The 57671-nt window shown below is 54.0% G+C and carries 53 protein-coding genes, 1 tRNA gene and 5 pseudogenes (1 of these 59 running past the window's edge); 25 read left to right on the forward strand and 34 right to left on the reverse strand.

Annotated features, from left to right (window positions below; genetic code table 11):
* Nucleotides 1-2399, reverse strand: a 2399-nt coding sequence (locus EGH24_RS12845; protein ID WP_142980538.1) for a heavy metal translocating P-type ATPase, incomplete at its 3' end; no start/stop codon positions are given.
* Nucleotides 2400-2493: 94 nt separating this feature from the next.
* Nucleotides 2494-3084 (reverse strand): AsnC family transcriptional regulator, encoded by a 591-nt coding sequence (locus EGH24_RS12850; protein WP_142980539.1) that lies wholly within the window; start codon nt 3082-3084, stop codon nt 2494-2496.
* A 134-nt stretch (nt 3085-3218) separates the two neighbouring features.
* On the opposite strand from EGH24_RS12850, the gene EGH24_RS12855 reads away from it, so the two are divergent.
* Nucleotides 3219-3416: a heavy-metal-associated domain-containing protein gene (locus EGH24_RS12855; protein WP_142980540.1), complete on the forward strand. Its 198-nt coding sequence runs from the start codon at nt 3219-3221 to the stop codon at nt 3414-3416.
* A gap of 346 nt (nt 3417-3762) precedes the next feature.
* Nucleotides 3763-4212, forward strand: coding sequence for a universal stress protein (locus EGH24_RS12860; protein WP_142980541.1), 450 nt, complete (start codon nt 3763-3765; stop codon nt 4210-4212).
* A 248-nt stretch (nt 4213-4460) separates the two neighbouring features.
* On the opposite strand, the gene EGH24_RS12865 is transcribed toward EGH24_RS12860, so the two are convergent.
* Nucleotides 4461-4694 carry a hypothetical protein gene (locus tag EGH24_RS12865; RefSeq protein WP_142980542.1) on the reverse strand — a complete coding sequence of 78 codons (234 nt, stop codon included), beginning with the start codon at nt 4692-4694 and terminating at the stop codon, nt 4461-4463.
* Between EGH24_RS12865 and EGH24_RS12870 the strand changes: the two genes are divergently transcribed.
* Entirely contained in the window at nt 4689-6704 is a 2016-nt protein-coding gene (locus EGH24_RS12870) for a copper-translocating P-type ATPase (protein ID WP_142980543.1), read from the forward strand. The genes EGH24_RS12865 and EGH24_RS12870 overlap by 6 nt on opposite strands.
* 196 nt (nt 6705-6900) lie before the next feature.
* Here EGH24_RS12870 and EGH24_RS12875 read toward each other — a convergent pair whose 3' ends face one another.
* Nucleotides 6901-7257 carry an SHOCT domain-containing protein gene (locus EGH24_RS12875; RefSeq protein WP_142980544.1) on the reverse strand — a complete coding sequence of 119 codons (357 nt, stop codon included), beginning with the start codon at nt 7255-7257 and terminating at the stop codon, nt 6901-6903.
* 170 nt (nt 7258-7427) lie between these two features.
* The gene (locus EGH24_RS12880; protein ID WP_142980545.1) at nt 7428-8423 is read right to left on the reverse strand and encodes a sulfite exporter TauE/SafE family protein; all 996 of its coding nucleotides are present in this window, start codon (nt 8421-8423) and stop codon (nt 7428-7430) included.
* 353 nt (nt 8424-8776) lie between these two features.
* Between EGH24_RS12880 and EGH24_RS12885 the strand changes: the two genes are divergently transcribed.
* Nucleotides 8777-10366 carry a transposase gene (locus tag EGH24_RS12885; RefSeq protein WP_142980546.1) on the forward strand — a complete coding sequence of 530 codons (1590 nt, stop codon included), beginning with the start codon at nt 8777-8779 and terminating at the stop codon, nt 10364-10366.
* Nucleotides 10367-10623: 257 nt separating this feature from the next.
* Here the strand turns inward: EGH24_RS12885 and EGH24_RS12890 are convergent, their stop codons facing one another.
* Nucleotides 10624-11856: a cation:proton antiporter gene (locus EGH24_RS12890; RefSeq protein WP_142980547.1), complete on the reverse strand. Its 1233-nt coding sequence runs from the start codon at nt 11854-11856 to the stop codon at nt 10624-10626.
* A gap of 373 nt (nt 11857-12229) precedes the next feature.
* Here EGH24_RS12890 and EGH24_RS12895 point away from each other — a divergent pair, with 373 nt between their 5' ends.
* The 3 genes from EGH24_RS12895 (at nt 12230) to EGH24_RS15425 (ending at nt 14176) form a co-directional block, all read left to right on the forward strand.
* Nucleotides 12230-12460: a ribbon-helix-helix domain-containing protein gene (locus EGH24_RS12895; protein WP_142980548.1), complete on the forward strand. Its 231-nt coding sequence runs from the start codon at nt 12230-12232 to the stop codon at nt 12458-12460.
* 243 nt (nt 12461-12703) lie between these two features.
* On the forward strand, nt 12704-13705 hold the full coding sequence (locus EGH24_RS12900; protein WP_142980550.1) for a potassium channel family protein: 1002 nt from the start codon (nt 12704-12706) through the stop codon (nt 13703-13705).
* A gap of 63 nt (nt 13706-13768) precedes the next feature.
* Nucleotides 13769-14176 (forward strand): DUF421 domain-containing protein, encoded by a 408-nt coding sequence (locus EGH24_RS15425; protein WP_185903330.1) that lies wholly within the window; start codon nt 13769-13771, stop codon nt 14174-14176.
* Between the two features lie 583 nt (nt 14177-14759).
* On the opposite strand, the pseudogene EGH24_RS15655 reads toward EGH24_RS15425, so the two are convergent.
* Nucleotides 14760-15241 (reverse strand): annotated as a pseudogene (locus tag EGH24_RS15655) (zinc ribbon domain-containing protein); the annotation flags it as partial.
* Between the two features lie 161 nt (nt 15242-15402).
* On the opposite strand from EGH24_RS15655, the gene EGH24_RS12915 reads away from it, so the two are divergent.
* Nucleotides 15403-15645 carry a hypothetical protein gene (locus tag EGH24_RS12915; RefSeq protein ID WP_142980551.1) on the forward strand — a complete coding sequence of 81 codons (243 nt, stop codon included), beginning with the start codon at nt 15403-15405 and terminating at the stop codon, nt 15643-15645.
* 24 nt (nt 15646-15669) lie between these two features.
* Here EGH24_RS12915 and EGH24_RS12920 read toward each other — a convergent pair whose 3' ends face one another.
* The 3 genes from EGH24_RS12920 to EGH24_RS12930 are packed head-to-tail and all read right to left on the reverse strand — an operon-like array spanning nt 15670 to nt 18538.
* The gene (locus EGH24_RS12920; RefSeq protein WP_246058001.1) at nt 15670-16047 is read right to left on the reverse strand and encodes a hypothetical protein; all 378 of its coding nucleotides are present in this window, start codon (nt 16045-16047) and stop codon (nt 15670-15672) included.
* 2 nt (nt 16048-16049) lie between these two features.
* A complete protein-coding gene (gene cydB, locus EGH24_RS12925; protein ID WP_142980552.1) occupies nt 16050-17051 on the reverse strand; it encodes a cytochrome d ubiquinol oxidase subunit II in 1002 nt (333 codons plus the stop codon).
* A 50-nt stretch (nt 17052-17101) separates the two neighbouring features.
* A complete protein-coding gene (locus EGH24_RS12930) occupies nt 17102-18538 on the reverse strand; it encodes a cytochrome ubiquinol oxidase subunit I (protein WP_142980553.1) in 1437 nt (478 codons plus the stop codon).
* A 116-nt stretch (nt 18539-18654) separates the two neighbouring features.
* Between EGH24_RS12930 and EGH24_RS12935 the strand changes: the two genes are divergently transcribed.
* On the forward strand, nt 18655-18834 hold the full coding sequence (locus tag EGH24_RS12935; protein ID WP_142980554.1) for a hypothetical protein: 180 nt from the start codon (nt 18655-18657) through the stop codon (nt 18832-18834).
* A gap of 662 nt (nt 18835-19496) precedes the next feature.
* Here EGH24_RS12935 and EGH24_RS12940 read toward each other — a convergent pair.
* Nucleotides 19497-19688, reverse strand: a complete 192-nt coding sequence (locus tag EGH24_RS12940; protein ID WP_142980555.1) for a DUF7333 family protein — start codon at nt 19686-19688, stop codon at nt 19497-19499.
* A gap of 145 nt (nt 19689-19833) precedes the next feature.
* Here EGH24_RS12940 and EGH24_RS12945 point away from each other — a divergent pair, with 145 nt between their 5' ends.
* Nucleotides 19834-20145, forward strand: a complete 312-nt coding sequence (locus EGH24_RS12945) for a glutamyl-tRNA reductase (protein ID WP_142980556.1) — start codon at nt 19834-19836, stop codon at nt 20143-20145.
* A gap of 108 nt (nt 20146-20253) precedes the next feature.
* Nucleotides 20254-21483, forward strand: coding sequence for an IS701 family transposase (locus tag EGH24_RS12950; RefSeq protein WP_142980557.1), 1230 nt, complete (start codon nt 20254-20256; stop codon nt 21481-21483).
* Nucleotides 21484-21570: 87 nt separating this feature from the next.
* Here the strand turns inward: EGH24_RS12950 and EGH24_RS12955 are convergent.
* A pseudogene (locus EGH24_RS12955) lies at nt 21571-22845 on the reverse strand (IS4 family transposase).
* A 229-nt stretch (nt 22846-23074) separates the two neighbouring features.
* On the opposite strand from EGH24_RS12955, the gene EGH24_RS12960 reads away from it, so the two are divergent.
* Complete coding sequence (locus tag EGH24_RS12960; protein ID WP_142980559.1) at nt 23075-23353, forward strand: DUF7520 family protein; 279 nt, start codon at nt 23075-23077, stop codon at nt 23351-23353.
* Between the two features lie 935 nt (nt 23354-24288).
* Nucleotides 24289-25023: a CPBP family intramembrane glutamic endopeptidase gene (locus tag EGH24_RS12965; protein ID WP_142980561.1), complete on the forward strand. Its 735-nt coding sequence runs from the start codon at nt 24289-24291 to the stop codon at nt 25021-25023.
* 118 nt (nt 25024-25141) lie between these two features.
* On the opposite strand, the gene merA is transcribed toward EGH24_RS12965, so the two are convergent.
* Nucleotides 25142-26599: a mercury(II) reductase gene (gene merA, locus EGH24_RS12970; protein ID WP_142980601.1), complete on the reverse strand. Its 1458-nt coding sequence runs from the start codon at nt 26597-26599 to the stop codon at nt 25142-25144.
* A gap of 74 nt (nt 26600-26673) precedes the next feature.
* Between merA and EGH24_RS12975 the strand changes: the two genes are divergently transcribed.
* Nucleotides 26674-27036, forward strand: coding sequence for a winged helix-turn-helix transcriptional regulator (locus EGH24_RS12975; RefSeq protein WP_142980564.1), 363 nt, complete (start codon nt 26674-26676; stop codon nt 27034-27036).
* Between the two features lie 95 nt (nt 27037-27131).
* Here the strand turns inward: EGH24_RS12975 and EGH24_RS12980 are convergent, their stop codons facing one another.
* The 7 genes from EGH24_RS12980 to EGH24_RS13010 form a co-directional block, all read right to left on the reverse strand.
* Nucleotides 27132-28094 (reverse strand): transcription initiation factor IIB, encoded by a 963-nt coding sequence (locus tag EGH24_RS12980; RefSeq protein WP_142980566.1) that lies wholly within the window; start codon nt 28092-28094, stop codon nt 27132-27134.
* 285 nt (nt 28095-28379) lie between these two features.
* A complete protein-coding gene (locus tag EGH24_RS12985) occupies nt 28380-30185 on the reverse strand; it encodes a Na(+)/H(+) antiporter subunit D (protein ID WP_142980568.1) in 1806 nt (601 codons plus the stop codon).
* Nucleotides 30185-31918: a cation:proton antiporter gene (locus EGH24_RS12990; RefSeq protein WP_142980570.1), complete on the reverse strand. Its 1734-nt coding sequence runs from the start codon at nt 31916-31918 to the stop codon at nt 30185-30187. The genes EGH24_RS12985 and EGH24_RS12990 overlap by 1 nt, the downstream gene beginning before the upstream one ends.
* Entirely contained in the window at nt 31915-32202 is a 288-nt protein-coding gene (locus tag EGH24_RS12995) for a hypothetical protein (RefSeq protein ID WP_142980572.1), read from the reverse strand. Before EGH24_RS12995 ends, EGH24_RS12990 begins: the two co-directional genes overlap by 4 nt.
* Before the next feature lie 22 nt (nt 32203-32224).
* On the reverse strand, nt 32225-32998 hold the full coding sequence (locus tag EGH24_RS13000) for a DUF7260 family protein (RefSeq protein ID WP_142980574.1): 774 nt from the start codon (nt 32996-32998) through the stop codon (nt 32225-32227).
* A 102-nt stretch (nt 32999-33100) separates the two neighbouring features.
* A complete protein-coding gene (locus EGH24_RS13005; protein WP_246058002.1) occupies nt 33101-33499 on the reverse strand; it encodes a plastocyanin/azurin family copper-binding protein in 399 nt (132 codons plus the stop codon).
* 211 nt (nt 33500-33710) lie between these two features.
* On the reverse strand, nt 33711-34298 hold the full coding sequence (locus EGH24_RS13010) for a methyltransferase family protein (protein ID WP_142980578.1): 588 nt from the start codon (nt 34296-34298) through the stop codon (nt 33711-33713).
* A gap of 172 nt (nt 34299-34470) precedes the next feature.
* Here EGH24_RS13010 and EGH24_RS13015 point away from each other — a divergent pair, with 172 nt between their 5' ends.
* Together EGH24_RS13015 and cyoE are read left to right on the forward strand one after the other, a co-directional pair.
* Nucleotides 34471-34851 carry a hypothetical protein gene (locus tag EGH24_RS13015; protein ID WP_142980580.1) on the forward strand — a complete coding sequence of 127 codons (381 nt, stop codon included), beginning with the start codon at nt 34471-34473 and terminating at the stop codon, nt 34849-34851.
* Between the two features lie 62 nt (nt 34852-34913).
* Nucleotides 34914-36323: a heme o synthase gene (gene cyoE / locus EGH24_RS13020; RefSeq protein ID WP_246058005.1), complete on the forward strand. Its 1410-nt coding sequence runs from the start codon at nt 34914-34916 to the stop codon at nt 36321-36323.
* Between the two features lies 1 nt (nt 36324).
* On the opposite strand, the gene EGH24_RS13025 is transcribed toward cyoE, so the two are convergent.
* From EGH24_RS13025 to EGH24_RS13045, 5 genes are all read right to left on the reverse strand, one after another.
* Nucleotides 36325-37389, reverse strand: coding sequence for an iron transporter (locus EGH24_RS13025; protein WP_142980582.1), 1065 nt, complete (start codon nt 37387-37389; stop codon nt 36325-36327).
* A gap of 69 nt (nt 37390-37458) precedes the next feature.
* Nucleotides 37459-38880, reverse strand: a complete 1422-nt coding sequence (locus tag EGH24_RS13030) for a hypothetical protein (protein WP_142980603.1) — start codon at nt 38878-38880, stop codon at nt 37459-37461.
* A gap of 70 nt (nt 38881-38950) precedes the next feature.
* Nucleotides 38951-39217, reverse strand: a complete 267-nt coding sequence (locus EGH24_RS13035) for a DNA-binding protein (protein ID WP_142980583.1) — start codon at nt 39215-39217, stop codon at nt 38951-38953.
* A gap of 80 nt (nt 39218-39297) precedes the next feature.
* A complete protein-coding gene (locus EGH24_RS13040; RefSeq protein WP_142980584.1) occupies nt 39298-40038 on the reverse strand; it encodes a CPBP family intramembrane glutamic endopeptidase in 741 nt (246 codons plus the stop codon).
* 131 nt (nt 40039-40169) lie between these two features.
* Nucleotides 40170-41441, reverse strand: a complete 1272-nt coding sequence (locus EGH24_RS13045; RefSeq protein WP_142980585.1) for a DUF7405 family protein — start codon at nt 41439-41441, stop codon at nt 40170-40172.
* Nucleotides 41442-41611: 170 nt separating this feature from the next.
* Here EGH24_RS13045 and EGH24_RS13050 point away from each other — a divergent pair, with 170 nt between their 5' ends.
* The 5 genes and pseudogenes from EGH24_RS13050 to EGH24_RS15955 all read left to right on the forward strand — a co-directional run bounded on the left by EGH24_RS13050 (nt 41612) and on the right by EGH24_RS15955 (nt 46778).
* Nucleotides 41612-44053: a heavy metal translocating P-type ATPase gene (locus EGH24_RS13050; RefSeq protein ID WP_142980586.1), complete on the forward strand. Its 2442-nt coding sequence runs from the start codon at nt 41612-41614 to the stop codon at nt 44051-44053.
* An 8-nt stretch (nt 44054-44061) separates the two neighbouring features.
* Entirely contained in the window at nt 44062-44343 is a 282-nt protein-coding gene (locus EGH24_RS13055) for a hypothetical protein (protein ID WP_142980587.1), read from the forward strand.
* A gap of 22 nt (nt 44344-44365) precedes the next feature.
* Nucleotides 44366-45610 (forward strand): annotated as a pseudogene (locus EGH24_RS13060) (amidohydrolase family protein); the annotation flags it as partial.
* A 177-nt stretch (nt 45611-45787) separates the two neighbouring features.
* Entirely contained in the window at nt 45788-46165 is a 378-nt protein-coding gene (locus tag EGH24_RS13065; RefSeq protein WP_142980588.1) for a DUF7541 family protein, read from the forward strand.
* 361 nt (nt 46166-46526) lie between these two features.
* Nucleotides 46527-46778, forward strand: coding sequence for a DUF7520 family protein (locus EGH24_RS15955; RefSeq protein ID WP_449271761.1), 252 nt, complete (start codon nt 46527-46529; stop codon nt 46776-46778).
* A 101-nt stretch (nt 46779-46879) separates the two neighbouring features.
* On the opposite strand, the gene EGH24_RS13075 is transcribed toward EGH24_RS15955, so the two are convergent.
* Entirely contained in the window at nt 46880-47158 is a 279-nt protein-coding gene (locus EGH24_RS13075; protein ID WP_142980590.1) for a DUF7520 family protein, read from the reverse strand.
* Nucleotides 47159-47340: 182 nt separating this feature from the next.
* Here EGH24_RS13075 and EGH24_RS13080 point away from each other — a divergent pair.
* Nucleotides 47341-48249: pseudogene (locus EGH24_RS13080) on the forward strand (site-specific integrase); the annotation flags it as partial.
* Nucleotides 48250-48429: 180 nt separating this feature from the next.
* Here EGH24_RS13080 and EGH24_RS13085 read toward each other — a convergent pair.
* Together EGH24_RS13085 and EGH24_RS13090 are read right to left on the reverse strand one after the other, a co-directional pair.
* On the reverse strand, nt 48430-49317 hold the full coding sequence (locus EGH24_RS13085; protein ID WP_142980591.1) for a hypothetical protein: 888 nt from the start codon (nt 49315-49317) through the stop codon (nt 48430-48432).
* Nucleotides 49318-49385: 68 nt separating this feature from the next.
* Complete coding sequence (locus tag EGH24_RS13090; RefSeq protein WP_142980592.1) at nt 49386-49682, reverse strand: PadR family transcriptional regulator; 297 nt, start codon at nt 49680-49682, stop codon at nt 49386-49388.
* 362 nt (nt 49683-50044) lie between these two features.
* On the opposite strand from EGH24_RS13090, the pseudogene EGH24_RS15865 reads away from it, so the two are divergent.
* Nucleotides 50045-52416 (forward strand): annotated as a pseudogene (locus tag EGH24_RS15865) (heavy metal translocating P-type ATPase).
* A gap of 63 nt (nt 52417-52479) precedes the next feature.
* Here the strand turns inward: EGH24_RS15865 and EGH24_RS13100 are convergent.
* The 4 genes from EGH24_RS13100 to EGH24_RS13115 all read right to left on the reverse strand — a co-directional run bounded on the left by EGH24_RS13100 (nt 52480) and on the right by EGH24_RS13115 (nt 54590).
* The gene (locus EGH24_RS13100; RefSeq protein WP_221886752.1) at nt 52480-52701 is read right to left on the reverse strand and encodes a hypothetical protein; all 222 of its coding nucleotides are present in this window, start codon (nt 52699-52701) and stop codon (nt 52480-52482) included.
* A 107-nt stretch (nt 52702-52808) separates the two neighbouring features.
* A complete protein-coding gene (locus EGH24_RS13105; protein WP_142980593.1) occupies nt 52809-53519 on the reverse strand; it encodes a hypothetical protein in 711 nt (236 codons plus the stop codon).
* Nucleotides 53520-54055: 536 nt separating this feature from the next.
* Nucleotides 54056-54475, reverse strand: a complete 420-nt coding sequence (locus EGH24_RS13110) for a hypothetical protein (protein WP_142980594.1) — start codon at nt 54473-54475, stop codon at nt 54056-54058.
* A 40-nt stretch (nt 54476-54515) separates the two neighbouring features.
* Nucleotides 54516-54590: transfer RNA gene (locus EGH24_RS13115), tRNA-Glu, on the reverse strand.
* A 263-nt stretch (nt 54591-54853) separates the two neighbouring features.
* Here EGH24_RS13115 and EGH24_RS13120 point away from each other — a divergent pair.
* Both EGH24_RS13120 and EGH24_RS13125 read left to right on the forward strand, forming a co-directional pair.
* Nucleotides 54854-55252 (forward strand): plastocyanin/azurin family copper-binding protein, encoded by a 399-nt coding sequence (locus tag EGH24_RS13120; protein ID WP_246058010.1) that lies wholly within the window; start codon nt 54854-54856, stop codon nt 55250-55252.
* Between the two features lie 167 nt (nt 55253-55419).
* Entirely contained in the window at nt 55420-55605 is a 186-nt protein-coding gene (locus tag EGH24_RS13125) for a DUF7333 family protein (protein WP_142980596.1), read from the forward strand.
* A gap of 205 nt (nt 55606-55810) precedes the next feature.
* Here the strand turns inward: EGH24_RS13125 and EGH24_RS13130 are convergent, their stop codons facing one another.
* Together EGH24_RS13130 and EGH24_RS13135 are read right to left on the reverse strand one after the other, a co-directional pair.
* Entirely contained in the window at nt 55811-56965 is a 1155-nt protein-coding gene (locus EGH24_RS13130) for a multicopper oxidase domain-containing protein (protein ID WP_142980597.1), read from the reverse strand.
* Nucleotides 56966-57133: 168 nt separating this feature from the next.
* Nucleotides 57134-57671 carry the 3' portion of a CPBP family intramembrane glutamic endopeptidase gene (locus tag EGH24_RS13135; protein ID WP_142980598.1) on the reverse strand. It continues 188 nt past the right edge of the window, so only the last 538 of its 726 coding nucleotides appear in the window; its start codon lies beyond the right edge, outside the window — the gene reads right to left on this strand; it ends in the stop codon at nt 57134-57136.

Raw genomic sequence — 57671 nt, forward strand, 5'->3', positions numbered from 1 at the left:
TGCGCGACGTCGACCGGATCGTCGCGCATCAGCGTCAGATCCGCAGCCTCGATGGCGACGTCCGTGCCGGAACCAATAGCTGTCCCGACGTGTGCGACTGCGAGCGCTGGCGCGTCGTTGACACCGTCACCGACCATCATCGCTTGCCGACCTCCGTCCTGAATACTGTCGACAGCGTTGGATTTGTCTTCGGGAAGGACTCCTGCGCGGACGTTTTCCGGATCGATACCGACCTGTGTAGCGACCGCACGGGCCGTTCGTTCATTGTCACCCGTAATCATCATCACGTCGACGCCCCGTTCTCGGAGGGCCGTGACGGCCTGCTTGGAGCTTTCTTTCACTGTGTCGGCGTCAGCCACGACGCCAACCAGTTCGCCCTCGGTCGTGCCAGCGGGCACCCGGGCGACAAGCATCGCCGTCTTCCCCTCGTTTTCGAGGCGTTCCATCGTCTCCTCGGCGGGCGAGGGATCGATGCCGTTGTCGCGGAGGAGCTTGCGGTTACCGACCAGCACCTCGCTGTCACCAACGACTGCTTTGATCCCATGACCCGGGACGTTCTCGAAGCCGTCGGGGTCAGTCACGTCTAGCCCGCGTTCTTCAGCCCCATCGACGATCGCCCGGGCAAGAGGGTGTTCGCTCCCGCTTTCGGCTATCGCCGCCAGCCGAAGCACGTCATCCTCGGAGAGACGCTCACGAACGCTGAGCTGTCCACCATCCGGTGTCGGATTGCCACCGTCAGTCACCGCATTGCCATCGCTATCGAAGACGACCACGTCGGTCAGTTCCATTTCACCCTCGGTGAGCGTGCCCGTTTTGTCGAAGACGACCGTGTCGACGTCCTTCGCACGTTCGAGGACATCTCCGCCCTTGAACAGGACGCCGTTCTGAGCGCCGATTGTCGTCCCGACCATCGTAGCCGCCGGCGTCGCCAGCCCCAACGCACAGGGACAGGCGATAAGGATCGAAGACGCGAAGACAATAATCGCGAACTCGAAGACCGAAACGGCCCCACCGGCCGGAGCAGGGCCGCCAGCGACTTGGCCCCACACCGGAAGCCAGTCGACGAAGCCAGCGAGAGTCTCGGGGAACAGGAACCAGACAACGCCCCAGAGGATGGCGTTCGCGATGACCGCGGGAACGAAGTACGCGGAGATGCGGTCCGCGAGGTTCTGTATGTCGGGCTGGCGTGATTGGGCCTCCTTGACAGTCTGAACGATCTGCTGGAGAGCCGTGTCCTCTCCAACGTTCGTTGCTTCCACAACAAGGACTCCGTTCTCGTTGATCGTCGAGCCGACAACCTCATCGCCCTCTGCTTTCTCCACAGGGACAGACTCACCGGTGACCATCGACTCGTCGACTGCAGACTGGCCATCGACAACGACGCCATCGGTCGGAATCTTCTCACCGGGACGGACTTTCATCCGGTCCCCCGTTGTGACTTCTTCGAGTGGAATCTCCTCTTCACTGCCGTCCTCACGGACAATGGTCGCCGTTTCGGCTTCCATTTCCAGAAGCTTCCGGAGGGCCTCGCCTGCTTGCCCCTTCGATCGAGCTTCGAGGTAGTTGCCGAGCGTAATGAACACGAGGATGAGGGCTGCCGTGTCGAAGTAGACCCCTCCTGCGATGAGCCCAGTAAGGACTGTGACGGAGTATAGATACGCCGTGGTCGACCCAATGGCGATAAGCACGTCCATGTTGGCGCGGCCGTTCTTCACGATCGCCTTGTAGGAGTTCTTGTAGAAGGGCCAGCCGAGGATCGCCTGCACCGGAGTGGCGAGGAGGAACTCAACCCAGCCGATTTCAACGCCGAAGACAGTTTCAGGCACGATCCCGCCTCCGAGGAGATAGTTCTCGATGAGGAAGAAGAGCAGTGGTGCCGACAACACTGCACCAAAGAGAGTCAGCCTGAGCTGTTTTCGTATCTCAGCCTGCCGGGCCGCATCACGGGCGTCTTGCCCCGAGTTCTCGTTGGTATCCGCTTCGCGGACAGGCGAGTAGCCCGCGTCCTCAATGGCATCGTACAGCGCATCGAGAGACACCTCTGCCGGATTGTAGGTCACCTGCGCTTCGTCAGTCGCGTAGTTTACCTCCGCGGTAATGACTCCGAGTGTACTCTCGAGGGCAGTTTCGTTAGTCTCGGCGCAGTTGGCACACGTCATATCGGAGATGGCAATCGTCACTGTCTCCGAGACTGCACCGTAGCCCGCCTCGTCGATTGCGTCGTAGATTTCGTGAAGCGATACCGTCTCGGGATCGTAGGTAACGGATCCCTCGTCGGTGGCGAAGTTTGCATCCGCCCCCGATACCCCCTCAAGGGATTCGAGAGTGTCCTGGATCGTCGCCGAGCAGTTGGCACAGGACATTCCCGTAATGTCGAGATGTATTGTTTGGCTTGTCATGCTCGTATTACTATACGGGGTCTATATTTACGCGATTTACTGTTACGAGAAGGTGGTTATTGGCCCCCTGAAAATTGAGATTCCAAAGAGCGTACTATGCCCCCTCTTCTAACCGCTGATAGCGGTCTTCGAACCGCGAGAGACAAGATGGACAACAGAAGTGATAGATCTCGCCGTCGATGCGCGTCGTCTCGCCCTCATTGTCGACGGTATTGTTACATTCGACACAAGTGAGGGCAAATTCGACGCCGTCGATCGAGGGTGTCCACTCGGTTTCGTCGATCAATGTGACTGAATACCCGGACATCTCGAGATCATCAAAGAGGTTGTCCACCCACTGACGGATGTTCTCTGCTTCAACACGAGCATAGAACCAGAGATCGCCCTCGGATGTTGTGAATACGTGTTCAGTTCCATCCGATTCACGCACTCGCGTGCGGGCCTCCTCGAGTGATCTCGGATCGATTTCGGCTTGAATGAACACCGGAACACCGGCCCTAAGATGGGCCCGATTGACATCTATCGTGAAGTTGTTAATAATTCCTGCTTCCTGTAATCGTGTGACACGGTCGGAAACTGCCGGGCCTGATAAATCGACTTCTTCGCCGATGGCACTGAATGGAAGCCGAGCGTTTTCGGCCAGCAACGAGAGGATTTTCAGATCGGTTTCGTCTAGATTACGCATACAGTAGCATTATTTCGCAGGATACATTATTTTTGCTCAAAATATACCTTTGAAACCGCGGTTCAGAGACCGGAATAACTTTGGATTCTAAGCAGTAAAACACATAGAATATGCGTCCCTATGTTTGACTGCGTATGAGTCAGACCATCACCGTCGAAGGAATGACCTGTGAACACTGTGAGCAAACCGTTGAGGAAGCACTTGAAGAAGTCGACGGGGTTACTTCGGCGATTGCGGATCGGAACGCCGAATCCGCGACAGTCGAAGGAGCTGCTGAATCGGATGACCTCGTGACTGTCGTCGAAGACGCCGGGTACGACGCCTCTGCGTAGCGACCACGTACGGCTGAAGGCTAGCCTCACTCCATTATTCGTATATCGCCGTCACCGCGCTATCTTCCGTCGTTGGCTCTGCACAATCTCTGGGTGTATCACCGTGCATTCCCGTTGTCGTATCGGGGTTGATCAGTACAGCGCTTGCATACCTCCCAGAGAACACGACTGTCTACGTGGTCGACAAGGATATCGACGGAGACCGCGATCGATTGACGATTCGGATCAAAGATGGCGACGGGGGAGACTGGACGGGAATGCAACGGTACTTGTCGATCCGTTATCGGCGTAACTGGGAGTAGCCAATTACCTAGTATTATTGTACCCGCCTTTGAAATTATAATGAATGTACGACCGGATTCTGCTTTCGACAGATGGCACAGTCGCGTCTGATCGAGCTGAAGCGCACGCNNTCGANCTNGCNGCNNNGCACGACGCGNCCCTCCACGCGCTCTACGTCGTCGACGAGGACGTCGTGACCGCGTACAGCGGTGACGAGTACGTCGACGAAGCCGAGGGGCCCGAACACGGCCTCGANGANCNCGGCGANGANNCGCTNTCNGNGCTCCGGAGTCAAGCGTCGGAAGCTGGCGTCGACATCGAGACAGCAATGCAACATGGTCAACCCGCCGAGACCATCGTTGCGTACGCCGATACCCACGACATTGATTTGCTCGTACTCGGTACCAAACGCCGACCGGACGAATATCGCGCTCTACTCGGCAGTGTTACTGACCGCGTCCTCCGATTGACGACCAGGCCAGCGACCGTCGTGAAAACCGAAGTCAGCGAGTAGCAACCAACCAATCGCTAGCGGCCATCGTCAGGTGTGAGACAAGCAAAACGAACACTGCTCTGTCCTGTTGAATCCGTCGAACGTGTATGGGCCGCCCAAGATACTGAGTAATGGCAAACTGTCGGTTTTGTATTCCAATATAGCCGCTAAAGATAGTCCGCTCAACGGGATCTAAACTGCCCACACACCCAACACCCTCCAGGGCGAACTACTGCCTAAGAGGCCAATCAATGGATGACCACGATCACTCAAAAGACACTGAGAAGTCGTCGGTTCAACCACCCGATGACGGTACCCACCACGACCATCATCCAGAACGTAATGCTGGCTCCGATGAGGGAGACTCTCGGACTGAGCAGGCTCTGCTTGAGGGGGAAGCCGAAGATACAGACGGGGTCGAACGGGAACTGAATGAACACTCCGAGCACCGGATAGATCACGGAAATGGAGGAGACAACCACGGAGATCACGGCGGAATGCATGAAGGACACGAACAGATGTTTCGCCGCCGATTCTTCGTTTCGATGGTTCTCTCTATTCCTGTCCTCCTCTACAGTGAGACACTTCAGGAGTGGCTCGGGTTCTCTGTCCCAGCGTTCCCGGGCAGCGAGTGGATCAACCCTGTCTTTGCAGTGATTGTCTTCGGATACGGCGGGATTCCGTTCCTCCAGATGGCGGTGCCGGAGCTAAAAGACCGGTCGCCGGGGATGATGACCCTCATCTCGATGGCGATCAGCGTCGCGTTCGTCTACAGCTTAGCCACCGTCATCTTTCCTGCACAGTCGGCGTTCTTCTGGGAACTCGTGACGCTGATCGACATCATGTTGCTGGGCCACTGGATCGAAATGCGGTCGGTGCGGCGGGCCTCAAGCGCACTCGACGAACTGGCGAAACTGATGCCCGACACTGCCGAACGCATCGTCGACGAAGGTGATACTGAAGAAGTCCCTGTCAGTGAACTCTCCGAAGGGGACCTTGTCCTCGTTCGACCGGGCGCAAGCGTTCCTGCTGACGGCGTCGTTGAGAAGGGCGATTCGGACGTCAATGAGTCGATGATTACCGGCGAGTCGAAACCGGTCTCGAAAGAGCCGGAAGACAAGGTTATTGGCGGGACAATCAACGGTGACGGAAGTCTTCGGATTCGGATTGGTGCAACTGGTGAAGAGACGACACTTGCTGGGATAATGCGGCTAGTCGACGAAGCCCAGCAGAGCAAGTCTCAGACGCAGGTGCTGGCCGATCGCGCAGCTGGCTGGCTATTCTACCTTGCTGTCGCAGTTGCTGGTCTAACCGCGATTGCGTGGACGGTTGCGGTATCGTTCAATGCCACAGTCATCGAGCGCGTCGTCACCGTTCTCGTCATCGCCTGCCCGCACGCACTCGGGCTCGCGATTCCACTGGTCGTCGCGATCAACACGTCACTCGCGGCTCGCAACGGGATGCTCATCCGTGACCGGATCGCTATGGAAGAGGCACGGAACTTGGATGCGATCATCTTCGATAAGACAGGGACACTCACCGAAGGGGAGCACGGCGTCGTCGACATGGCAACCGTCGACGGCGTCACCGGAGACAACGCGCTCGCGTTGGCAGCGGCCGTCGAGAGCGACTCAGAGCACATGATTGCACGGGCCATCCGCGAAGCAGCTGAAGAGCGAGATCTCACTGCTCCTGATGCGGCAGACTTCGAGGCGATCAAAGGCAGGGGCGTCCGAGCGAACGTCAACGGGAACGAGGTGTACGTCGGCGGGCCGAACCTGCTGACCCAACTCGACAGTGAGGTCCCCGCCCATCTCCAGCGATTTGCTGACGAAGCCGGCCAGAATGCCCATACAGTAGTGTATCTTGTTCGCGAAAGAGAGCTGATTGCCGCCTTCGCGATGGCTGACGTAATTCGCAATGAGAGTTACCGCGTCGTCGACGCCCTCCACGATCTCGGAATTGAGGTGGCGATGCTGACTGGCGACTCCGAGGACGTCGCAAACGCTGTCGCCGATGAACTGGGCATCGATACAGTGTTCGCGGAAGTTCTCCCCGAAGATAAAGACGAGAAGGTACAGGAACTCCAAAATCAGGACAAGCTCGTAGGGATGGTCGGCGATGGGGTGAACGACGCACCAGCGCTGACACGAGCCGACGTCGGAATCGCTATTGGAAGCGGAACCGACGTTGCGGTCCAGTCGGCCGATGTCATCCTCGTGCAGAACAACCCAATGGACGTGGTTCGGCTCGTCAAGCTCAGCAAGGCGAGCTACCGGAAGATGCAGGAGAATATCGTCTGGGCAGCCGGATACAACGTCTTCGCGCTCCCACTTGCAGCGGGCGTATTGGCTCCGATAGGAATTCTGCTGTCGCCTGCTGTTGGCGCACTGCTAATGTCGCTGAGTACGGTCATCGTCGCCATCAACGCCCAACTGCTCCGGCGAGTGGATCTATCGATTCCCGAGCTTCCAGGAGTGTCATCACCCACTGACGCTCAAGTTGCAGACTGATGCGGTCGTATTGAATCAACTACAATTCCACTAAACGACTATCTAAATTAATTGGGATTTTGACAAAAGAGCCCACGTTTTCTTAGCAAAGTTCTGCTTCAAAATCGTCAGTATCACCACGCGCAATATCGGCGTCCTCGATACGACAACAGGACTGTTCACCTCTGTATCTACTGTCGCTAGTATGGTCCGCGTACTACGGTTCGTTTTCGAGTCGTTCTCGCCGTCGCTCGTATTCGTCGTCGCTCAGATCGCCGCGAGCGTAGGCGGCGCGTAACTCCCCGAGAGCTGGATCCGACTCACCTTGGTCGGAGCCACGGAGCACTCTATAGAGGAGATAACCGAGCCCGACAACAATTATCAGTGGAACGAGCCACATAAGACCCCACATCCAAGTCGCTCCTGTGCCGTCGACCATGCCGCCATTCCACATATATCCGCCACCCCACATTCCCATTGCAGGCATCATGACTAGCATCATGACGAGAGGAAGGACGACAACTGCGATGACAGCAATGAGCAGGAGTTTGAGAAGCGTATCAGTTGAAGTCATGAGGTTCTATTTTCTGCTGGGAGAGTATAGTTCTACTTGCCAATTGGAAGGTGGAATCAGTGGACGTGTGTATGGTGATCTTGGGTAACTGTTCAGTGAGAACTGCTCAATAAATAAGCAGGGGTCGCCAACGAGTAGATTATCGCCGTTCAAAAAGGTGTACATGAACGCTATTGTTTTGCGAGCAACTGCTCTTCGCGTATATTTTCAAACCCGAGGATAACGATTATCACGCTCATCACTAGCGCTCCTCCTAAAAGAAGCATCAAACTGAGATTATGTAGCAGTTCAATGTCATACGTGTGACTCACAGTTTTACTTGCCACCGAAATACTCCCGATGAGTAACATGACGCCGAAGGCTGTTTTGAGTTCAGCGTCGTCGAGATGATCTGTGAGTCTAGCACCGATGCGGGTTCCGACCGTGCTACCGACGAGCAGGGGAAGTAACATCGCGAAGTGAATCGATCCCCGTTGCCCGTATACGAATGACCCATACGCACTGGAAATTGTGATCTGAAAAATATCTGTTCCGACGGCGACAGCTCCTGGCATCGTCAGGCCATACATGAGTGCAGGCACCATCAAGAACCCGCCACCGACACCAAGGAATCCCGAGAGGCTTCCAATTACCACTGCGATCAAGAGTATGATCCATACAGAGATCTTAACACCAGTATCGAACGACAGCATCGGCGGGATGGATACTTGTTCGAGATAGGATGTGACCGTTGACTGGTTCACAACAGTGCTCTCATTCTCGATCGCGGGTTGTCGACCGTCTTGGATGACGAACACACCAACGGCCGCGAGAAGGACAACATACAACACACTCACTACGATATCTGCAAGTCCAATATCTACCAGTAAAAGGAGCACTCGTCTTCCAATTTCGATACCAGTTGTCATCCCTGCAATCAACAGGAGACCGATCCGATAGTCGATGTGGTCAAGGTCACGATGTGTCACGGTCGCTGTCAGTGATGTCCAAAATACGAACGCGAGTCCAGTTCCGACTGCAGTCGGTGCGGAATGTCCGAGAACGAGAAGCGAAGGGGTGACAAAGAAGCTTCCGCCCATCCCGAAAAAACCAAACAGAATTCCGACTGTCAGACCGAACATAACAAACAGAACGATGAGAGGAATGCTCAATTCGAAGAGACCCATAGCTCCTCCCACGGCTGCAGACAGCACAGTTGTTTTGCTTGTTTATATTTATGAAGTAAAGATAGCATTCCGGCTTCATACTGGACAGTAGAGTAACACCCTAACTGTGGTAGGTGAGATAACACTAATCACGAAGGTCGGAATAACATTCATAATATGTTCCTATATTTCTCGGTATGTTGACCTTATTTATTCAGTCCGCCCTGTTTTTTGGACGGGGACCCACCCTACAGATGAGAAATGCTATCATAACATATCAAAATCAACTACTAATCACTATTCAATTGTGAATTTCCATCCGATTCGCTACTGTCGACGCGAACTACATTAGTTGAACATGGCGATATCACGGTATGACGAGTCGGTCGCGTCGTCTCACCGATGCGTATAGTGTTGGAATCGATCTACGCGAGAAGATCCGCGATGGAACAGCACTTACTCACGCACTAGCCTCTTTAGAAAGCTCGTTTGATACGCTAGAAGATGGGTATCCAGATTGGCACCCCGCCCCATATTCATTCGATGGCGTACTCCGTTTGTTTCTCTACCGAGAAATTACAGGCCAAAGCTACCGGACACTCGCACAGTATCCAGAACTCGCAGAAGCGTTCGGGTTAGATGCCATCCCGGACGAGTCAGTACTATCCCGAACGTGGCGAAAGCGGTTCGATGACAGGGTCCGTGAGTTCGTGAAGATTGCAGCTCACTTCGTCGTCAAGGAGGTCCACGACCGTGATATCTCAGCTCCAGTTGTTCGGCCGAAGTCAGAGGTTGTCAACGAAGAGAACCATTCCATCGAGGACGACGAGGCAGCTGGTCGAGAGTTTACTGACGAGCAAATCTATCGAACGACCCGACTTGCTCGTGACCACGGCTTTGGCGGGTTCGATTCCGGTCGTGCTACGAATGCTACGTATGAGGACACGCAGTTCTTCGAGTTGCAGACGTTCATGGGGATGGTCGGCTGCGGGACGCCACAGGGGGCAACCAGATTTCAGTACCGACACGGGCCGGATAGCGGTCCACACGGCGATACGCACCTCAGGACAGTCAAACAGTTCAAGCCAGAGGTGCTGATTGATGGATTCGAGGTAGCAACAGATCGACTGCTCTCGGTGATCGAATCCGAAGGGTCGTTCCGTCGACCGGTGACAGCCGCGATCGATATTACGACTGTTCCGTACTATGGCGATGTCGACGGGATGCCGATGGTAAGTGGGCTTGATCAGGAGAACCGAGCGTTCAAATTCGCCACGCTATCGATTGTCGGGCAGAATATTCCACTCGTCTTGGCTGTCGAACCTGTGCGGGAGAGCTCAGCATGGGACGAGAACCCATCTAATCAGGTCCATCGAATTGTCCGTCGACTCGTCCAGCGTGCTAAAGAGCATGTGCCTATCGAGACAGTACTGTGCGACCGGGAGTTCGATTCTATGCGAGTCTACCAGACACTCTCGAATCTCGGAATAAATTACCTCATCCCGAAACGGATCACCAGTTCTGAACAGGACGTACTCGATCACTTGGAAGCGGATGATCAAGAGGTCGCTGTTGAGTCGGCCTCCGTTCACGTCGAGACGGGATCGCATCCGATGCGGTTCCTATACGTTCCGTCGACGAAAGGCGAAGGAACGGTAGTATTTGCAACTAATCTCAGGGTCAGTCCAGATGAAGCCGAAGCTCTCTGTCGCCGGTATAGTCACCGGTGGCAGATCGAAAATGAGTACAAAAGCATCAAGAACGACTTCTTGGCGAAGACGTCCTCGAAGGACTATCGGGTTCGGCTATTCTACTTCGTGTTCGCCGTGCTATTGTACAATATCTGGCGGCTCACTGACTTCCTGTTGAAAGCCGGTGTCGACGGTGAGATGGACTATGCGCCGGTCCTGACAGCAGGAGAGTGCGTAGAGTTGGTATGTGGAGAACTGATACCGCCTGATTAAACGGGTATCTCTCCAATGGCTCGCGTTTCTTGAGTGGCAACATTCCGATTCGAGGCCAAATACCGATTAATTTCTGGAGCGTATCGAATAGAAACCCACGATGGTTCGTCTGTCGGCTACTCGATCAGCTGTGATTACTGAAAAATAGCGAGAACAGGCCAGTTCTACCCCATCCTCCGAAATTGTGGGAGAACACAACTTCGGAGGATGAAATTGATGTGTGCCTTCGTTTCATCACCAAAATAGTAATTTAATAATTAGTTAGAAATACCAGTCAATTTCAGAACAGCAGGCATCAGCAGCCCCTGAACACCGACACTGAGGACAGCAACTCCAAAAACCATCGTTCGAATTTCTTCATAGAAGGGCATTCCCTCAGGAAGACTGAGAGCCAACGCCACTGGGATTACAGTATGAAGGCTACCCCACACGATCACATGTTGGTACTGGATGGGAAGTGGGTCCGCAATTAATTGATTTATCCCTCCCATCGTGGGATAGACTACAAGAATACGCGCGACGAGTACGAGAACTGCCGCACCAACAATGAGCCATACATATTCAAAAACCGTTCCCGGTGTAATCAGTTCACCAATAAGAATATAGATGAGCGTATTGATGAGAAAAACCGCTGTCTGCCACACGCCTTTCATAAACAAGACTGTCTCTGACGGTCGTGTATCCCATTTACCCGTATGTCCAATAACGAGCCCGGCTGTCACCGCAGCGAGGACACCACTGATACCGAGAAATTGTGATGCAACAATGTAGCTCCCGTAAGCAGCGATGACGGTCAGGAGGAGTGTTGCCATTCGATCGGTAATTACTCGCGTAACTCCGTAGACGCCGAATCCAACGACCGCCCCAACGAGCAGCCCCCCGCCACCAACGATCAGCATCTCTACGAGTAGACGGACGACGGTGTCGACGCCGGTTACTTGCGTCACCGCATTACCCGTTTCTTGTTGGGTTAGGACTAGGTCCAACAGCACGGTAAACAGGACAATCGAGACAGTGTCGTTGAATACGCTCTCGCTTTTGATGATCGTCTCTAAGTCCGCTGGTGCCTCCAGCTGCTGAAACACAGCAAGCACGGCTGCCGGATCCGTCGGCGCGATGATTGCTCCGAAGAGAAGCGCGATAAGCAGTGGGATATCAAACAGCCAGGACCCGGCGAGTCCGATAATCCCTGCTGTCAGTGGGAGGCCAACGAAAACCATCGCAAGCGGAGCCAGCGGCAGGTCGCGTACCTGACCCAGTTCAAGTTCGGCGGCCCCCTGAAACAAGAGAATAGGCAAGAAGCCGATCATGATGAAGTCGCGGGAGAGCGAGATACCCAACTCGAACGGTGTGAACGCGACGGTGACGCCGATCAGGACCAGTGCAACCGGATAGACGATGTTCTCGCTGTGGACGGCGACCAACCGGACGCCGAATCCGAGAATAAAAATGGAAACGACCTGGAGGACGATTGTCGCAATGTCGGCCATTAGCGTCTCTGTAACTGCTTCCAGATCGTTGTAATCGTACTGGCCAACCGATTGTCGACTCCAGTATGTCGCTGTCGGTGAGAAGTTTACCGCTGGGATCGATAGATTGGATCTCAGATGAGTTATTCCCTGGAATTGTGTGTCTGACTCATATTAAATAGAGTTGAAATTAGGTGCTGCAAATATTGCATCTCATATTTTGGGGCGGGTTTGATCCCGGTGAACTACTCACATCTCACTGTACTACTGTGAGGGGAAAAACATCACTCACATCAGGATCAATGATGAAATCTACGACTGAAATATACGGTGTATGAATTGAACATTTGATTCCTGCCATGATTTTTTGTGAGTGCTGTCGAAGAGAGAGGAGATGGAAACGTTTGAACTCGAACTTCCAGATGGAATGGAAGACGACATTGAGGAATATCTCTCCGAGAATAATTATTATTTAAACAAGAGTGAGCTGATGCGTGATGCATTACGGCACGTTCTGTATTCAGAGAATCCACCTGGATACAATGGCAGTATTCACGTCAATCAACAACAGATTGATCGGGTCGACTCAGATTCACTCGAAGATGTAAAATCGGAACAGGAGTAAAATATACAATCAGTATAAAAACAGCCTCTCGGCGTACATTCAGAACGAGGGCGACTAAGCCAAAGTAACTAGATGACGTTGTCCAGATGCGAATTGCTGCGCCGATGCGGATGTTGAGTGCGGCTTTCGAACATCGGCACCGAGACAAACTCCAAGAGCCCTCGCTATGATTTGGAACTATCTTCACTCACAGTCGACCGAACCGATACCGTACCGAACCACTCCCGACCAACGGAGGATCCGATGAACCCGTTGTATCTCATTATCGGCATTGTCATTCTCGGCGTCACCGTGATCGACCTCCTCTGGACGACGTTGTGGGTCGACGGCGGTGCAGGACCGTTGTCATCCCGACTGACGTCATGGGTCTGGCAGAAGCTCCGAAGCATTGGAAGCCAGCGCTCACGGATGTTGAGTCTCTCTGGGCCGCTCATTCTCACGCTGACGTTGGTCATGTGGGTCGGCTTCATTTGGGCGGGATGGACGTTTATTTTCGCTGGTGGCGACCCCTCGCTCATTGACACGCGTGATCCAGGACCAGCCAGTTGGACTGGCCGGATCTACTTCGTCGCATACACGATGTTCACCATGGGCAACGGTGATTTCACGCCCGCCAACGGCGTCTGGCAGATCGCTACTGCTCTCACAACCGCCAGTGGGATGCTCTTTGTGACGCTTGCGGTCTCCTACGTACTGAACGTGCTCAGTGCGGTCTCTCAAAAGCGCTCCTTTGCCGGGAGTGTCACCGGTCTCGGAGACCGAAGCGAGACGTTCGTTCGCAATGGGTGGGATGACGGGGATTTTCGCGGCCTCGATCTCCCGATCAACACGCTCTCGTCAGATCTTGATCTCCTTGCTGAACAACACAAGTCGTATCCCATTCTCCACTATTACCACAGCGAGCAGGCCAAAACTTCCTCAGCGATGGCGGTTGCAATCTTCGATGAAGCGACGACGATCCTCCGACATGGTGTCCCCGAAGCCGACCGTCCTACCCATGCGCTCATCACAAATGCACGTTCAAGTGCAGACAGCTATCTGGAGACGCTCAGTGGTGCGTTCATCCACCCCGCCGACGAGACACCACCACCGCCGGATCTCGACCGGCTCCATGAGGCCGATGTCCCGACGGTGTCGGACGCGGAGTTCGACGATGCCGTCGACGACCTACTCGACCGTCGGCGCAAACTCCTCGGAATGGTAACTGCTGACGAATGGCACTGGCCGCCAGTGGACAACCAATGAGCGACGTCTCGTTTTTTCTCGGGATGGACACCACTGGTCCGAATTCTCGTTGTCGGCATCTCGATGTACATCTCGATTGTCGTGTTCCTGCGGATCTCCGGCAGTCGGACACTAGCATCGATGAACGTCTTCGATTTTATCATCACAGTTGCGATTGGCTCTGCGTTCGGTCGCGCGCTTACTGCGAGCAATGTGGCGCTCGCCGAGGCCGTCGTTGCCTTCGCCCTGCTTATTGGGCTTCAATTCATCGTCGCGTGGGTCCAAACACGATTTCTCGGTGTTCAACGGTTCATCACGAATCCACCTGCACTCCTCTACTTTCAAGGGGAGTTCCTCCGGGAGAAGATGCGTTCCCAACGCGTGACCGAAGACGAACTCTGGGCTGCCGTCCGGAAACAGAACCTCGGCTCGATGGAGCAGGTCGACGCTGATGATACTGTCGACGTTGATTCGGTGTCCCCGGCTCATTAGCAGATGCAATTCCACAAAGTGGTGTTACATACTGTGTTGAACGATCACCTGCAGTGATGGAACGGGTAAGCGGTGGTCGTAAGACCACTATATTTGATGACTACATCTACACACAACAAGTTGACAATGCCATTCGAATCAGAGCCGACGCGGAGCCGGTTCCGGTTTCTGTCGGTTCACAAACTGTCGTATTCCAATAATTACAGCCTCGTTAGATGAACTTGATGAGGGTTGGCCGGAGGCGGCAACGAAGCTCTTTGAATAGACTCTCGTGAGAGATTGAATGAGTGAGTAAATTATATACCACAAGATACCAAAGCTGTTAACGGACGAACCCACGAGGGATTGAAGATCATCTTTATACAATGTATAAAGAATTGTAGATTGTTCCAGGCGAACCCATGAGGGATTGAAGGTCATCTTTATACCTTGTATGATAAGAAGATGCGAACTCGTGGGCCGATTCGGTGAGCCTTTTGACGACAACGGATGCGGTCGAGTGGTCAGCTAAAGTCAACAGGGGCAACAGTGATATCCTCCCCGCGGTAACGGTGGAGCTTCCCACACACGGTGGGAATGCCGGTCAGTCATCATCACAAGAACCAGAGGTTCTGGTTGGCTCACGAGACTTTGTCTCGTGAACGCTGGCAGTGGGTTCTGACTCTCGAAACGCTGTGAGGGCCATCTGCGAGGACGTCTCGTTCGTCTCACGGTGAGTCGTGGCCGTTTCACTACGGCTCCCGTCCTGTGGCGAGTCATCGCTTCCTGTTTCACCGGCAGGCTCTCTCCCCACGGGTCTACGTGATGTGCAATCTTTGCACTCGCGTTAATATCTGCTAGGAACGCCGATACGTGGCACTCTGGATTCTTGCACTTGAACTCAACTTGCCGAGGTTGATACCCGATGTGCTTACACGAGTAGCACGTCTTCGAGGTGTACTTCGGGTGGACATGTCAAACTGGAATACCGGCGTCTTTCGCCTTGTCTTTGATACGGCCCTGTAGACGAGCAAAAGCTCACGAATGCAGGCGTCGGTTCATGTACTTTTCGTAGTCAAGCGACTCATAATATAAATAAATCTGATAGCTGCTCCATCCCGGTAATAGCTGAAAATATCAGCAACTGGTTTGTATATAGATGAGCGATAAGACAAGAAGTGACACAGTGCGGTCCTCGTGATGGAGTAGACCATGTTTTATATGTGGACTCGCCCCGATAATCAACTATGGCAGCAACATTACTCCAAGGGTTGTTGGCGAGGGCTTTTGAGTATCGGATGTATTTCCTCGGTGTCTCGGGTTTCGTTATCGCCGGACTTGCTGTCACCTATGGCGTCCAGACCGAAGACACGGTGGCAGCACTTGGTGCGCTGCTGTTCCTGCCGAACGCAGCCGTCCTCTTCGGTATCGGGCTCCGGGAACATGGATTGATCGATAATCCGTCGCCGCAGAGTTCAGACATAAAGTAACAACCCCTTGCTTGGATCGGCTTCTTATTCCGTTTTGATATCGGATAGTCGCTTCTGTATTAGCTGATCAACATTATATAGGAGTACGCCAACTGAGGCGAGCGCAGCCCCCAGAGAAATGATCAACTTTGGAGGTCCAGAAACCATTCCCCCGAGGATTGCGCCAGCGAACACAACGACGGTGAGCTCTCCCCATGTCAACAGGATGCGCGACAATAGCCACGTTCGATCCGCATCGTTGGATTGCTCGTCGTTATTGTCGTCCTCACGTATTTCGGTTTCACTTGCACCACAAGTCCTCTCTTCGTTAGCAACAGCTTTGGTGTCACTGTCTTTAGTCACTGTCGACTCGTCGGATGAGACGGTAGGATCTTCGTCGACGGCAGCATCGGTGTCAATCACAGTCAGTAAGCCTCCTCATGGGTAATCGGACCACTGAATACCGAGTAGAGAACAACGAAGTATGACGCCACCAGCGGCAACAACAGCGCAGCCGCCATCGACATCAGGTTCAGCGGGAGCGTCGAGACGATGGTCTCGCTGATCGTCGCACCGGTTGCCGGGTCAATGGCGGGATACATGATAATCGCCACGACGGTCACTAGCCCGTAGGTGAGGACGGCCGCAGTCCCGAGTGCCAGTAGGCTCTCACCGCGCTGCATGGCGACGACATATCCCGCTGTGAGACCGATTGAGGTGACCACCAGCGCGATGATAGCCGGATGCAGCAGCGTCGACAGTCCACTGGGGAGTTGCACGGCGAGGATCACCAGCGTTGCCACCACTGCAAGCAGGTAGCCGCTGATTGCGTACTGGCCGTACGTCGACACTCGATCTGGAAGATCGGTCGGAGCTTTAAGCTGGAGGAACGCTGCACCGGAGACGACTGTTAGCAGTGTCAGCGTGAGGCCAACAATGACACCGACCAGCGACATGGAACCTTCGTTGCCGACGAGCCAGTTGCCAGCGAAGACACCGAGGAGGAATGGCGCAAGGACGCTACCAACGACGAAGGCGATACTCCATGCCTGCTGCCAGCGCTTGTCGTGACGCTGTTCGTACATTTCTGGAGCCAGCCCGCGTAGGATGAGCGCACCCAATATGCCAAACATTAGCAAGTAATGCCGGCTGAAAAGCGTCGCGTAGGCCTCCGGGAACGCCGCGAAAAGCGCGCCGCCGAAGACCACGAGCCAGACCTCGTTACCGTCCCAAAACGGACCGATGGCGGCGAGAACGGTCTCGCGCTCATGATCGGTGTCAAGCAGACCGAATATCGCTCCAGCCCCGAAGTCGAACCCGTCGAGAAACAGGAACGTGGCCAGCAGCGCGAATATGAGTCCGAACCAGATCTCCGGTAGCGGGAGGCCGAACAGCGGCCCGGCACTGAGTGACTCAACGCTAATCATCGTCGACACCTCCCGGCAGTCCACTGTCGGTGTCACTCATTGTCAGCATGTCAGTCATTATCTGCGACCTCCATGGTGGGGCTCTCGGGCATCGGCGTACGGTCAGGTCGCTCACGGAGCTGTTCGCCCCGTGGTGGGCCATTGCGGATAACCCGGGCGATGACGTACGTGTATAGTCCGAGCAACGTAAGATAGACTACGAGGAAGCTGATCAGCGTTATCGTCGCCTCGGTACCAGTCAGCCCGGGGGAGACACCTTCGCTGGTCTTCATCACGCCCTGGATGATCCACGGCTGTCTGCCGACCTCAGTGACAACCCAGCCGAGTTCAACGGCGATGATACCCAGTAGTGACGACCCCATCAACGCCTTATGTAGCAGACCGTCGTCAAAGAGCTGGCCCTTGTACCATCGGTACCCACCCCAGAACGACAGTAGGATGAACCAAAAGCCCATCCCAACCATTGCGCGGAAGGCCCAGAAGACGATTGCCACCGGCGGTGACTGGGCCTCAAAGGAGTTCAGCCCGCGTATTTCAGCGTTCGGATCTCCCCCGCTGGCTAGCCACGACGCACCGCCGGGTATCCCGAGGCCGAACAACTCCTTTGCCCGAGGATCAGTGATCGAATCGAGACTGGTCGGGAAGGCTATCATATACTCGGGCACGTATGAGTCAGTTTCCCAGACGGCCTCCATCGCCGCAAATTTCTGTGGTTGGGTTTCGGCGACCTGTCGGGCGTACATGTCGCCCTGATAGACTTGGAACGGTGCCGTAATCAACAGCGCAATCAGTGCGATCTTCAGCGTCGTCTCCCAGAAATTTACGTTGTCGATCTCTATGTTACGGACGTGGTGTTTAAAAACGTAGTAGGCAGCGATCCCGGCCATAAAGAGCGCAACCGACTCAACAGCCGCGTTCTGCATGTGGACGAACATATAACCGAACCGAGGGTTAAAATAGGCCGCAATCGGGTCAACGAGTTTGATGATCATCTGGCCATCTTCGGTCACGGTCCTGAACCCCCGCGGCGTCTGCATCCACGAGTTGGCAATGAGGATCCAGACCGCCGAGAGCCACGTGCCGAGGCCAACGGCAACACTCGACAGGAAATAGAGTTTGTCACCGACACGTTTGCGACCGAATACGAAGATACCGAGGAACGTTGCTTCCAGCATGAATGCCATCATTCCCTCAACGGCTAACGGGCCGCCGAACAGCTCGCCAGCAGCGGTCGCAAACGCTGCGAAGTTTGTTCCGAACTCGAATTCGAGAACAATCCCTGTGACGGTGCCAACAACAAAGGAGATAGCGAAAATCTTGGTCCAGAATCGACGCAACTGTTCGTACACCGGTTTTCCAGTCCGAATATCCTTCCACGTAAAGTAGATGAGGAATGGGGCTAACCCCATGCTCATCACCGGGAAGATGATGTGAACCATCGTGGTGAGGGCGAACTGGAGCCGGCTGGCGAGAAATGGATCGACCATGAGTAATCGCTGGGTAGTAATTGAAATTATTGGACTCTCTGGATTAAGGATTTCTGTGTGTCCGAGACGCTGGGAACCGGCGAATCGTTTATACAGTCGAACGGTAACGACACGATATGGATACCCGTCGCGCTGTCCTCATGCTCGTCTGTCTGGTGACGGTTATTATGGCGATTAGGGGGGTGATTGCGCTCCGAAACGGCGATTTCGGCACGTTTGGTCGACAACTCGGTGTGGGGGGTATTGTGTTTGCCTTTGGGATCGCACTCGTCCGTCGCTGGGACGAGATCGGGTGAACAGAACGGCGGCCACCGATTTTAACGGTATCCCACAAATAGTGACATTGTGATGGATGTCGATTGTTTTCATTCGTTTTGATGGGGAGTCAGACAAGTGCTTATGTATTATTCCATCGGTTCATATTATTTGTTGTAGATGAAGGATTTCAATAATAGCGAGGAGAGTGAGCGAAATCAAGCCAGAACGTGTCAAGTTTTCGCAACCGGAATGGTCATATGCAACTGACCACCGACTGTACTCGTATCGTTCTTGTGTGGCCTGGTCGGACTCTTCATTGCAGTAACTTCCGGTCGAATATCGGCTATCGAACTTAGTCTCATCGAGTGGCCCCGTCCCGAAACGAAAGGCGATGTAGCAATGAATGCTATTGTATATAACAGCGTCTTGATTATTGGAACCGTTCTCGGACAGATTGTGTGGATATGTTGAATAGTCTCCTACTTGCTGTGGGGGTCGGCGCTCTTCTTCCACTCTGGTTTCTTAACCACCTTCAGATTTTGGTGTTTTTAGAAGTAGAGTAAGTTTGTATATCAGATTCTCAGTGGTACTGAAGTCTTTTTAAAATCCTTGTACTTCCGGATTTCAATTTGATTCTTACTAAATGCAGTGAAACAGCGTGAGGATCACGGTATACCGCAGAATGTGTTTGAATATGACCTTACTGGAGGGCACGGTACTCGCCGTGTTTCATCCCGAGCCAGAACGCGACTGCGGCGAAGATTGCCATCGACGGTAAGACCATCATGAGTACCGTTTGGACGGCCATGACGCCACTCGCCGCTAAGCCACCGACACCAAAGACGATAATTGCAACCAGAAATCCGCCCGTGATAGGAAGGTTGAATTCCATGCTAACTGTTGAATGTCTGGACGTTAATACGTTTGGAATGGAAACGTCGCTTTTGTAATGAACCCTACTGTTTGTCCTGTCAAAAATCCTCGTTGGCAAATCACAACATACAGAGCATCTCTGTTGTAACGATTCACCACATACTATGGAACAATATATCGACAATGACACTCAGCGACCCACGCCAGCCACGGAGAGTGCAGTTGATCCAACGGCTGTTCGTCACGCAATTCGGGCGTACGGTGAACAGATTATACAGCAGGAACTCCAGTATGCATTCAGCCGACTTAGGGTTCATGGAACGCTGATGCCGGAGCAACGGCGAGTTGTTAATAAGATGGCGACAGCTATCCTCGATGAAGTACTCTCGTCACCCGAGTCAATCTTAGAGAATCCCTCGCGGTACGACACGAAAACAATTCGGACAGCGGTCGACCTCTTCAGTCCGGATCAATGAGCCGTTTTCGAGGAACACGAGTTGGTCCTTTGCCTGTTCTCGGCGTTAGGTAGTGACTCAGCTTTGCACGTTGAAGTAGGAGCGTGACGTAGGCGGTGGCAAGGACGGATGATGCCGATTACGAAATTCTTGTCGTGTACGCGCGTGTTCGACGAGTTCGAGTCGCTGTCACCAGCACAACGTCATCACGCGAAAACCTACGCCGCCGGTCTTGTTGCGGCCAGCAACAAGACCGTGGCGGGTATCGCACGCGAAGTCCTTCCAGCTCAGGGGAAACGCGCTCTCAACAAGTTCCTCACCCAGTACGACTGGGACGAACAGGAGTTCAACCACGAACGCCTCGAAGAGCTTCAGAAACACGGTGAAACGCGCTGGTCACAGGATGGCTACATCATCCTCGACGACACCATCACCGAGAAAACCGGGGACGAAGTCCCCGGCGTCGGCCGATTCTACGATCACGCTGAAGGCGACACTGTCTGGGGCCAAGACCTCATCTACGCGTTCTACGCTGACGACAAAACCGCCTATCCGCTCACTTTCCGCCTCTACGAACAGCAAGACGACGAGGACGATGACCACGATACCCAATACGATCTAGCCCGAGAGATCGTTACCGAACTCGAAGAAGAGGTAGGTGTGCCTGCGGACACCTACTTCTTCGACTCGTGGTTCGCTCACGATTCCGACCTTCCCGAACACATCGAATCCTACGACAAGGACTGGATCGGCCCGCTCCGGAGCAATCGACAGGTGACCTATGGTGGCGAAGAGATCCGCGTCGATGCGCTTGCAGAGCGCATCGACACGGTTGAGCGCGATGTCGATGACGACACCTACCACATCTGGACGAAGAAGCTTCCCGTCTCCCAGCTGGGAGACGTGAAGCTGGTCATCGCCGAGAAAGAGACCGACGAAGACGAAGACGAAGAGACCCCGGTCAAGTACCTCGCTACGAACAAAATCGACGCCCCGACCGAGCACGTGATTCGCTCCTACGGAATGCGATGGCGCATCGAGACGTTCTTCGAGGACTCGAAGCAGGATCTCGGCCTAGGAGACTGCGAGATGCAGACCGATGAAGGTGCCAGTCGGCACTGGCACCTTCTGATGGCTGCCTACAGTCTCGTTCGTCTTGATCCTGAGTCGAGCGCCTTGGGGACGGTTCGCTCGAAAGCGTCATCGCTTCGAGCGAACCTCGAACACTCCCTGAAAGAAACCGTGTACAATCTCCTCTCGTGGGTTCGAGACAACGATGATCGTGGCGTTGATGACCTCATGGAAGAGATCGACCACCTCTTCGTTCACTCAACCGCCGACGCTAACGTGCAAAGCTGAGTAGTGAGTTGTATGGTATGATTACGAGACTATGGATACGCAACCACCATACCATATTTATAGACTATTAGACTCATCCGTCTTTAGTTAAGACTCACACCTCGGTTGCGTAGCGGTAGCGAGCGTTTCTTGGAGGATCGGCCGTTGCTGATGGATCTTTTGAGCGTCTTCAATCAATCGCTCCTGCAGTGGCTGTGGCGAGTATCCCAAGAACTCACCGAGTTTCGAGAGGATGAGCTGGGCGTGCGACCGGAAGGTCGCCGCCCAGCGTTCTGGTGGGAAAACGATCTCGTCATCAGCTACCTCGGTAACTAATCCCAACAAATCACGGCTCACGAGCAGTGAAAACAACGCTGCGTACACTAGAATTTCAACAACCGCTGGGTCGGATGTGTCGAACCCATCTAGCTCGTATTGTGTCTTGAGTTCACGGAACAGCAACTCTACCTACCACCGACACCGATACAGCGTTGCTAGATCTGACGGTAGAAACTCTTCTCTCGGGAGGTTCGTGATGTAGAGATGGTAGTCGTCGGCGTCCTCGTTGCGGACGCCGACGACGCGGAATCGATTCGTATCTAATGAGCGAGTGCCGTTGTACGGTCCTCGTTTGAACTCTGCTTCGACTTCTACGTCGATGTACGTGCGGTAGAGATCATCTACAACGTCATGAATCTGCTTTCCCTCCAAGCGAATGGCGTCGCCACGCCATTCGCGGAGTTCTTTCGTTATCACCGGGTTTGCGTTCTGTTTCAGTCGGCTGACGAAGTAGCCGCCATTCTCGTCGATCAGCACAAACCGGCGGTACTTGAAATACGCCAAATCAAAGAGTATGAGCCGTCCTTGCAGCCACGACCCGGTTTTGAACAAGCTACTGTCGTGGGTTTTCTCGTGCGTGATCTCGAATCGTTCAATTGTCTTCTCGGTGGCATTGTGGAGCAGGTGGAGCTTCGCTCCAGCCTGCTCCTCTATCCGGGCTTTGTACTCCTCAGAAAGCAGCTCGTGAAGCCGAAGAATGGTCCCATCAGCGATCATCACGTCTCTAAACCGCTCAACATCAGCATCAACCGAGTCGGGAACAGCGACCTCGTCGAGACGGCTCTCGACGAGATCGCTGAAGTACTCTGCGAGAGTTGGCGTCAATCGCTGATAGAATCCACCTGGAGAAAGCGTCTTGTCGGCTATTGAGTTGTAACAGCGTCGAAAGTCTGCAAGTGTTCGGCCTTCGCCAGCGGCGAAGTCGAACACGAATGCCCAAACGAAAGCCGGTATCTGGAGCTTCCGATCACGTTCGACCGTGCCGAGTTCCTCGGCGTGCTCTTCGAGGAACTCGGATGGAAAGAGGCTAGTGAGACGACGCATAAGCTGAGTTGAGGAGGCTTCTCTAGGCACACGAGCACCTCCTCATTCCTCTCGAAAAGAAGGCTCGATAAGCTACCGCTGTACCGCGGTTCCGTGACTAACTAAAGACGGATGGACTATTAGACTATAATCTCTGTTCTATGTTTATAATATGATATATTGTATGCCTAAATGGTTGGTAGCCAGTCTCGGACGGAAGGCTCTAAACTTGTGATATGCTACGTTTGGTATGACAACTGATGATTCACAGGATGTTGAGAACAGCGGTCGACGACTCTTGCTGGCTCTCGGGGGGTTCGTGATTCTGCTTGGAGGGGTGTTAGGCTTCATCGTCGGAGCCAACGGTGGCGGAGATATTATGTCTGAACTCTCCGTCTTTGGGTTATTGACTGTCCCACTGACGCCGGGTGCGATGACGCTTTACGGAATGGTTGTGGTTACTGTTGCAATTGTCACACTCTATACTGCTGTTGAGCTGGCCTCACGATACGATACCGACGCGCCATGAATATATGCGCTACCACTCCGCTCATCCTCTAACGCGAGTTTCCTCAGGGTGTTACCAAATCTTGTAAATTCTAGTCGTCTGCCGACGCAGCCCGGCACTGTCGTCAGAAATTTCTAAGTTCTAACTATCCAATAAAATATCTAATTCTATCATTAAATACATAAACTCTGATACTCTGCCAGACGTAGTCTTGCGAATGTGTTTTGAAGACTCCGAAATTGGTGTCCGTTGGGAGCGCTGTATCCATTCCCTAATGCTACTTGGTCGCTTCGCTCCCTACGTTGTCATCCGAATATTCGCGTTTTCCGGGATCACGAGAATCTTCGGTTCTTGAACTCCTCCTTGAGATAGAGAGCCTTCAGCCTATGATTAACTAAAATATAATATATGATTTTCTGAGAATATATTTCTGTTCTCATGTGCACTATATTATAAGGACAGAACCCCCGATAATATTGTTTCAATGAGTATGACAGAAATAGTAGCTTGAAAAATAGTATCTATAGGGAGAACACGATAGTCTACCTGTGTGCTAGTTAATTATGAGTTCCCAAATCGGGATTTCTCATTATCATACCATAGACTACTATACTGAGGATAAGCATCGCCCCTATAGAGCCATTAATAATCAAGCTCATAGTCGGTGATGCCGCAGGATCTGGATATAATACGTACAAGATGTACGTTGTAATCATCAAGAGGAGCATTACGATCACTATTGTGTCGCCAAATTTGTTACCCATATTTGAGAGTGCGTTTCACATAGTATAATTTAACCGGATCATGCTAACTGATGGATTGTAATTTATTGCATATCTTGACAGCAAAGAACTAGCTTAGCGTGCAGATAGAAACTCAGTATATGGGTATATAACTGATCATATCACGAATTTTGGACAGGAAGGTACAACCGCCGCCAATCATAATATGGTACTATGGATACTAGACTACGACAGCGAGGGCGGAGCTTACTTACATCTGTTGTATTAGCGGTAAGTGGTTTTCTTCTTGGATCATTCGTCGTTTTTCTCACGGCTCAGTCACTCATCTTGGTAGGTGTTAATGTGGTCAACGCACCGGCAGTTCAACTCGTCATTTCGACAGTGATGTTACAGGGTGTCACTTTTGGACTCTTAGCGATCGGATACCTCAAATTGAGTGGACTTGGATTTGACTTTCTCGCACTTCGTCGTCCGACGATTAGAGATGCAGGCTGGATTGTCGGTGGACTGTTCATCTTTTTTATTCTCTATGTGGGAATGAATCTTATAATCTCTACACTCAGTGTTCCTGTCGCGGAGAATCGAGTAGCACAAATCGGTGGCCAAAATCCTGATGTGCTCTTGTTGCTAGTTCCATTCTCTCTGTTACTTATTGGTCCTGGCGAGGAGCTCTTATTCCGGGGATTAATCCAAGGAACCCTACGTCGTGCCTTTCAGCCGATAAGTTCAATCTTTCTTTCGAGTGCAATTTTCGCTGTGAGTCACGCGACAGCTCTCAGTGGCGACGGCCAGCTCACCTATATGGCAATCGTATTTGTTCTTGCGCTTGTTCTCGGTGCCACATACGAATATGCAGAGAACCTAGTAATTCCAGCGGTTATTCACGGGATTTATAATGCTGCTTTGTTCTCCGCTCTATATATTCAAATTATCTACTCACCATTATAATTTTATATATGTATCATATGCAGCATAGATTCAGTTTCTAATACACATAGTGACACTGATTGTGAGAATTCAATTAAGAATACCCGAGATTCAATCGGATATGATCAGTACAGGTCGTTTACTCAACGCAACAGCTCATCGTGGACGTATCTCGGCGGAAAGCCTGACAGGCGTGTTTTAATGCTTCACTGAAGGTCGGGAACGGGTGAATCGTATCGATAATATCGTCAACTGTCAGGCCGGATTTCACCGCAAGCGTTGCTTCCGGTATCATATCTGCAGCACGTGGTCCGACCATGTGTACCCCGACGATCTCATCGGTCTCGTGGTGCTTGACGACTTGGAGCAGCCCCCGCGTGTCCTTCACGGCTTTGGCTTTCGGCACATCGGCCATCTGTACCGTCCGACACGTACATGTCCCATGGTCGTCCATGTATTCGACTTCAGTTGTGCCGACCGCGGCAACCTCAGGACTCGTAAAAACGACTGCGGGAACGGCGTTGTAATTGATCGTCTTCTCTTCATTTCCAAAGGCATTTTTTACTGCGTGATTGCCTTCCTTTGCAGCGACTGTTTCTAATTCGGGTTCACCGATAACATCACCCGCTGCGTACACATCCGGATTCTCCGTCTGGAAGTGTTTATCAACCACCACTGCACCACGGTCGTTCGTTTCGATGCCAACCGTATCGAGGCCGATATGTTCGCTGTTGGGCTTGACGCCGGTTGCAACGAACAGCTCTTCTGCGGCGAATTGTCGACTCTCACCATCGACCATAGTTTCGACAACGACCCTAGTTTCATTGAGTGAACCATCGTCATTCGCGTGGACAGATCGGACACGGTCAAAGTCGATTCCGGTGATAATCTCGATTCCTTCATCACGGAAACGTCGCTGGATTTCCCGACCGAGTTGGCCTTCCATCCCGGACAGAACGCGATCCGACCGTTGCAAGATTGTAATATCGACGCCGACCCGGTGAAGAATCTGCCCCCATTCCAGAGCGATGTATCCTCCACCGATGAGAACGATACTCTCGGGGAGTACGCGGCGTTCGAGTATCGTCTCACTCGTCTCGTAATTGATGTCCGCAAGTCCGTCGATCGGTGCGGTCCACGGGGAGCTCCCCGTTGCAATAAGTACTTTCTCGCCGGTGATACGAGCTCCTTTGTCCATGCCTTCGACGACTTCAATCGTCGTGTCATCGACGAATTGGCCGTATCCCTCGTAGATGTCGGTCTCGAAGTGGTCAGCGATGGCGACGTAGTTCTCGTGACGGAGCTTTTCGACAAGCCAATTTTTCTCGTCGAGTGCAGCCGCCCAATCTACCGATGGTTCGTCGTCGCTGTACTTGACGGCATCGAAGGGGTTGTGTGCTGGTTCGGAAGCAGTCTCAGCCATCGCAAGCAAGTGTTTGCTCGGGACACAGCCGACGTTGACACACGTTCCGCCGAGCGGGAGCCCGGTGTTGACCAGTGCAGTTGAGAGTTCGCGGGAACTGGCTTCAGTAATGGCAGCGAAGGCAGCCGCTCCCCCGCCGAGACTCACGAGATCATATGACTGCTGTTGAGGCATAGAAACGCTTTGGAGAGTGAAGTGTTTATACTGTGGAGTCCAAAGCCATAGAGTAAGTTCGAGGCCACAAAGCAATGGCAGATTCTACCTCACAGTCGTCGCCAACGTGTGATGTTGACGGAACGTGTTATTGTCCGCTGACTGGGATCATCAATACGTTGAGCCGGAAGTACGCAATGCAGCTCATCAGCATCATCGGTGCGCATGAATCGATGCGGTTTGCTGAGATTGAAGCACACCTTTCGAAAGCAAGTACATCGACGATTTCAAAACGACTCAGCGAGTTTGAAAACGCCGGAATAGTGACACGAACACAGTACGACGAAATTCCGCCTCGAGTCGAATATGCGCTTACTGAGGAAGGGTATGCGGTTAGAGAGCGACTCGAACCGCTGCTTGAGTGGGCGGCTACTCGATCTGACACTATCGTTCAATAAGCACGTGGAGTGTTCAGTAGATTCACATGATTGGGTATCTAGAAATAAGAGGACTTCAACAGGGCCAAGTGATTGTGAGTTGAGTGTGAAATATATCAGTCATGGTCTGAGTACACCTCAAGAAGCTCTTGGTATCGTTTTCGAATCGTGACCCTACTCACATATGCCACATTACTCACTGTCTTCTGTGTCAGTTTTTCGTTCGTGAGGGTAGTCGCAGCATAGAGTGCGGCAGCCGCCAACCCTGCTGGGCTCTTTCCACTATGTACTGCGTTATTTGTTGCCACTTCAAGTAGCTCACGAGAGAGCTGTTCTGCTTCATCGCTTACTTCCAGTGATGAAGCAAACTGTGGGAGATATCGTTTCGGATCTTCTGGCTCAATTTCTAAGTTGAGTTCACGCGAAAGATAACGATATGCTCGCTGGATTCGAATTTCTGTAACATGGCTGACCTCGGCGAACTCGATTATTCGGCGTGGTATTCCGTGCTGTCGAGCAGCTGCATACAGTGAGGCAGTCGACATCCCTTCTATCGAACGACCGGGTAGTAGATTCTCTTCTACCGCACGCCGATAGAGAACGCCAGCCGTTTCATGAACCGGTTTAGGAAGACCGAGAGCCGACGCCATCCGGTTGATTTCACCAAGTGCCTGCTTGAGATTTCGTTCCTGTGCGTCCTTTGCTCGGAACCGCTCGTCCCAGGTTCGAAGACGCTGTAATTGTGAGCGTTTCCGAGCGGAGATCGATTGGCCGTAGGCGTCCTTGTCTTGCCAGCCGATGGTCGTACTCAATCCTTTGTCGTGCTTCAGTTGTGTCGTCGGAGCACCGACACGGCTCTTTTGATCCCGTTCCTCTGCGGTGAAGGCTCGCCATTCCGGCCCACGGTCGACTGGATTCTCCTCGAAGACTAATCCACAGCTCTCACAGGTCGTCTCACTGCGGTCACTATCTTGGGTGATGTGACCTTGGCACTCTGGACAAATATTACTCTCTACGGACTCTTGATCAGTTGTCGGTCTTTCTGGAGTTCGTTCACGGGCTTGTTTTGGGTTAGTCATGAAAGCCTAATGTAAATTTTAGCCAACAAATAATGTGCCTTCATGCCAATGTCATAGTATGGGTCTCCAATGAACAAATGGCGGAATCTCACAGATTGGGATTCCGATCTGCCATTTTTTAGTGAAGCAAAACTGTGTTTACAGGCGGTAAGAGACGAATAATACGAGGATTAACCCAGAGAAAGCTCACGATTCGAAGTCTCGTGATCTACTCATAAACACGTATTTTTAATTCAACCTATACTTAGTTTTAGAGTATGGCAGTTCTGCCGAACGCAGTTCCGGCTAGTTCATCAGAAGCACAGCCAATGCCACCACAACCAGCACAGTCAATAGGAAGACGCCCCGCCCGATCCCCGTCCGAAGCGTAACGGAATCAATTCCCGTAACCCGCTGTACGAACGCTTGGGGGTTGGTTCCGACCTGTTTGGCGCTCGAGACCGCTTTCATGACGATATTATCGACATCTGCCCACAGTTCAGTGACGCCGATGACAAGTCCACGACTACCGTAGAACATCGTGGGGTTGTAGATTGTATCGACATCCGGTATCCGGCCGAGTTTGGACAGCGGCTTTTTTATAGTGGCGAAGCCGATCAATCCCACGACAGCAAGTGCCATACCCTCGACGATGTGGTCGACAGTGTAAGTCGTGTATGGATGTTCGAGTGCCGCGCTGGTCACATCATACGGGAGGAGCGCAAACAGCGCACTGTCGACCACACCATAATAGATACAGAGAGCCGCGACTGACAGCATGGCAATGCTCTGTCCGCGGTTAGCATCTAGGACGCTCCCGTCGTAGCTGCCATGGAAGAAGGCGTAGTAGCCGAACTTGATGAACGACATGAACGTCCCGACCCCACCCAACAGGAGCAACCATTCGAGTGTCGTTCGATCGGCAAAGGCGAGCGGCCCGTCAATGAAGTTGTAGTGGCTCGCCGAGAGCACGATCCCCTTGCTCACAAAGCCGTTGAAGCCGGGGAACCCGGCAATCGAGAGGGCGGCGATGGTGAACGCCACTGTGGTAATCGGCATCTGGCGAGCGAGTCCGCCGAGCTTTTCCAGGTTCTCCTCGCCAGTGCGGTAGATGACGACACCGGCAGTCATGAACAGCAGTCCCTTGTAGAGGATGTGGTTGAACACGTGGGCAAACGCCCCGGCCTGGGCGAGCGCGCCGCCGATACCGACCCCGGCGATCATGTAGCCTACTTGGGATTGGATGTGGTACGATAGCAGTCGACGCATATCGTTCTGGAACAGCGCGTAGGTCGCCCCGAAGACGGCCATTGCGCCACCCATATAGGCGATAGCGAGACTTCCCTCAGGGAACGCACGGTACATCCCATACACACCGGTCTTCGTGGTGAACACACAGAGGAAGACGCTAGCGGCGATGTGTGGCCGCGGGTAGGTATCCGGTAACCACGTGTGGAGACCGATAAAACCGACATTAACGCCGATGCCAATCGCCGCGAGCGCGGCCGGAAGTCCGGCTGTGATGCCAGCCACTTCGGGGCCACCCGGCACCGAGGCAAACAGGAAGGTGCCTTTTGCGACGTAGGTCTGAAGAATCGCAGCCATCAGCAGTGTCCCACTAATCCCATGGAAGATCGCATACCGATAGCCAGCCCGGATTGCTTTCCCCTTATAATGCCAGACTAACAGCGTGCTCGTGACCGCCATCAGCTCCCAGAAGAAGATGAGCGTCAGCCAGTCACCGGCGAAGACAGCCCCGAAGCTTGTTGCTACGTACGAGAGTGCAATCCCTGTCTGGGTCGACTCGGCCTCGCTGGCATACGAGTAGAGTACCGCGACGATGCCGATCAGTGCGAAGATAATCCCCATCAGCCGCGAGAACTGGTCGACGTTGAACAACACGGCATCGAAGCCGAGGAACTGCGTCTGGAGATAGGCTCCTGATGGAACCGTCCACACCCACGCGAGCGTCAGCGCCGAGGCACCGACACCGAGGGCGTGGCCAGCCCGCCGTGGCAGCAGTACAACGAGGATGGCAACCGCCAGCAGGACGACCACTGGCGGTACCGCGGTCAGCGCGCCCGCTGACACGGTCGTCAGTGCGGTCGCCATTAGACGACCACTCCCGGCAGATTCGACACAATCGTCTCGACGATTCGGAGGAAGACAATTGTGTGGGGAACGACTCCCAGCACGATCGACAGCAACGCAACAGTCACAATCGGTCCGAGCATGAACCAGGTACTCTCACCGCCGCGCCAGTTACTCTTGGTCCATCCTCCCGGTGGCGGCCCGCCGTGATGGTCCTCGTGACCCTTGCCGATATGGTCGGCGTGTGTGGGATCCAGAATATCCTCACCTGTCGCGTCCTGCTGGTCGGTCGCGGCGCTATCACCACCGTCAGCACGAACCACGTCCCGACCGCCGAATGGGCCTTCAATGAGCGGTTTTTCGTCGTGATCTTCGGGCGTCTCAAAGAAGGCCTGGTAGACGATGGGCCAGAAGTAGACAATATTGAGAATACCCGAGACCAACAATACCGCTGCGAAGATGCCATATCCGCCCTGGAAGGCCCCGATAACGATATACCACTTACTGACGAAGCCAGCCACGAGTGGAATTCCGGCCATTCCGGCGGCGGCCACCCCAAAGGCGACCATCGTCAGCGGCATCCGCCTGCCGATCCCAACCATATCGCTGATGTCGTCTGTGTGAGTTTCGACGTGGATGATTCCCGCACAGAAAAACAGGGTGAGCTTCATAAACGCGTGGGCTGGGATGTGGAGCAGGCCGCCGATGAGCGCGTTACCCTCCAGCAGTGCAAGGCCGAGTACAATGTAGGAAAGCTGGCTCACTGTCGAGTAAGCCAGCCTACGCTTGAGGTTTTCCTGCCGCAGGGCAATGATGCTGGCGACCGTCAGCGTGATCGCCGCAACGATTGCAAGCGGGAGTGCGATGCCAAGATCGCCAAAGGCTTCGGGACCGAGTTGGGCCAGTGTCTCGGGACCGAACACGTCAAGCACGACCCGTGCAATCCCGAACACACCGCTTTTGACGACTGCGACCGCGTGGAGCAGTCCAGAGACCGGCGTCGGCGCGATCATCGCGCTCGGCAGCCACTGGTGGAGCGGCATCAGTCCGGCTTTGACGCCGAAGCCCAGTGCGAGGATAATAAAGGCCAGCGAAGCGGCGGTTGGATCAGCGTTTGCGAGGGCAGCGATGCCGCCCGGTGTGAACGCAACCGTTGCGCTGTCGACACCCGGTGCCAGACTCGTCAGCCAGTAGACCACCACGGTCCCTGCCAGCACCAATACACCGCCACCGAAGAAGGTGTAGGCAAGGTATTTCCGGCCTGCGGCGCGTGCCTTCGGTGTCTCGTCATGGACAACCAGTGGGTAGGTTGCTACCGAGAGTACTTCATAAAAGATGAAGATCGTCAGGAGGTTCCCTGAGAAGGCGATGCCGACCGCCGAGGCGACCGAAACAGCGAACGATGCGAAGTAGCGTGTCTGGTTGTCCTCGTCGAGCCCACGCATATATCCAATACTGTAGAAGCTTGTGACGACCCACAGTAGACTCGCCAGTAACGCAAACAGCACGCCAAGCGGATCGACTCGAAGGACGAAGTCGACACCCGGGAGAATTGTCCCGAGATTGGTGACGTAGATCTCGCCAGCGAGGACGCCGGGCACCATGCTAGCGACGATACCGAACATGCTCACCGAAGCGAGGATCGTCCACGCCTCCCGAAGGTTCGGTCTACGGCCCGACGCGAGGATGAGTCCGGCGGCAACGAACGATACGACGACGGCGGCAAGCGGACGGATAGCTGTGATTTCGTTCATGCGAAGAACCTCTCGAAGACCGGATTGAGTATCATAGCAAACAGGTCGGCCGAGGTGAACAGTGCGGGCATCAAGACAACGAAGACGACAACTGCCAGCCGCCCGAGGGCAACTAAACTCCCTGTTTGACCGCCGTCGGCCACCAGTGAATTTCTGAGTGAGACATGATCCATAGATTCGCTTTTGGCGTTGAATAACCGTTGCATGGCGTAGTCGACTGTCTGTCGGAGCATCAAGGACCGATTCACGAGAACAAGTAACCGTTTGATGTCGCTATCGGTCATCAGTATCCCGCCTCAGTCTGGTTCATCTTATATACGAGCGGAATATTTGCTGCTTGCGAGTCTGGAGTTGTTCATGTAATATTACGAAAATAGTCAAAATTGGATAGGTTACATCTAGCGAAGTATAGAGATATGGACAGAGAACACGGTATTCACCTTTGGTCGAATTCGTTGATCGACGGTCATGAATTTGCTGTTGTCGTCGGTGGAGCCATTTCTCACACTCGTCATCCAATGATCGAATACTTTCATATTGTTCGATTAATCTCCTGTTCGATAGTGTATTAAGTGAGTTATCTTCATTAGAAAACAGAGTCTGTTGAATCTTTTGGCATGTTGAATGAGCAGCTTTGAGCGTATTTTGCTCGTCTTCGAGAGTTTTCAGAAAAATACGCCGGCTGTTAATACACTGCTGAGCAGCCTGAAGAAGACGTTGCTTCAGGAGTGGAGAAAGCAATGTTGCCTCTAAAATCAAAACTGCAACGTTATTCCCAAATTCAGCACTGATTTCATCTCCGAACGAATTACCGTAGACTTGTTCGTAGTGATCGACGGCCATTACGGTTTCACGATAACATAATTCAATCACGTCGCGGACTGATTGCTCTGAGAAAGAGCGTATCTGTTGTGTTCTAAAAGATGGCTGGGTAATTTGTGGAATCTGTGTTTCAAGCGTTCGTATCCGCTGACAAAATCGTTTGAAAGCTTCACATTCTTGCTTAACTTCCATATGTTCTTGTCGAACGCTATCGGCTGCGGTCTCTATGTATACGGACCAAGAGTCTCGTTCAGGCATTATCTCAAAGGCATCGATTACTATGTATAGTACCAAATTACAATCAATGCGTAGTGTAGTCAGCAGATGATTCGGTTTGAGCGACCCATGCGTGTTTACCAATTACCCGGAGAACTCGCTGTAGGAGACGCTCCCTTGGTCGACGATGGTCTGACTCTCAGGAACGGGTCCGTCTGGTGGCATACTTCCTTCAGCAGGACCGCTAGGTTCACCAACGACGATTCGGCCGACCATACCCAAGGTCTTGTGTGGGAGACAGAAGTAGTCATACGTTCCCGTAGTTTCGAACGTGTGTTCATAGGTCGCACCCTGTTCGCTCAAAATTTCGCTATTGAACGCTGCTGCTCCATCTGGAATGCGAGTTACTGAGGCTGAACTCGTGTCTTCACTATAGGCAGTCGCCGAGTGACTCCCACTTTCAATTTCGAACGTAACCGTCTCGCCAGCCTCGACGAACAGCCCAATTGGATCGAAATAATACTCGCTACCTTCGGTAACCATCAAGACCGTATTTGAGTCTCCTGAGTTATCGGTTCCTGTCGATTCAGAACCACCGTTTCCGTCCCCAGATCCGGTACAGCCTGCGAGACTGGTTACGCCACCTGTCGAAATGATTCCAACAGTCTTGATGAGGTGTCGACGCTCCATACCCACAGATCAGATACCCCGGTATAAGTGGTAAACGCGGATTCTCAGTATGTAGGATACCGCCTTACGTCTCAAAAAATTCTCGGACTGACTTCCACCCGATGAATCGGGGTGTCTGGTCACAGTACTCTTCGTATTCGTCCCCATACTGTTCACGCAGCCATGGTTCTTCTGCGAACGGGAAGAGTGCGTACACAATGATTGTCAGTATGCCATGCACCAATAATTTCCGAGAGTTTACTGCGACAATCGTGCCAATGATGAAAGGGATGAATCCTACGCTTTGGGGGTTTCGCGTGTATTGATAGATTCCGTCCGTCCGGAGTTCTCCTTCTCTTCCAGTGCTTTCCATCCACCCAAGCTCAAACAGAGCCGAGAGTGAAAAGCCCATACCGACCACTGAAAGAAGACCTCCGAGTGTTTTGCTCAGCTTGCTAGTGAATATGAATGAATCCCTATCGAGGTAGGCCAAAACGGGGAATCCGGCGAATACCACCGAGAGGTTTGACCAGTTGAACCACCACCGCCAAGAGCTATCGCCGATTGGCCATACCCGGCGCTCGGGATTTACTGCACTGATTAGGTATCCTATAATGAGAGTAACATTCGCAACTATCGTAATGAGGAGGGTTCGATCTGATACTGATGACATAAATGGACATACGCTAGAGTTCATAAGAAATTGGGGTACGTGGCGAGATCGTTACTTACGTCGTTATGCCTTATTATACTCCAGAATCAGCTACCACGACCGATAGTAAGGGTTGCTTATTTGGTATAAGCGAGGTCCTAACCAAGTATTTCTACGCTGTCGACAACACTACATGTCATTCGCCATCGTCCATTTTATTGTAGGATTTGTGAGTATTCTGACGGTCCTGTGGCTACTGTCAGTCACTCGCTTCCGTCTTACAGGAGCGTATTTCGGTGGGATCTGGGCACTGCTACCTGATGCTGAGAAAATCTTTGATGGGAGCTTTGGAGAACTGGTTAGCGATGTTCACCACAGTTCAGTTGCTGATCTCTTCTTCTTTCACAATACGCTTGATCAGGAGTCGTTCCGTGCTGCGAATATTGAGTTAGGAGTGCTTGCACTTTCGGTTTTTGGCATTGCTTTACTGCTGTACGACTGGCGATTCGGTCGACGGTCCCCATCAGTGTCGATGTTCGAATCGTCAGTCGATACTGATGATAATCACGGATAACTGTGAATTCCGCTTCAACGAGGGCGTCGGGATTAAGTGTTTGTCGACCGAATTTGTAGGTAGTGACATCGTGGTCCACTAATCGCTTTCCTGGACTCCTGGCGGCGACAGCAATCGGGATCTATTTGCTGCTGCTACTCGGCGCGACAACCGCATTGACAGATACAACTATATGCAATGCTTGGCCTCTCTGTGGAAGCGGGTGGACCCTCCCGACATCGGTCACAGGCTATCTCGTAGTTGGACACCGCCTCGCAGCGATCCTTGTTGGACTACTCGGTACAGTCACCGTCATCGCCAGCTGGCACAGCAGGATTGATCAGCGAGTGCGTACAGCACTGGCTATCTCAGGAATCCTCTATGTCATTCAAGCCGGGATCGGTGCCGTCGTAGCAATGAATGGCGAGTCGACGTATCTCTCTTCGATACACCTGCTCGTGGGGATGCTGATCTTCGCCGGAGTCATCGCTGCGCTCGCATGGACACTTGAGATAGAAACGGGTGATCCATCGGACGTTCCATCGACAGCAACGTCGTCTCCAGATCATGAACTGCCTTCAGAAACGGAGCGTAACGTAACGATGCCGACCAATTCGGTTACGCGGGCAAAGATGACTGCTTTTGCCTATATTAGATTGATGAAACCACGGCTAATGTGGTTGCTCTGTCTCGTCGCGTTCGCAGCAATGGCGCTCGCTGGAACCACTGGTCCAGGAGTAAGCTGGGAGATCGTCCTAGCGACACTCGGTGGAGGTGTCCTCTCTATTGGTGCTAGTGGCACGTTCAACCACGTCCTTGAGCGTGATGTCGACCGTCGAATGGCCCGAACAAGTGACCGGCCGCTCGCTACCGACCTCGTGCCCGTAGGTAATGCCATTGCATTCGGGTGTCTGCTGACGGTTGCCTCGCTTGGGTTGTTCGCTTGGGTTAACCTCCTCGCGGCTGCCTTCGGTCTCGCAGCTATCGTGTTTTATAGTATCGTCTATACGCTCATTCTGAAACCGAACACAGTCCAAAATACTGTTCTCGGGGGCTTCGCGGGGGCACTCCCAGCGTTCATTGGCTGGGTCGCCGTCACTGGAGAGATCGGATTCGGAGGGTTGGCACTCGCAACAGTCATCTTCCTTTGGACGCCCGCACACTTCTACAACCTGGCACTTGCTTACAAGGACGACTACGAACGAGGAGGATTCCCTATGTTACCAGTCGTCCGCGGAGAGACGGCCACCCGCCGTCATATTCTCTGGTATCTTGGAGCTACATTCCTCGCTACGGCTGTCCTCGCAGTCGTTGATACACTGGGTGCAACATATGTTCTCGGCAGCGTAGCCCTAGGTGCTGTGTTTCTGTGGGCAGTCATCCGACTCCATTATGAGCAGACAGAATCTGCAGCATTCCGTGCGTTCCACGCCTCAAACGCCTACCTCGGAACGCTTCTGATCGCCATCATCATCGATACACTCGCGTTCTGAATCAGACGGTGACTTCGATAGGAGGCATATCGAAGAACGCCGTTTCATACCCGTCATGACGCGACATCTGCGGTGGGGCGTCGACAGTAACTGTTACTGTATCACCAGACTGAAGCTGCCCGACAGTTCCTCCATAGTGATCGCCGAATACTGGATCAAGAGTCTCAGTGAGTATATCGTCGAATACGGTACTCCCGTCGCGTACCACTGTTGCGGACAGAGACATGAGTGGCAACATGATGCGATTATAGGGGGTTCGCGGCGAGACAGCGAGATACGATTGGTCACCGAACCGACTCGCGGTCTCTATATATGAGATGACAAACGTAGCATCGCCCGAACTAGCCGCTCCAATTATCTCTCCAGGAAGCGCTGATTCCATTGGTGTTCTGCCAGCAGGCATCTCTTCCATCGTCGGTTCGACAGCACCACGTTCACCGGATTTTGTTCCGAGTCGTCGGAGGTCAAGATTGTAGGTGTTGGTCGTGTCGAATTCGAAATCGATCTCCGTCTCCATCGAGTTCTCGAATCGGGATTCGAATGATCCCGTTCGGCGTGCTTGTACTGGTCCGACGCTCAAACGTGCAGTATACTGTCCTTCATCGGGGAGGCTGAAGTTGTCGCCGTAATGGAAGCCCATGGTCTGAGAAAGCATCGGCCACAGTGATCGCTGTGTTACCGATTCACCGTCATTGAGGACTTCAAGCGAGATGTCTACCGGGAGAACGGTTTGGGACTCTGTATCCCAAAGGGAAGCCATGAGATGAAGTGAATCATCAGAGTTGACGACGACTCGCTGTTTATTTGATCCAGTTACCGTCCAAAACCGATGCGGATACGAAAACATCAGTGCGAACGTGACCCCTTCAGCTGGCACCTCTTTCATCCCGTACATTCCCATCTCTTCGACAATTGCTGGGTAATAGACCGCATCTGGGCGATTCGATGGTAGTGGAGGATCGCGCCACGCAGACTGCGTCTGGAATCCAAGGGTATCGAGACACCCTGCGAGGGTTGCACTGGCTACAATACTACCACCCGCTCGGATAGCGTCTCGCCGTTTCATATACTGAGTTATAGGACGATTAGATTAGGACTTCCGATTCAACCAAAGAGAGACGCATAGATTTGTTCACTACTGGAGGAAGGGTGGAATAGCACTCGGCAAAGAGATAATCCAGAGACTAATCACGGTGTATCCGATCATAACGAGAACAAATGGATACTGGCTGCGGATTGCGACCAGTCGACTTGCAAATATCTTATACGAAACGGCATGTGCTGCCCCGATTGCCAAGAGGTGTCCAACCAAGATAGAGGCAATCGATAATCCACCAAACCAACCTGGGAGAGTGAGAACAATCGGGTTTGCAGGCGGCGTGAACGGTGACTGGAGGGCCATCACGAGTGCAGGACTCAACGAAATAAACAATCCTGCATAGTGGGCAAAGTGATATCCTGCCGCAATTGCCAGTAGTGATGGAGCGAAGCTCCGTCGAAGTGTTTCTGTAGAGACATACGTTCCAACCCACTGCCGAGAGAGGTTCGCTGCGTACCAATATGCCGCAAAGAACACGAGGAAGCCGACCACGAAAAGAACGGTATAGACGACTGTTGCTTGCACTGTAGTGGGTATGAGTTCCACAGGGACGATTCCAACAAGAGTGGAGACGGTGCCAGCACCAGCACTCGTCGTGATGAAGCCGCTGAAGGTGAGTTCCCAAATAAGAGCGATGACAAATGCTATGTCTGATGTGTCAGAGAGTATCTCTGCATTCGTTAACTCACTGCCAGGGAGCTTCACCTGTATCGTACCATTACGGCGTTGTATGGGAGCCACAGCACCGTACAACCGGAAGAGAACAGCCAACGGGTCCGCATTCTCAAACCACGGGTCGACGCCGAAGACGACTGCACCTGCAAGGGTTACCACTGAATACCCAACAATAGCCGTTGCGAGGACGGTTGGAACCGTACTGACGGGAAATATGACTTCGATCCAGACTAACGTTAGGAGCCCGAAGACCGCAGGCCATCGTTTAATCTTCGATGGATACGTCCGGAACCCGGTAGGGAGCACAAGAGCGATTGTCCGCCACGGATTGAGTATCGGCCACACGTTTCCAATGAGATAGGCGACTATTGGAAGTGCCGCCCGCCCACCTGCAAATGTAACGAGGATAGCGAAACTCGCGTTCGGGAGTTGCGGTCCAATATATCCAACAGATATTGTGAGAATGAGAATCATAACTCCGACTGCTCGACCCACCTTCGTAACCACCCCTTCCCAGCGGTCGACCGGCAGTAATGGACGATTCCATTCATGGATGTTGCGGATGAATAGCCGATCCGTGACGAAACTCGCAAGCAGTGCAGAGGCACCAATAGTCGCTCCTCCAGTCCCGAGATAGAGCCATTGCGGGATGGCGAGTTCATCACGCGATCCACCAGACAGTGTCAGACCGTTCGCCGCAGACACAGTGTCGACGAAGAACGCTATCACAACGGTCCAGATAAGGAACTGGATTCCGAGGCGAAGCGGTCGACGGAATCGCATCTGTTCGAGTTTTGTTGTTGGGTGATCGGTACTCGATTGAGTCTCCGATTCATCGACCGGCGGATCTGTATTATGCGAAGATGGCATACATTAGTAGAAGTCCGAAATACAGGATGACTAGCATTCCAAGGGCTTTGAGACGAAACGTCCGAAGTTCGGTGGCTTCGTCGGCGAGTTCGGATTTGAACGCCTCCTTCTCGGAAGCACTGATCACGCCGTAGTGTGCCAACCCCTTGTGGAGGTTGAGGCGATTCTGTGCTGCAAACGGTCGACCACAATAGTCACAGGAAGTGGCTGGTGCTTGTTTCGGTGGGACCTCTGTTCTGATGTAATCCATACTATTTTACCTTATCTCGGAAGATAGCAGGTGGTCGTTTGAAGATGTTATGAAATTCTTAGACCGAGGGGTTGTCCTCGTTAAAGAAGGCCGATCTCGCCCAGATACAGCCCTGCAAACAGTGTCGCATTGTAGCTGCCGTGAATCACTGCCGGAACAACGATGTTGTCGGTCTTGACATACAGATATCCCAGCAGGACACCGAGAACTCCCGCCAGCAACGCATACGAGAGCTGGGCTCCGAACCCACCAGTTACTGCGGGAACATGAGACAATCCGAACAGGACTGTTGCCGCGATAATCGCGAGCCACTGTCCCCACGACTCGCTGAGTCGACCCTGCACGGCTCCCCGAAACAACAGCTCCTCGCCCGGACCGACAAACAGCAGTGAGACCGGTATCATAGCCAAGTAGTAGAGCGGATAGCCGACGCCAGTCAGCACTGCCTGATTGGCACCCGGCGCGACGTTTGCCAACTGGAGGAGTTGGTTAATGGCGTACTGGCTACCCAACAGGACGACCGTTCCGCCGACGATGAGCCCAATGGTACGACGACTGGGGACCGCGAGCCTCACAAGCCGATCGGTGTCGATGGCTCGTAAATAGAAGGCAACGACGCCTATCACCGTCCCATACTGAATTATCGTCCGGGCAATCTTGGCCATGTTGCTGTCGGCCGCAGAGCCAACAACCGCAGCCGTCAGTGGATCAGTGACTGCCACGACGATCCCTGCAATTAGATAGCTGCCGGCGAGTACGAGCACCGCCTCACCGACGTGCTGGAGTCGAGTGTCCGTGGTCGGTGCTGCTGATTCCGTCATTACTGCCTGTTCCTACTGTCGGTCGACTGTTAGGCGCACCGATTTGCAGACACCGTAGGCCGGAGAGATATCCCTCAGTAGACGGCTGTGCTGTTATGAGACAGTCGACAACGGTGAGTAGACCAATTTGATCATGCTGGGTTTGGTGCGGGGAGCGATCTGTACTGGCGAGGTGGGATGAGATAATTGCCGCGACGTTTGACGGTCAAATACTGCAGAATACCGTTATTCGTTCGGGTTCCAACTGCGGAGTTCTCTGCGACATCGGTTCCATTCATTGCTTGTCTCGTAGCGGCGAAGTCAGCAATTGATTGCTGGAGTGAAACGAAGTGTACACCTGCCGCATCTCCGTCGGTCGTGTCGAAGTCCCGGCGGAGAATAACGGGTCTCTCACCGTCTTCGGCACGCGCAACTTTCTGTGCATGACCGACCATTCCCGACGTACGGGCATCCTCCTCCGTGTGTGCAGGACACGACCCAAGCTGGCTATCGTTCCCGAGGTTGTCTCCAGGACCCTCAACGGCGTCTTGTTCTGCATGAGCTGGACAAAACATTTTACCGACCCGTTGGGAACGACTGTCCTGATCATACCACTGGTCGAGATGAAGACGGATTCGGGAGATATGTTGTGTCGTTCCGTCTGCAAACGGACCGTCCTGGATCGTCACACGCTCTTCGGGTGCCTGATTCTTTTCGAATCCTGATTTAAATCCCATAAACAGCGGTGCGTCTTCAGGAACGGGCTCATCATCAGGTATCCCTTGGACATCCTGATTTTCTGCAGGGAGGCCGTCTCCGATAAATCCGGTTCGTCGATCTCGAACCTCAAACACCTCACCAAATCCGGTCACTTCGACCTCGTTTACCGTCCCGCGGTTGCCTTTGAGTGCCTCCTCAGCTGCAAGCACAACCTGAGCGTAATCACTTGCGAGATGGACAACGGCATCCGGGTCATCAGGAGTTGGATCTTCGAACGGTGCAAGTGCCTCTGGGGTCGGTAGGTCGACGCCTCCTGGACCCGAATCGAACGCACGCTCGAAATAGTAGGGAGAGTATCCAACCGTGAATAATAGTCCTTGAAACCCACGTTGATAGGCACGTTCGAGAGAGGTAAACGCCGCTTCGACAGTTTCGCGTTCACTCTCGGTCGGTGTGTCTCCTGTGTAGTCTACATACAGGAGAACGTGGTGGCGTGGCTGTTTGACGTTTCCATGGTCATCGCGCTCAAGAAATTGGTTCCAAGCATGTTGCCGGGGAGGCAGTGATGAGGGATCGTCAGTTCCTCGCGGGAGATCTGGCGTCTCGGTACGTTCGAGACAAGCAGACAATGCACTTGTCCCGCCGATGGCTACGGCTACTCGCATAAAGTCTCGTTTCGAAAGCCACCGCTGGGAGTCACTCATTGTTTCGTCGTTGGGGTTGGTTCTGAAAATAGGTTCTGGTCAGTGCAGTGAGCATCAGCACCGTAGTTCGATAAGTTATTAACTCAATTCGATTTTGATAATAAGGACTACCAAGAGATGGCCGATATATAGCAGTCAATTTAATAAATACTCGTCTCTACTCTCCGATAATGAGCGACCAAGCAGATTCACCACCACCAGATATCGAGGACACATCGAACGAATCGACTAACGGACACGATCACTCGCACGACCACAATCACGATCATCCTGATGGACACAAGGACACCCAGTCACAGACCGAGATAAACGGACACAGCGTTACCTTCGACGTCCCTGAGATGGACTGCCCTTCGTGTGCGGGGAAAGTTGAAAAAAGCATACAGTCCGTTGACGGCATAGAGTCGTTCGATACACGTCCAACATCAGGAACGGTAGTTGTCGCATACGATAGCTCCCGTAGTGACTCCAGTTCGTTCGTCCGTGCCATCGAGAGTGCTGGCTACGAAGTTACTGGCTCCTCGGCAGCGGATGATCTCGACTCACCGACTGAGGGAGACACTGACGACCGGTCGAGTGTCTGGCGGAGCCTCCGAGCAAAGAAGACCGCGGTGAGCGGTGTGTTTCTGGGCCTTGGTCTCCTTGTTGAGTGGGCACTAACAGGCCTCAACGGTGAGGTTGCGAATGTGCTTGGCGTGATATTTTCGCTCTCTGAGGTGTTTTTCCTTGCAGGAATTGGTTTCGGCGGACAAGAGATCGTCCGAAACGGCTACTACTCGGCTCGAAACCGCAACCTCGACATCGATTTCCTGATGAGTGTCGCAATTATCAGTGCCATCGTTGCAAGCCTACTCTCGCCTGCAACGAGTCTCTACTTCGAGGCTGCGACACTGGCGTTCCTCTTTAGCATCTCTGAACTACTCGAACGGTATTCGATGGACCGGACGCGGAATTCACTCCGGGAACTCATGGATCTCTCGCCGGATGAGGCGACCGTGAAACGGGACGGTGAGGAGGTCACGATTCCAGTCGACGAGGTATCGGTCGGCGACATCGTTGTCGTCCGGCCCGGGGAGAAAATTCCGATGGACGGCGAGGTTCGGGAGGGCGAAACCGCTGTTAACGAAGCCCCCATCACTGGCGAATCGGTTCCGATTGACAAAATTCCAGGCGACGAGGTGTTTGCTGGGACGATCAACGAAACGGGCTATCTCGAAATCGAAGTCACCTCGGAAGCGGGAGACAACACGCTGTCTCGGATCGTCGACCTCGTGGAAGATGCCCAGTCGAACAAGACCGAACGCGAACAGTTCGTCGAGCGATTCGCTGACATCTATACGCCGGTAATGGTCGCTGTTGCGATTCTCGTCGCAGTTGTTCCACCACTGGTCTTCAGTGCGAATTGGACCCAGTGGTTCGTCTACGGGATCACGATGCTCGTGCTCGCGTGTCCCTGTGCGTTCGTCATTTCGACACCCGTCTCTGTCGTCTCAGGGATCACAAGCGCTGCAAAAAACGGCGTGCTCATCAAGGGTGGAAATTACCTTGAGGCGATGGGTGATGTCGAGGCAATTGCCGTCGACAAGACTGGAACACTGACGAAGGGTGAGCTGACGGTCACCGACATCATCCCGCTAAATGGTCACAGTGAGGAGGATGTCCTCCAGTGCGCTCGCGGGCTTGAAACGCGAAGTGAACATCCTATCGGTGAAGCGATCGTCGCCCATGCCGAGGGGAAAAACGTTCCCAGTCGTGAGGTGACCGACTTCGAGAGCCGAACCGGGAAGGGAGTGCAGGCGACCCTAGACGGTATTCCACACTATGCGGGTAAGCTTGGGTTCTTCGACGACCTCGGGTTCGATCTCGAACACGCCCATGTCGTTGGCCCGCAAAACGAACTCAGCAGTGAGGTTCGTGAGTTGTGTGATCGTCAGGGCTGTTTAAACCTCGTCGAAGATACCGTTCCACGGTTAGAAAACGAGGGGAAGACGGTTGTCCTCGTTGGAACCGAAGACGAAATCGAGGGGATCATCGCTGTTGCTGATGATATCCGTCCTGATGCAAAACAGACCGTCGACCGGCTGCAGGATCTCGGCGTGGAAGTCGTGATGCTCACCGGCGACAACAAACGGACTGCCCGTGCTATCGCCGACGAGGTCGGTGTCGAGGATTTCCGGGCAGAGCTCCTCCCGGAAGACAAGGTCAATGCTGTTGAGGAACTCCTTGAATCGTATGACGGTGTGGCGATGGTTGGAGATGGGATAAACGATGCCCCGGCACTTGCCACCGCGACAGTCGGTATTGCGATGGGTGCTGCCGGAACGGATACAGCTCTGGAGACTGCCGATATTGCCCTCATGGGAGACGACCTCTCCAAACTGCCATACCTCTATGAGCTGTCACACGATGCCAACAGTGTCATTCGACAGAATATCTGGGCCAGTCTCGGCGTCAAAGCCCTGCTCGCGGTTGGAGTTCCGCTCGGATACGTAAGCGTCGCACTCGCGGTATTGATCGGCGATGCAGGAATGACTGTTGGTGTGACAGGCAACGCAATGCGGCTCTCACGCATACGACCGGATCGATCACAAGATAATGATATCAAGGATTAGTAATACAAATGAATGAGCTATTCACCGGAAAACGGCGGTATGCTGTACTGTTAGTAGTCGTATTTGTCCTCACAGGAATTGTAGAGAACTATCTGGTCTCGATAGGATATGGAACGCTTGCAACGATAGTGTTTATACTCGGATATGGTCACGTCGTTATCGGTGCGTGGTATATTTGGTTACGTCCGCTCGAAATGACGGGTCCCGTTGGAGATGCAGGAAACATCTGGGATTCCGATGATGACTCGGATAATCAGCCGGAGAAGACACCGACATCAACTGAAGAGTAAGGCCGGCTTCCCTTGTGTTTTACTGACGCCACTAATCGGTGCATTCAGTGACCTCAGCCTTTTCGAGATGATGTCCAGCATGACAGCTCTCTACGGCAATATCGCTGATGGGGAATTCGAATATCTCGCTGATGCTGGTTATGAACTTGCGGCACTCAACTTCCTCAACGGTGGCATCACGACCGTGAACTCGATGGATGCCCGCCCGAAGGGAGGTGCGGAGACATTCGGTGAGGCAGGGCTACGAGGATTTTTCGGCCCGAGTATCTCTGATCTCTTTTTTGATCTGCCTGTCGATGAGCAGTTCGCTCGGGCTCGCAAATTCATCGAACAGCATCACGACACCTATGATGGTCGGATTCGGGCGACGATTTGCCCGCATGATGACTGGTCGTGTACACGTGACCTCTGGAAACGAACCGCTACTCTTGCCAATGAGTATCCNGANCTGCTCGTCCACACNCANCTNCTCGAACTCGAGGAGAGCAACACGATGGCGCGNGCNAACGGNNGCGAGGATTCGNTNGNTCTGCTNGATGACGTNGGNNTGCTCNANGANCGNNTGGTTGCNGCCCATTTCCGACTCGCAGACGACGAGGATATCCAACGCACCGCAGCCGCCAACGCCTCAGTTGCACACTGCCCGTCGATCTTCAGCTACTGGAACCCAGATCCTGAAACGCAGTGGACGCCGGTACCGGAGTTGCGGACTGCAGGCGTCGACGTCGGCCTCGGTATTGATGACCACTACTGGCATGACTCCTACAATCTGTTTGGCGAAGCTCGACAGGCACGCCTTGCGGCCAATCTCAAACGGTCGACTGGACAGTTTTCCTCGATGGAGNTGGTNCGNATGCTNACNATCGANGGNGCNCGGGCGCTNGGTNTNGNCGACGANATCGGGAGCATCGAACCGGGNAAGCGGGCNGATCTGATACTGCTCGATATGGATGACCCGAAGTTCACGCCGGTGACAAATATCCCTGCCCACGTGGCGAACAATGCAACACCGGCTGATGTGGAGACGGTTATCGTGGATGGAAACATGCTGATGGACGATGGGACGATCAGAACGATGGATTCAGACGCAGTACGTGCCCGGGTCCAGTCTGCGGTCGACCGCTTTGAATCGAAAACTGACTGGGAACTCGACATCGGCGGCAGTGATCCACCGAGTGCGATGGAGGTCGTACGTGACCTTCCAAAGCGCGGCCCCGCCCAGCTCCTCGGTCGACTCGCGTTCCAATCGATCAAAGACAAATTCTAGCGGTCTAACTACTAAGAGACAATAAGTTATAGAGAATTCTCAAATACATCTCTTCATTGGTCTTTTTATTACTAATAGGTGAGTTGCCTACCACTAATGAAACGGCGGGTCTCTTTTTTTAGACAGTCTCAATTCGTAATCCGAAGCGGGTTTTACTCTCCATTGGCTACATAACCTATGAACGAAACACCGGGACTCAGCGAACAGTACCGGAAGACAAGCCCATGGCCGCTGTTTATTGCCCTCGGCGTGCCGATCTCCGAGATTGGACTCGTCTTCGATATCTTCCCTGTCGCTGTTGGTGGACTGCTGCTGTTTTGTGGCTGTATCGCTGGCATGCTCCAGGAGGCTAACTATACAAACAGCCTGTGGAACTCGCTGACTGTAATCTCGGTTTTGCTGTTCGGATTTGGTAGCGTGCTGCTGTATACGAACCCACAGGTGGCAACTGACATGACCATGCGTGCGTATGCGGTGTTAGTGAGTGGTCTCATCATTGTCGGCGGCGTGGGTGTCGGTAAACTGTTCGTCCCGAAGCAGTTACAGCCAGCCTGAGGGGAGGCCAGCCAGAAGCTCGAAATATTGCTTGCGACTGATGACTCATATAATCGTGTGACGATAAGCAGTGGCAGACCAGCCCACTCAGCTGCCGATACAACAGATTCAATGGCGAATATATACTTGATCTGGCTGCTTTTATACCGTTAGAGCACGAGGACGATTCCAGTAACGAACATCAGTAGAGCGATTCCGCTAAGCACAATCCCGAGGATATCCCCGTCTTTCATAGCCAGTATTGCAAGAGCATAACAAAAATAACATTGATGTGAGGCCACATTAGTATCAAGCAGCGCAAAACATGGATTGCCGAAACGGGTAACTGCGTATCACTTCGACATTCAGTCTGTCCAGTCGGATCAGCGGCCAGCAGATCGTTGTTGGCGTCTATCTGGTGATCGTTTGTTTCACAGGCATCGCTGTGTATCTGACTGCGGGTGCTGTCGACGAAATCAACGCGCCACGTTTCGTGTTTCTTATCGAGTTCCCCGCGAATCGTCTCGGCCTTGCGACATCCAGCGCGCTGACAATTGCAGTTGTTCTCGGTGTCTTGTCTGATTTGGTCATGATGATCTCCGAACGCCTTGACGACGCCAAACTCAACAATTAAACTGTCATTTCTGTATTGACTGGTGTACGGAGGTACAATTTTATATACCTCTGAACTTCTCTGGTCAGCAATAATGGGTAGCTACATACTTAGATAGACCCTCATGAAGTGTTAGTCTCATACCGTGAGGCGAGCTCAACTGCTCCATAGAGAATCCCAATCGCTACAGTAATCAGAACCATACCATAGAGCGCCATCGCACCCGGCGTCAGTGGGACAGTCAATAACCCAAAGACAGAGAGTTCAGACATAATATCTCCGCCACCGTTGGCTCCGACGATGAAGCCTAACACCCCACCAAGGAGAATCACGAACCCCCCGAGAGCCAGCAAGAGTCGTCGACCGCTGTTCCCGACATCCTGTGGATCATCAGTTGTCATACCAAACGTAGCATATCACAAAATTAGAGCCTTCCGTCCGAGACGTGCTATAGCTCGAAATTTACCCTTGACTAGAAGTAAACGACTCTATCATAATATCTCCTACTAACCAATTTTTCTTTCTGCTAAATTATCATATCCGGAATAAAGGCACACATCAAAACCATCCTCCGAGGTTGTGGTGGTGTGTCAACGAAGGGTATCTCGAGGCGCATTACGCGCAGCGGGCAAGTGCGATGGCGCCGCTGCCAGAGGACGACGGCCGCAAGCCTGGTGACCAGCAGGCCTGGACGTCCGAACAGCGCCACGCCCTCACCCGCCACGTCGACGAACAGGCTCGCGAGGCCATCGAGGCGTACACGACACTCCCGGAGGATACTGACCCCCTCGACAAGCAGCGAGCGCGCTACGGAGCGCTGAAGGCGGCTCGTGACCGGGCTCTGGTGTTCGTCCTCGCGTACACCGCAGTTCGGGTCGGGGAGCTACTCCGGGATCCCAACGACCCACGCCGGCGCGGCGTCCGCTGGGAGGACCTCTCCCTTGACGACGGGAGTATGGACGTCTACCGGAAGAAACAGCAATGGGATGCCGCGAGCCTCCCCGATCCGGTGATCTCGCCGCTGCGAAGCTATCGCCAGCTGATGGACCCACCGACGGAGCGGTGGCCGGTGTTTCCGACGTTCGACCAACGGACGCTCGCGGAGCTCGTCCGGGAAGAGCTAGCCGAACGAGGGGCACGCCCAGATGCAATTACTGAGCATCGTGAAGAATACGCTCGCGACCTCCTATTGGCGCTCGACGAGGACATTCGGCCGCCATCGATTACGACGGACGGCGCACGGTCGATTCTCCAGCGACTCTCAGGGGCCGCGGAGATCGATATCGACCATCCGAAACACGACTATCTCGCACCCCACGGTGGTCGACGTGGGATGGGTGAGGTTCTTGTCCGCGCGTTCGGGTATACGGTAGCTGCCCGGTATCTGGATAACTCCGAGGAGATGGTCCGAGAGCGCTACTCACATATAGAAGCCGGTGAACTTGGCGACGTCGCAACTGAGGCACTAGAAGAGATTGATAGTCTTACGTAAGGAGGCGCTTTTCCTGATGAGCTCCATTGCTGCGTCAGCACTAGGTTTATACCGCTTCGCGGACTTTCTTCGCATATGAGCCTGGAAGAGACGGTTGACTACCTCGCCGAGGAACTTGACCTCGAGCGAAGTGAACACGTCCGTGATGTCGGTCAGTCGGTCGCCGAGCTTCGCGACTGATCAGAACATTTCTCTGAAGTCCCGTTCGATGAGTCCGTCCTCCAGATACGTGATGAACTCTTGTTTCGTTGGTCCTTGACAGTCGAGCAGATCGTCCCGCTCTGCACGTTTGAGGACTGCCTCCGCGAAGTCCGTACAGTGGGATTCATGCTGCTCAGCGTACTTCGACAGGGCTTCTCGCCAGTGCATATCCAACTCGAACTCGGCTAATCGGATTTGGATCCCATCTTTCCGTTCGACGAGGTCGACGTCCAACTCTTCGAGTTGCTTGAAACGGAGGTTGTTCCGGCGGACCGTGATGAGCTGCTTGGAATCAATGATGTAGGGATCGACCCACTCTCGCCAGGTATCGTCGTCGACGTGTGTTCGTGGCATCTCAAAATCCGGGTCCACACTCTCAATACAGAACTGCAGCATCGCGATGCCAGTTCGATGATTCGCATTCGGGAGGGAATGTCGGAGAATCAAATTCAACATCACTTCTCCAGCGACGTTCGGAAGTGGAGCTCCCCAGGATACGTGATCGAGTGCCTGCTGGATCTTTTGTGGTTCGAACTCCTTGTAGAGCCGAAACTCATCCTCATCTCGAACATCGACAGCAGCTTCGAGCAATTCCACTAACCGGAAGGCGACAACCTGCCCAGGACGGGAGAGGTCACGAATACGGTCGCTCAGCCATTCCTGATCGAAGTCAATATCTTGGGCTGATTCGATCTCTGAATCGCCTTCGTAGAGCACATAGACCGGAGCTTCGAAAGGGTACCCGATGAGCTTTGTCGACTCGTCGGATTGCTCTCGCTGAGACCGGATCTCTGCTACCGATGCCGAGCTATATTTGAGTGAGAAATTCTCGGCCTGTGGGTAATGATAGAAGACGAGCCGAGCCATCTCAATGCGTATTCGTGGGAAGTGGGTAAAGCAGTCCCGCTTTTATATTGAGTTCTATTTGCCTGGTACTACGACGTAGTGGGTGCGTTCACGTCCTCTAAATACTGGCTTTCCCACTCACGTCGCGCCTCGATCTCCCGCACTCCGCGTTGTGTGACCGTGTACACGTTCGTCCGTTTGTCGAGTTCACCTTTCTCCAAGAGGCCTTTGCTGACGAGGTCGTCGAGGTTTGGATAGAGCCGCCCATGATTGATCTCTTGTTCGTAGTAGTCGTCAAGTTCGGCCTTTACTGCGAGCCCGTGTGGTTCCTCGAGCCCGGCGATCACGTACAAGATTTCTCGCTGGAACCCAGTTAGATCGTGCATCCGTCTGTTCCCTATTTTTCAGGGGTAGCATATGTTCTCTCTGGTACTCAAAGGCGGAGATTCGGACCAAGGGTATCCAATGGTATGCTCGTCACCGAACAGCGTTTAATATCGAGGCATCTGTATCACCGGTAATGGCCCTTCGGACGAGGTCGCCCTTGAGGTTCCGTGGCTGTACTCGACGCGCTGTCAGCAGGTGGTAATCAATTGTGTCTTCATCTCAATCACTATCTCCCCCGTGCGCGCTTTGTGGTAGGGCTGTCACTGACGATCAAGTCGTGGGTGAGGACGACATCGACTTTTGCTGTGTTGGATGCCGAAACGTCCATCGAGTGCTCAGTGGTGATGGAGTCCCCAGTCGGATGGATCCGACAGGCGACCTCATACGCAGCCCCGGGCCTGTAGTGGACGACCGCGAGGCAAAAACACATCTATCGGGGTCTGAGGAACGTGTCTTCCTCCAAGTCGACGGGATGCACTGTGCGACGTGTGAAGCGTTTCTCGAATCGGTCGCTGAGGACTGTGAGGGCGTCGTTGACGCCGCGGCGAGTTACGTCACCGAGACGGTCCGTATCACATACGACTCTGACCGCATCTCGATGGACACTCTCTGTGATACCCTGAGTATACTCGGCTATTCGGCAACCATTCGTGCTGGAGGGAATGATGACGCACCGACTGTAATCGGACAGTCACGGCGTTCTGATGAGCCGAATGAACGAGGAATTGACGAGGTGCTGGGATTCCGTTACGCTGCTGGCGTCATTTTCGGGACGTTCATGCTCCTCCCGTATGCGGTCCTCCTCTATCCGGCGCAGCTCTCGTCGTTCTTTGGTGAGGGGACGCTCGATATGTACGCGAGTGCGTCCGGGATCGGCGGTGGAGATACCCTGTTGATCCTGCCACTCTTTCTCGTTCTGACGGGTGTCGTCCTCGGGTTCACCGGCCTGCCGTTGTTACAGGGTGCGTATGTTAGTCTGAAGATGCGGGAGCCGAACACAGACCTGCTCGTCGCACTTACCATCGTGAGTGCCTACGTGTACAGTACGATCACCTTTCTCCTCGGTCGGCTCGACGTCTTCTACGACCTCACGATTGTGGTTGCCGCGAGTGTGGTGGCCGCTATCTTCTACGAATCACTGAGCAAGCAGCGAGCGATGGATCGCCTGACGAATCTCACTATCTCTCACGTCACCGAAGCCAGGCGGTACGGCGCCGATGGGATGACGACGGTCGACGTTCATGACCTGAAAGCCGGGGAGCGGGTCCTCGTCCGCGAGGGCGAACGAATCCCGGTCGATGGAGTTCTCGCTGAGGGTGAGTGTACGGTCGACAAAGCGATCGTGACAGGCGAGTCGCTCCCGGTATCGAAGCAAGCGGAGACGAGATCGTCGGCGGGGCGGTCGTCACAAATGGTGCTGCTGTTCTCACGGTGAGCGATGGGACAACCAGTAGTATCGATCGCCTCATCACCTCTGTCTGGAATCTCCAGAGTGGGGATCACGGCGTCCAGCGGCAGGCCGATCGGCTCGCGTCAGTCATCATCCCGGTCGTCGTCGGTGGGGCGGTACTCGCCGGAGTGGGGTCGCTTCTGGTGGGGACGGGGATTCCCGTCGCCGTCCTGACGGCGCTGGTGGTTCTCTTGGTTGGGTGTCCGTGGGCACTTGGCCTGGCAACCCCGCTCTCGGTGGCAACCAGTATCGAACAAGCGGTAGAGCGGGGCATCGTCATCTTCGACGAGACAGTCTTCGAGCGCCTTCGGAACGTTGACGTCGTCGTCTTTGACAAAACGGGGACTCTCACGACCGGCCAGATGGAGGTCCTCGAGGCAAATGCACCGTCGGATCTCCTTGAAACCGTCGCGGCCCTCGAACAGCGAGCATCCCACCCGGCGGCCGACGCAATCGTGAATACGTTTGCACAAGGGAATCAGGAGGACGATCGCTCGAGAGCTGATGGGGGTGTTACCGATGGAAGTGAGCACGCGCACGCAGAGCACATCACCGAGTTCACGAGCCACACGACTGGCGTCGAGGGAGTCGTCGAGGACACGCGCGTTCTCGTCGGAAACCTCGATCTCTTCGCGGAACTCGGGTGGTCGGTGAGCGAGCAGATCGAGACGCGTGCCGCAGAGGCACGAACGGCCGGTCACCTTCCGGTCGTCGTCGGTCGTGACGCCCATGCAGAGGGCGTCATCGTCGTGGGCGATGAACCCCGCCCGAGCTGGGATGACACACTCACGCAACTGAGTGACCGTGACATCGAGATCGTCGTTCTGACCGGTGATGACGAGGCTGCTACTGACTTTCTCGACAGCCATCCTGCCGTCGATCACGTGTTCGCGGGGGTCCCGCCGGCAGGCAAGACCGCGACGATCCGGCGGTTACAGTCTCGTGGGCAGGTTACGATGGTCGGTGATGGAACGAACGACGCACCGGCTCTTGCGACCGCAGATATGGGGATCTCGCTCGGTGGTGGGACCGCACTCACGTCCGATGCCGCGGATATTTCTATCGTCGATGATGACCTCGCGGCGGTGGAGACGACGTTCGATCTCGCAGATGCAGCTCGTCGGCGTGTCAAACAGAACAACGGGCTAGCGCTGCTCTATAATGGGGTCACGATGCCACTCGCAGCGACGGGGTTGCTGAATCCGGTGTTCGCGATGGGTGCGGTCGTGGCGACCGGCGGTCTCCTCGCGGCGAACTCGTTCCGAGACCTGCTTCACAAGTAGCGGATCAAATCCCGCGAAGCGGCAAATACCTGCTGTAACCGGGTGAAGACGGGTCCTATCGCTTCATTCGAGGAATTCGAAGGCATCGAGGCCCGCGTACCCAACCGCAAAGCCCGCGACGATGATGCCTCCAGAGAGGACTTGGTAGAACGGGGTCGATGGGAGGAAGCCGGTTCCGAGTGTGCCGACGACGATTAATACTGCTGCCAGTCCAAAAACACGTACTGTCGACGTTTCCTCTTCATATCTTGGGATATTCGTCCAACCCGGGTGCTGTGTTCTCACGGTAGATACCTTTCCTCAGTCGGCCGGGATGATGGCAGCCGATTGACCGGGCTGTCGGGCTGCTTGGACCGAGTAGATCAGGCTCCCGGTGAAGAGGACGAAGCTTCCTACGATGAATACTGCACTGAGCGGCGAGGCCGAATCGACGAACACCCAGTAGAGGGGGGCGGAATCGATGGCCCGGCAGCAAGTACCGCGATCTTCGCGACGAGTGGCCCACAGCACCCACAGGTACACGTCCCGACGATTGCAGCACTTCCGGCGGTCCCTTCGGTCATGCCGGCTCGTTCCTCGACACGCCAGTGACGGGCAATGAAAGCGGCGTTCAACCCGATGAGTGCGCTTAGCATTCCGACAACGATGACCTGACCGGGTGACACGGCCAGGAAGAACGGGATATGTATGAACGGGAGATGTGGAATCGCAATTTCGAGCGTCGGCCACGATACTAGCTGATAGATTGCGGGCAGAACGACGACTGTCACTTCCTCAGGGAAGCCCTCCTCGGGGAACAACGAGAGGTACCCCGTTATCGAGACGAAAAAGAGAGCTAATACGACACCGACGCCGATTCCGAAGCGACGCGCAACCGGATCACGCATGACTGCGCGAATGACACTCCCTGCGTCCTTCCAGACGACATACCCGACCAGGAGTGGCGTGCCGAGGACGATGGCGTACCCGAGTGGATGCGTATCGCTTGCCAGTCCTGGAAGGAGGTAGGGGTACGAAATCCACAATCCCATGAGGATGCCGAGGAACGTGTACCGTGGTCGCGATGGCCAGCGGAGCCACCCAACGACGAAGCTCGCGACCATGATTCCCAAGCCACTCAGCAGGGCCAGTGGCTGATACCACGTTCGGGGGAACGGCATCGAGCTCGCGGTATATGTCGGATCCGGCGAGAGTCCTTCGAAGAGCACGGCTCCAAGCGCAGTGATAGCGATACCGGCGAACACGCCGTACAGAGCGGTTGTTGCCGTGATCCGATCTGTCCGCTTGAGAAGGATGAATCCACCGAGAATAACGGCACCAACGAAAGCAATAATCACACCGTGTCCTTGCGAGAGTCCACCGCTTCCGGTTGTACCGTGGGCAGACGCGACGGGAACCTGAGTGAGCGTAACAATCGCGGCGAGAAGTATAGAGAGTGGCCGAACAGACCCGATTCGAGAGGTCTGTCCACGGGAGGGGTCCCCACGTGGTTGCCGCTCTTCTGGTGATATTATTTTGTCTTGGACAGGGAGCCACTTTTACCTGACTGATTCACCTCTCATATCCTGGATTTGACTGTCGTTGGATCATGCTGGGTGTGGAAATATCCTCCTCCGAAGGTATGACCGGCAGAGTGACTTCACTCGCCGTCCAGAAAAACGAGGAACTGTATATGCTTGAGGAACCAGACTGGAAGAACGGCTCCAACCACTGCAGCGAGTGGGAGACTATTCGATGCTGTCCACACGATCTGCCCGAGGACGATGCCAATAATCAAGACGCCGTTGTATGCGATCGCATTCACCGCTAAATCGCCTCTCGATTCAGGCCGGGGCCACTTGACGAGACTGGGCTTGACTGCTGACGTCCGACCGGAAGCTACGGCGACAAGAAGTCCGAGTAAGCCGGATACAAACCATCCGAGAACAGCCGGTGGCAAGCTGTATACGACCGTGGCGGCGGCAAGAACAATCAGACACGGGCTGGTGATTGTACCGATCTCTACGGAAGTATAGCGGGTTAAAATGTGTTCCTCGGTTCCTTGTTGTGCGGTAGCCATCTGTGGGGGGTATGAGGAGAGCAGTGGAACGGATCGGGGATGCTCCGTCGAGGATTTGAACCTCGGTCCTCGACGTGAGTTGCCGAGATGATTGGCCGAGCTACACCAACGGAGCATTTCTAACTTGGGGCCTCAGTACTTCAAATACGGCCGGTGTCCTACTCAGTGGGAATCCGCTGTTTCCCCTTATGTTGGGGTCTTTGATACTGTGGTATGGAGCGTCGACAGGTTCTCAAGACGGCTGGAATTCTCGCTACAGGTGGCCTAACTGGTCTTGCCGGATGCAGTAGTTCGGGGAACGGAGATGGTGGCGGTGAGCCGAGCACGATTGAAACGCAGGAGACAGCTGGTGGGTCAGGAGACTCGAATACCGTTATGATGGTAACCGAAGGGAGCGAGTACTACTTCGATCCCATCGGTCTGTTCATCGAATCCGGGGAAACTGTGACGTTCAAAATCCAGAGCGGGAGCCACTCGGCAACCGCCTACAAAGAAGGCACGAGTTCAGCCTCGGTAAATCGGATTCCCGAAAGCGCAGAAACGTTCAATAGCGAAACGCTGAGTGAACAGGGCGCAACGTACGAGCACACGTTCGAGACCACAGGGACGTATGATTACTTCTGTATCCCGCACAAGACCCTAGGGATGGTCGGCCGGATCGTCGTCGGCGAACCCGGCGGTCCCGCGGAGGGGAGTATGCCGCCGGACGGAGACGTTCCCGAAAGCCAGACCATCGTCGATCAAGGCAGCGTCTCGTACAGCTCGTTCTCCGGGTAGGCGGCCGCGTATACTGCGAGCTGTGCGCTCTGGAATCGCTTGTACACCATATGGCCGACATTGACTGTGCTTCGGACCTACAGGAATCTATGTGGCACCCGATTACTGCCGGTTTCCAACAAATCTACTTTGTTAACGGTTTTGTCTATCCGGTCACAACAGTACATATGGAATTCGACTTTGTGCGCTCGGTGGCTCCCCTTGTCGTAATTGTCGCCGTCGCGGCGATTGCGCTCACGACCGTGATGAATTCCTCGACAGTCTTCATGATGGTTCTGCCCTCGATGATCGTCTTCTCAGTCATCGCGTTCTTCTTCGGGATGAAACACGGCGAGTTCCGCGCTAGTCCGTAACAGGCCGATCCAGTAGCCGAAATCCGCCGGGTTGCGGTCTATGCTAGCTCCCAGATATGTCGATTCCGATTGATTTCGATGACCGATTCGGAGTCCTAGCGACGGCTGTTTCAGCCGGGCAGTGTCGAACCAACAGGAGTCCACCAGAGCCGGATAAGTCCTATCGTTCAGTTAGATCCAGTCCTGGCCGTCGTGTAGAGCGCCTCTACGTGGAGTAGCCGGCGTACTCCATGAGCTGGTTGAAGATGTCCGTATCCATGACGGACCGATAGACCACGCCGGTGAGCATCCCGCCGGGATAGAACGTGCCGTTCATCACGTGGTTGACCTTGTGGCAGTGCATCAGGTAGATGCCGGGGTCTGCATCGGCAGTAAATTCGATTGTGTGTCGTTCAGCAGGGACAACGTTCGTGACGTCCATGTCGTGTCGGGCAGCCTCCGGAATCGCCCCGCCGTCCTTTTCGACGCGCTGGAAGCGATGGTTATGGATGTGCATCGGGTGCGACATGTACCCGCCGTTGACGAGGTGAATACGAACTGAGTCGCCCTCGTCGACGATGATCGGCGACCCTTCTTCGGGGTGCAGCGTTCGGGGCGCGCTCTTCCCGTTGACGGTAAACACGTCCGGGTTTCGACTTGCCGAATTGTAGGTGAAGTCCGCCTCACCGGCCCACTTCCGTGGAACCCGTGAATCCCAGTCCTTGATCGTCATGAAGTATTCGCGGTCCGCGGGTTCGTAGCCTTCGGGATCGACTCGGTAGATCCCATACATGCCCATGTCGATATGCCGGTGGGTCTGGAAGTGACAATGGTAGAAATGCGTCCCAGGGACGTTCGCGGGAATCTCGTAGGTGTGTGTCTCCCCCGGCGGGACCTGAATGCCGGTCGTCGTCGGGACGCCATCGTTCTCCCACGTCTTGCGAACCCCGTGGAAGTGAATCGTGTGGGGACGTCGGCCACCGGTGTTGTCGAGTGTCACTTCCATGGCGTTACCCTCGGTCGTTCTGAGAATTGGACCTGGGACGCTGGGGTCGTTGTCGTCGGCCTGGAACGCCCAGACACGTGGCAATTCGACGGGCCCACCCATTGTATCGAGCGGGTGGACGGCGTGGCGGGCCTGCTGAGTCCGCATCATCACTTCGCCACCCTGCTCGTCGACGTTGACGACTGTTGGAGGGCTGGTGTATGGGAGATTAGGCGAGTCAGTTTGTGCCTGCGTGGGCCTGTCGCTCGTTGCTGCTGGCTCGTTGGCTCCGCCCGCAGAACAGCCTGCTAACGAAGCGAGACCAGTCGCGCCAGTTGCCGCGAGAAACTCACGCCGGGACAGTCCGGTTCCGGGTGCGCCGAAACGTGTAGTCATGATACACTCGGCATTTTGGTTGGCCTAAATATAGGGTGACTGCGGTGTCCCGATTCACGGGACAGCGCGTGGATATGTTCGGCACAAGGCGAATGGAGATGGGGGCTTTTCACCTAGACTTGTTCGCTGTTAGGAGTCCGAAATTGGGCCTAGAAAGCGATCAGATTGTTAGAGTCCGCCCGTGGACGACAGATAGACTCCTGCGAACTGCACCGCATTATACGTCCCGTGAATCACAGCCGGCACTGTGAGGTTGTCCGTATACTCGTACGCTGCTCCCAGTACTAAGGCTAGGATGAATGCGATACCGATGTACACCAGTTTGCCTTCCCCTGACAACGAGAAGAGATGGATCGATGCGAACAGAGCGCTTGCGAGGACGATTGCACGGGCCGGATGGAGGCTTTCACGGAGGGTACCCTGGACAAGCCCCCGGAACAACAGTTCTTCTCCTGGACCGACCAACAGGAATTGAAGCGGAATCAGAAGAAGGAATACACTCGGATTTTGTCGCCCGACCTCGACGATCTGATTCTGAGCCGAGTTCAGACCGAGGGCCGTAATTACTGAGGACGCCACAAAGAGCAACCCCAGGATCGCTAGACTCCCCCCGACAATTACCGCTCCATCACGCTTGTCAGGTAGACGAACTGGAACGAATCCGAATCCGAGATCACGGCTTTTGAGATAGAGGATGGTGATGCCC

The organism is Halonotius terrestris (genome assembly GCF_006861665.1).
GTDB lineage: Archaea > Halobacteriota > Halobacteria > Halobacteriales > Haloferacaceae > Halonotius > Halonotius terrestris.

What these genes read in the sequence shown, in the direction of transcription:
- EGH24_RS12850 (WP_142980539.1), bottom strand. Translation starts at nt 3,084, where the DNA reads ATGCGTAATCTAGACGAAACCGATCTGAAAATCCTCTCGTTGCTGGCC.
- EGH24_RS12855 (WP_142980540.1), top strand. Translation starts at nt 3,219, where the DNA reads ATGAGTCAGACCATCACCGTCGAAGGAATGACCTGTGAACACTGTGAG.
- EGH24_RS12870 (WP_142980543.1), top strand. Translation starts at nt 4,689, where the DNA reads ATGCATGAAGGACACGAACAGATGTTTCGCCGCCGATTCTTCGTTTCG.
- EGH24_RS12865 (WP_142980542.1), bottom strand. Translation starts at nt 4,694, where the DNA reads ATGCATTCCGCCGTGATCTCCGTGGTTGTCTCCTCCATTTCCGTGATC.
- EGH24_RS12875 (WP_142980544.1), bottom strand. Translation starts at nt 7,257, where the DNA reads ATGACTTCAACTGATACGCTTCTCAAACTCCTGCTCATTGCTGTCATC.
- EGH24_RS12880 (WP_142980545.1), bottom strand. Translation starts at nt 8,423, where the DNA reads ATGGGTCTCTTCGAATTGAGCATTCCTCTCATCGTTCTGTTTGTTATG.
- EGH24_RS12885 (WP_142980546.1), top strand. Translation starts at nt 8,777, where the DNA reads ATGACGAGTCGGTCGCGTCGTCTCACCGATGCGTATAGTGTTGGAATC.
- EGH24_RS12890 (WP_142980547.1), bottom strand. Translation starts at nt 11,856, where the DNA reads ATGGCCGACATTGCGACAATCGTCCTCCAGGTCGTTTCCATTTTTATT.
- EGH24_RS12895 (WP_142980548.1), top strand. Translation starts at nt 12,230, where the DNA reads ATGGAAACGTTTGAACTCGAACTTCCAGATGGAATGGAAGACGACATT.
- EGH24_RS12900 (WP_142980550.1), top strand. Translation starts at nt 12,704, where the DNA reads ATGAACCCGTTGTATCTCATTATCGGCATTGTCATTCTCGGCGTCACC.
- EGH24_RS15425 (WP_185903330.1), top strand. Translation starts at nt 13,769, where the DNA reads ATGTACATCTCGATTGTCGTGTTCCTGCGGATCTCCGGCAGTCGGACA.
- EGH24_RS12915 (WP_142980551.1), top strand. Translation starts at nt 15,403, where the DNA reads ATGGCAGCAACATTACTCCAAGGGTTGTTGGCGAGGGCTTTTGAGTAT.
- cydB (WP_142980552.1), bottom strand. Translation starts at nt 17,051, where the DNA reads ATGATTAGCGTTGAGTCACTCAGTGCCGGGCCGCTGTTCGGCCTCCCG.
- EGH24_RS12930 (WP_142980553.1), bottom strand. Translation starts at nt 18,538, where the DNA reads ATGGTCGATCCATTTCTCGCCAGCCGGCTCCAGTTCGCCCTCACCACG.
- EGH24_RS12935 (WP_142980554.1), top strand. Translation starts at nt 18,655, where the DNA reads ATGGATACCCGTCGCGCTGTCCTCATGCTCGTCTGTCTGGTGACGGTT.
- EGH24_RS12940 (WP_142980555.1), bottom strand. Translation starts at nt 19,688, where the DNA reads ATGGAATTCAACCTTCCTATCACGGGCGGATTTCTGGTTGCAATTATC.
- EGH24_RS12945 (WP_142980556.1), top strand. Translation starts at nt 19,834, where the DNA reads ATGGAACAATATATCGACAATGACACTCAGCGACCCACGCCAGCCACG.
- EGH24_RS12950 (WP_142980557.1), top strand. Translation starts at nt 20,254, where the DNA reads ATGATGCCGATTACGAAATTCTTGTCGTGTACGCGCGTGTTCGACGAG.
- EGH24_RS12960 (WP_142980559.1), top strand. Translation starts at nt 23,075, where the DNA reads ATGACAACTGATGATTCACAGGATGTTGAGAACAGCGGTCGACGACTC.
- EGH24_RS12965 (WP_142980561.1), top strand. Translation starts at nt 24,289, where the DNA reads ATGGATACTAGACTACGACAGCGAGGGCGGAGCTTACTTACATCTGTT.
- merA (WP_142980601.1), bottom strand. Translation starts at nt 26,599, where the DNA reads ATGCCTCAACAGCAGTCATATGATCTCGTGAGTCTCGGCGGGGGAGCG.
- EGH24_RS12975 (WP_142980564.1), top strand. Translation starts at nt 26,674, where the DNA reads ATGGCAGATTCTACCTCACAGTCGTCGCCAACGTGTGATGTTGACGGA.
- EGH24_RS12980 (WP_142980566.1), bottom strand. Translation starts at nt 28,094, where the DNA reads ATGACTAACCCAAAACAAGCCCGTGAACGAACTCCAGAAAGACCGACA.
- EGH24_RS12985 (WP_142980568.1), bottom strand. Translation starts at nt 30,185, where the DNA reads ATGGCGACCGCACTGACGACCGTGTCAGCGGGCGCGCTGACCGCGGTA.
- EGH24_RS12990 (WP_142980570.1), bottom strand. Translation starts at nt 31,918, where the DNA reads ATGAACGAAATCACAGCTATCCGTCCGCTTGCCGCCGTCGTCGTATCG.
- EGH24_RS12995 (WP_142980572.1), bottom strand. Translation starts at nt 32,202, where the DNA reads ATGACCGATAGCGACATCAAACGGTTACTTGTTCTCGTGAATCGGTCC.
- EGH24_RS13000 (WP_142980574.1), bottom strand. Translation starts at nt 32,998, where the DNA reads ATGCCTGAACGAGACTCTTGGTCCGTATACATAGAGACCGCAGCCGAT.
- EGH24_RS13005 (WP_246058002.1), bottom strand. Translation starts at nt 33,499, where the DNA reads ATGGTTACCGAAGGTAGCGAGTATTATTTCGATCCAATTGGGCTGTTC.
- EGH24_RS13010 (WP_142980578.1), bottom strand. Translation starts at nt 34,298, where the DNA reads ATGTCATCAGTATCAGATCGAACCCTCCTCATTACGATAGTTGCGAAT.
- EGH24_RS13015 (WP_142980580.1), top strand. Translation starts at nt 34,471, where the DNA reads ATGTCATTCGCCATCGTCCATTTTATTGTAGGATTTGTGAGTATTCTG.
- EGH24_RS13025 (WP_142980582.1), bottom strand. Translation starts at nt 37,389, where the DNA reads ATGAAACGGCGAGACGCTATCCGAGCGGGTGGTAGTATTGTAGCCAGT.
- EGH24_RS13030 (WP_142980603.1), bottom strand. Translation starts at nt 38,880, where the DNA reads ATGCGATTCCGTCGACCGCTTCGCCTCGGAATCCAGTTCCTTATCTGG.
- EGH24_RS13035 (WP_142980583.1), bottom strand. Translation starts at nt 39,217, where the DNA reads ATGGATTACATCAGAACAGAGGTCCCACCGAAACAAGCACCAGCCACT.
- EGH24_RS13040 (WP_142980584.1), bottom strand. Translation starts at nt 40,038, where the DNA reads ATGACGGAATCAGCAGCACCGACCACGGACACTCGACTCCAGCACGTC.
- EGH24_RS13045 (WP_142980585.1), bottom strand. Translation starts at nt 41,441, where the DNA reads ATGAGTGACTCCCAGCGGTGGCTTTCGAAACGAGACTTTATGCGAGTA.
- EGH24_RS13050 (WP_142980586.1), top strand. Translation starts at nt 41,612, where the DNA reads ATGAGCGACCAAGCAGATTCACCACCACCAGATATCGAGGACACATCG.
- EGH24_RS13055 (WP_142980587.1), top strand. Translation starts at nt 44,062, where the DNA reads ATGAATGAGCTATTCACCGGAAAACGGCGGTATGCTGTACTGTTAGTA.
- EGH24_RS13065 (WP_142980588.1), top strand. Translation starts at nt 45,788, where the DNA reads ATGAACGAAACACCGGGACTCAGCGAACAGTACCGGAAGACAAGCCCA.
- EGH24_RS13075 (WP_142980590.1), bottom strand. Translation starts at nt 47,158, where the DNA reads ATGACAACTGATGATCCACAGGATGTCGGGAACAGCGGTCGACGACTC.
- EGH24_RS13085 (WP_142980591.1), bottom strand. Translation starts at nt 49,317, where the DNA reads ATGGCTCGGCTCGTCTTCTATCATTACCCACAGGCCGAGAATTTCTCA.
- EGH24_RS13090 (WP_142980592.1), bottom strand. Translation starts at nt 49,682, where the DNA reads ATGCACGATCTAACTGGGTTCCAGCGAGAAATCTTGTACGTGATCGCC.
- EGH24_RS13105 (WP_142980593.1), bottom strand. Translation starts at nt 53,519, where the DNA reads ATGGTCGCGAGCTTCGTCGTTGGGTGGCTCCGCTGGCCATCGCGACCA.
- EGH24_RS13110 (WP_142980594.1), bottom strand. Translation starts at nt 54,475, where the DNA reads ATGGCTACCGCACAACAAGGAACCGAGGAACACATTTTAACCCGCTAT.
- EGH24_RS13120 (WP_246058010.1), top strand. Translation starts at nt 54,854, where the DNA reads ATGGTAACCGAAGGGAGCGAGTACTACTTCGATCCCATCGGTCTGTTC.
- EGH24_RS13125 (WP_142980596.1), top strand. Translation starts at nt 55,420, where the DNA reads ATGGAATTCGACTTTGTGCGCTCGGTGGCTCCCCTTGTCGTAATTGTC.
- EGH24_RS13130 (WP_142980597.1), bottom strand. Translation starts at nt 56,965, where the DNA reads ATGACTACACGTTTCGGCGCACCCGGAACCGGACTGTCCCGGCGTGAG.